This is a genomic window from Citrobacter sp. RHBSTW-01013, assembly GCF_013781985.1.
Classification (GTDB): Bacteria; Pseudomonadota; Gammaproteobacteria; order Enterobacterales; family Enterobacteriaceae; genus Citrobacter; species Citrobacter braakii.
In genome coordinates this window covers 3,798,052-3,855,030 of sequence record NZ_CP056185.1, presented here as the reverse complement: position 1 = coordinate 3,855,030, position 56,979 = coordinate 3,798,052, and the positions used below count along the sequence as shown (strand labels likewise).

The 56,979-nt window shown below is 53.7% G+C and carries 55 protein-coding genes (2 of these 55 cut by a window edge); 38 read left to right on the top strand and 17 right to left on the bottom strand.

What is annotated here, in order from left to right:
* A protein-coding gene (gene ampH / locus HV350_RS18605; protein WP_016151995.1) for a D-alanyl-D-alanine-carboxypeptidase/endopeptidase AmpH crosses the window boundary here: on the bottom strand, nt 1-1,055 show its 5' portion. It extends 103 nt beyond the left edge of the window; only the first 1,055 of its 1,158 coding nucleotides appear in the window; the start codon lies at nt 1,053-1,055; its stop codon lies off the left edge, out of view.
* Between the two features lie 383 nt (nt 1,056-1,438).
* Here ampH and sbmA point away from each other — a divergent pair, with 383 nt between their 5' ends.
* On the top strand, nt 1,439-2,659 hold the full coding sequence (gene sbmA / locus HV350_RS18600; RefSeq protein ID WP_181629097.1) for a peptide antibiotic transporter SbmA: 1,221 nt from the start codon (nt 1,439-1,441) through the stop codon (nt 2,657-2,659).
* 16 nt (nt 2,660-2,675) lie between these two features.
* The gene (locus HV350_RS18595) at nt 2,676-3,779 is read left to right on the top strand and encodes a DUF1615 domain-containing protein (protein ID WP_047416936.1); all 1,104 of its coding nucleotides are present in this window, start codon (nt 2,676-2,678) and stop codon (nt 3,777-3,779) included.
* On the opposite strand, the gene HV350_RS18590 is transcribed toward HV350_RS18595, so the two are convergent.
* Nucleotides 3,764-4,087: a DUF2755 family protein gene (locus HV350_RS18590; protein WP_016151998.1), complete on the bottom strand. Its 324-nt coding sequence runs from the start codon at nt 4,085-4,087 to the stop codon at nt 3,764-3,766. The genes HV350_RS18595 and HV350_RS18590 overlap by 16 nt on opposite strands.
* A 264-nt stretch (nt 4,088-4,351) precedes the next feature.
* Here HV350_RS18590 and HV350_RS18585 point away from each other — a divergent pair, with 264 nt between their 5' ends.
* Nucleotides 4,352-4,573, top strand: a complete 222-nt coding sequence (locus HV350_RS18585) for a DUF2754 domain-containing protein (RefSeq protein ID WP_019076140.1) — start codon at nt 4,352-4,354, stop codon at nt 4,571-4,573.
* Between the two features lie 25 nt (nt 4,574-4,598).
* Here HV350_RS18585 and ddlA read toward each other — a convergent pair whose 3' ends face one another.
* Nucleotides 4,599-5,693: a D-alanine--D-alanine ligase gene (ddlA, locus tag HV350_RS18580; RefSeq protein WP_047416933.1), complete on the bottom strand. Its 1,095-nt coding sequence runs from the start codon at nt 5,691-5,693 to the stop codon at nt 4,599-4,601.
* Nucleotides 5,694-5,994: 301 nt separating this feature from the next.
* Here ddlA and HV350_RS18575 point away from each other — a divergent pair, with 301 nt between their 5' ends.
* The 5 genes from HV350_RS18575 to adrA all read left to right on the top strand — a co-directional run bounded on the left by HV350_RS18575 (nt 5,995) and on the right by adrA (nt 10,828).
* A complete protein-coding gene (locus HV350_RS18575; RefSeq protein ID WP_181629095.1) occupies nt 5,995-7,191 on the top strand; it encodes a multidrug efflux MFS transporter in 1,197 nt (398 codons plus the stop codon).
* 249 nt (nt 7,192-7,440) lie between these two features.
* A complete protein-coding gene (locus tag HV350_RS18570; protein WP_016152002.1) occupies nt 7,441-7,683 on the top strand; it encodes a sigma-S stabilization anti-adapter protein IraP in 243 nt (80 codons plus the stop codon).
* A gap of 104 nt (nt 7,684-7,787) precedes the next feature.
* Entirely contained in the window at nt 7,788-9,203 is a 1,416-nt protein-coding gene (phoA, locus tag HV350_RS18565; RefSeq protein ID WP_019076143.1) for an alkaline phosphatase, read from the top strand.
* A gap of 97 nt (nt 9,204-9,300) precedes the next feature.
* Nucleotides 9,301-9,621 (top strand): phosphate starvation-inducible protein PsiF, encoded by a 321-nt coding sequence (gene psiF / locus HV350_RS18560; RefSeq protein WP_003830956.1) that lies wholly within the window; start codon nt 9,301-9,303, stop codon nt 9,619-9,621.
* A 91-nt stretch (nt 9,622-9,712) separates the two neighbouring features.
* The gene (gene adrA / locus HV350_RS18555; RefSeq protein ID WP_151222901.1) at nt 9,713-10,828 is read left to right on the top strand and encodes a diguanylate cyclase AdrA; all 1,116 of its coding nucleotides are present in this window, start codon (nt 9,713-9,715) and stop codon (nt 10,826-10,828) included.
* Nucleotides 10,829-10,845: 17 nt separating this feature from the next.
* Here the strand turns inward: adrA and proC are convergent, their stop codons facing one another.
* Nucleotides 10,846-11,655: a pyrroline-5-carboxylate reductase gene (gene proC, locus HV350_RS18550; RefSeq protein ID WP_016152005.1), complete on the bottom strand. Its 810-nt coding sequence runs from the start codon at nt 11,653-11,655 to the stop codon at nt 10,846-10,848.
* Nucleotides 11,656-11,803: 148 nt separating this feature from the next.
* Between proC and HV350_RS18545 the strand changes: the two genes are divergently transcribed.
* The 5 genes from HV350_RS18545 (at nt 11,804) to ppnP (ending at nt 14,489) form a co-directional block, all read left to right on the top strand.
* On the top strand, nt 11,804-12,259 hold the full coding sequence (locus tag HV350_RS18545) for a YaiI/YqxD family protein (RefSeq protein ID WP_155574017.1): 456 nt from the start codon (nt 11,804-11,806) through the stop codon (nt 12,257-12,259).
* A gap of 185 nt (nt 12,260-12,444) precedes the next feature.
* Nucleotides 12,445-12,990, top strand: coding sequence for a shikimate kinase AroL (gene aroL, locus HV350_RS18540; protein ID WP_016155838.1), 546 nt, complete (start codon nt 12,445-12,447; stop codon nt 12,988-12,990).
* A gap of 26 nt (nt 12,991-13,016) precedes the next feature.
* Entirely contained in the window at nt 13,017-13,208 is a 192-nt protein-coding gene (yaiA, locus tag HV350_RS18535; protein ID WP_016155839.1) for a protein YaiA, read from the top strand.
* 247 nt (nt 13,209-13,455) lie between these two features.
* Nucleotides 13,456-14,133, top strand: coding sequence for an AroM family protein (locus HV350_RS18530; RefSeq protein WP_016155840.1), 678 nt, complete (start codon nt 13,456-13,458; stop codon nt 14,131-14,133).
* Between the two features lie 71 nt (nt 14,134-14,204).
* On the top strand, nt 14,205-14,489 hold the full coding sequence (gene ppnP, locus HV350_RS18525; RefSeq protein WP_016152010.1) for a pyrimidine/purine nucleoside phosphorylase: 285 nt from the start codon (nt 14,205-14,207) through the stop codon (nt 14,487-14,489).
* A gap of 50 nt (nt 14,490-14,539) precedes the next feature.
* Here the strand turns inward: ppnP and rdgC are convergent, their stop codons facing one another.
* Nucleotides 14,540-15,451: a recombination-associated protein RdgC gene (gene rdgC / locus HV350_RS18520; RefSeq protein ID WP_003021479.1), complete on the bottom strand. Its 912-nt coding sequence runs from the start codon at nt 15,449-15,451 to the stop codon at nt 14,540-14,542.
* Between the two features lie 91 nt (nt 15,452-15,542).
* Between rdgC and mak the strand changes: the two genes are divergently transcribed.
* Nucleotides 15,543-16,451, top strand: coding sequence for a fructokinase (gene mak, locus HV350_RS18515; protein WP_016155842.1), 909 nt, complete (start codon nt 15,543-15,545; stop codon nt 16,449-16,451).
* A gap of 27 nt (nt 16,452-16,478) precedes the next feature.
* Here the strand turns inward: mak and araJ are convergent, their stop codons facing one another.
* From araJ to sbcD, 3 genes are all read right to left on the bottom strand, one after another.
* Complete coding sequence (araJ, locus tag HV350_RS18510) at nt 16,479-17,651, bottom strand: MFS transporter AraJ (RefSeq protein ID WP_181630673.1); 1,173 nt, start codon at nt 17,649-17,651, stop codon at nt 16,479-16,481.
* Nucleotides 17,652-17,838: 187 nt separating this feature from the next.
* Nucleotides 17,839-20,985 (bottom strand): exonuclease subunit SbcC, encoded by a 3,147-nt coding sequence (gene sbcC / locus HV350_RS18505; RefSeq protein WP_181629093.1) that lies wholly within the window; start codon nt 20,983-20,985, stop codon nt 17,839-17,841.
* Nucleotides 20,982-22,184: an exonuclease subunit SbcD gene (sbcD, locus tag HV350_RS18500; protein ID WP_181629091.1), complete on the bottom strand. Its 1,203-nt coding sequence runs from the start codon at nt 22,182-22,184 to the stop codon at nt 20,982-20,984. Before sbcD ends, sbcC begins: the two co-directional genes overlap by 4 nt.
* Before the next feature lie 190 nt (nt 22,185-22,374).
* Between sbcD and phoB the strand changes: the two genes are divergently transcribed.
* The 5 genes from phoB (at nt 22,375) to malZ (ending at nt 29,545) form a co-directional block, all read left to right on the top strand.
* Complete coding sequence (phoB, locus tag HV350_RS18495) at nt 22,375-23,064, top strand: phosphate response regulator transcription factor PhoB (RefSeq protein WP_003021496.1); 690 nt, start codon at nt 22,375-22,377, stop codon at nt 23,062-23,064.
* Between the two features lie 50 nt (nt 23,065-23,114).
* The gene (phoR, locus tag HV350_RS18490; protein ID WP_047357682.1) at nt 23,115-24,410 is read left to right on the top strand and encodes a phosphate regulon sensor histidine kinase PhoR; all 1,296 of its coding nucleotides are present in this window, start codon (nt 23,115-23,117) and stop codon (nt 24,408-24,410) included.
* Between the two features lie 405 nt (nt 24,411-24,815).
* On the top strand, nt 24,816-26,135 hold the full coding sequence (gene brnQ / locus HV350_RS18485) for a branched-chain amino acid transporter carrier protein BrnQ (protein ID WP_016152017.1): 1,320 nt from the start codon (nt 24,816-24,818) through the stop codon (nt 26,133-26,135).
* Nucleotides 26,136-26,215: 80 nt separating this feature from the next.
* Entirely contained in the window at nt 26,216-27,589 is a 1,374-nt protein-coding gene (gene proY / locus HV350_RS18480) for a proline-specific permease ProY (RefSeq protein WP_103765943.1), read from the top strand.
* A 138-nt stretch (nt 27,590-27,727) separates the two neighbouring features.
* Entirely contained in the window at nt 27,728-29,545 is a 1,818-nt protein-coding gene (gene malZ, locus HV350_RS18475) for a maltodextrin glucosidase (RefSeq protein WP_080860280.1), read from the top strand.
* Here malZ and HV350_RS18470 read toward each other — a convergent pair.
* A complete protein-coding gene (locus HV350_RS18470; protein WP_016152020.1) occupies nt 29,539-30,441 on the bottom strand; it encodes a LysR family transcriptional regulator in 903 nt (300 codons plus the stop codon). The two genes, malZ and HV350_RS18470, sit on opposite strands and share 7 nt — an antisense overlap.
* A 273-nt stretch (nt 30,442-30,714) precedes the next feature.
* Between HV350_RS18470 and HV350_RS18465 the strand changes: the two genes are divergently transcribed.
* The 5 genes from HV350_RS18465 (at nt 30,715) to HV350_RS18445 (ending at nt 38,136) form a co-directional block, all read left to right on the top strand.
* The gene (locus tag HV350_RS18465) at nt 30,715-31,356 is read left to right on the top strand and encodes a hydrolase (protein WP_181629089.1); all 642 of its coding nucleotides are present in this window, start codon (nt 30,715-30,717) and stop codon (nt 31,354-31,356) included.
* A 174-nt stretch (nt 31,357-31,530) separates the two neighbouring features.
* Nucleotides 31,531-32,076, top strand: coding sequence for an antibiotic biosynthesis monooxygenase (locus tag HV350_RS18460; RefSeq protein ID WP_181629088.1), 546 nt, complete (start codon nt 31,531-31,533; stop codon nt 32,074-32,076).
* Between the two features lie 21 nt (nt 32,077-32,097).
* Nucleotides 32,098-33,966 carry an amidohydrolase gene (locus HV350_RS18455; RefSeq protein ID WP_181629087.1) on the top strand — a complete coding sequence of 623 codons (1,869 nt, stop codon included), beginning with the start codon at nt 32,098-32,100 and terminating at the stop codon, nt 33,964-33,966.
* 136 nt (nt 33,967-34,102) lie between these two features.
* Nucleotides 34,103-36,745, top strand: coding sequence for a DUF2339 domain-containing protein (locus HV350_RS18450; RefSeq protein WP_181629086.1), 2,643 nt, complete (start codon nt 34,103-34,105; stop codon nt 36,743-36,745).
* Nucleotides 36,742-38,136 carry a DUF3999 domain-containing protein gene (locus tag HV350_RS18445; RefSeq protein WP_137367253.1) on the top strand — a complete coding sequence of 465 codons (1,395 nt, stop codon included), beginning with the start codon at nt 36,742-36,744 and terminating at the stop codon, nt 38,134-38,136. The genes HV350_RS18450 and HV350_RS18445 overlap by 4 nt, the downstream gene beginning before the upstream one ends.
* 48 nt (nt 38,137-38,184) lie before the next feature.
* On the opposite strand, the gene HV350_RS18440 is transcribed toward HV350_RS18445, so the two are convergent.
* A complete protein-coding gene (locus HV350_RS18440; protein ID WP_003021524.1) occupies nt 38,185-38,787 on the bottom strand; it encodes a peroxiredoxin in 603 nt (200 codons plus the stop codon).
* A gap of 168 nt (nt 38,788-38,955) precedes the next feature.
* The gene (gene acpH / locus HV350_RS18435; RefSeq protein ID WP_016152027.1) at nt 38,956-39,537 is read right to left on the bottom strand and encodes an ACP phosphodiesterase; all 582 of its coding nucleotides are present in this window, start codon (nt 39,535-39,537) and stop codon (nt 38,956-38,958) included.
* 217 nt (nt 39,538-39,754) lie between these two features.
* Between acpH and queA the strand changes: the two genes are divergently transcribed.
* The 7 genes from queA (at nt 39,755) to HV350_RS18400 (ending at nt 46,471) form a co-directional block, all read left to right on the top strand.
* Complete coding sequence (gene queA, locus HV350_RS18430) at nt 39,755-40,825, top strand: tRNA preQ1(34) S-adenosylmethionine ribosyltransferase-isomerase QueA (RefSeq protein ID WP_003021529.1); 1,071 nt, start codon at nt 39,755-39,757, stop codon at nt 40,823-40,825.
* Between the two features lie 55 nt (nt 40,826-40,880).
* Entirely contained in the window at nt 40,881-42,008 is a 1,128-nt protein-coding gene (gene tgt, locus HV350_RS18425; RefSeq protein WP_003021535.1) for a tRNA guanosine(34) transglycosylase Tgt, read from the top strand.
* 22 nt (nt 42,009-42,030) lie between these two features.
* On the top strand, nt 42,031-42,363 hold the full coding sequence (gene yajC / locus HV350_RS18420; protein WP_003021544.1) for a preprotein translocase subunit YajC: 333 nt from the start codon (nt 42,031-42,033) through the stop codon (nt 42,361-42,363).
* A gap of 27 nt (nt 42,364-42,390) precedes the next feature.
* A complete protein-coding gene (gene secD, locus HV350_RS18415) occupies nt 42,391-44,238 on the top strand; it encodes a protein translocase subunit SecD (RefSeq protein ID WP_003021547.1) in 1,848 nt (615 codons plus the stop codon).
* Between the two features lie 10 nt (nt 44,239-44,248).
* Entirely contained in the window at nt 44,249-45,220 is a 972-nt protein-coding gene (gene secF / locus HV350_RS18410; RefSeq protein WP_181629084.1) for a protein translocase subunit SecF, read from the top strand.
* A 169-nt stretch (nt 45,221-45,389) separates the two neighbouring features.
* Nucleotides 45,390-45,755 carry a VOC family protein gene (locus HV350_RS18405; protein ID WP_016152028.1) on the top strand — a complete coding sequence of 122 codons (366 nt, stop codon included), beginning with the start codon at nt 45,390-45,392 and terminating at the stop codon, nt 45,753-45,755.
* A gap of 23 nt (nt 45,756-45,778) precedes the next feature.
* Nucleotides 45,779-46,471, top strand: coding sequence for a YafY family protein (locus HV350_RS18400; RefSeq protein ID WP_181629083.1), 693 nt, complete (start codon nt 45,779-45,781; stop codon nt 46,469-46,471).
* 45 nt (nt 46,472-46,516) lie between these two features.
* Here the strand turns inward: HV350_RS18400 and HV350_RS18395 are convergent, their stop codons facing one another.
* Both HV350_RS18395 and HV350_RS18390 read right to left on the bottom strand, forming a co-directional pair.
* Nucleotides 46,517-47,401, bottom strand: a complete 885-nt coding sequence (locus tag HV350_RS18395) for a nucleoside-specific channel-forming protein Tsx (RefSeq protein WP_016152030.1) — start codon at nt 47,399-47,401, stop codon at nt 46,517-46,519.
* A gap of 298 nt (nt 47,402-47,699) precedes the next feature.
* Nucleotides 47,700-48,239, bottom strand: coding sequence for a DUF3251 domain-containing protein (locus tag HV350_RS18390; protein WP_029139433.1), 540 nt, complete (start codon nt 48,237-48,239; stop codon nt 47,700-47,702).
* A 153-nt stretch (nt 48,240-48,392) separates the two neighbouring features.
* On the opposite strand from HV350_RS18390, the gene nrdR reads away from it, so the two are divergent.
* From nrdR to pgpA, 6 genes are all read left to right on the top strand, one after another.
* Entirely contained in the window at nt 48,393-48,842 is a 450-nt protein-coding gene (nrdR, locus tag HV350_RS18385; protein WP_016152032.1) for a transcriptional regulator NrdR, read from the top strand.
* Nucleotides 48,843-48,845: 3 nt separating this feature from the next.
* Nucleotides 48,846-49,949, top strand: coding sequence for a bifunctional diaminohydroxyphosphoribosylaminopyrimidine deaminase/5-amino-6-(5-phosphoribosylamino)uracil reductase RibD (gene ribD, locus HV350_RS18380; protein ID WP_181629081.1), 1,104 nt, complete (start codon nt 48,846-48,848; stop codon nt 49,947-49,949).
* A gap of 86 nt (nt 49,950-50,035) precedes the next feature.
* Nucleotides 50,036-50,506 carry a 6,7-dimethyl-8-ribityllumazine synthase gene (gene ribE, locus HV350_RS18375; protein ID WP_016152034.1) on the top strand — a complete coding sequence of 157 codons (471 nt, stop codon included), beginning with the start codon at nt 50,036-50,038 and terminating at the stop codon, nt 50,504-50,506.
* A gap of 19 nt (nt 50,507-50,525) precedes the next feature.
* Nucleotides 50,526-50,945, top strand: coding sequence for a transcription antitermination factor NusB (nusB, locus tag HV350_RS18370; protein WP_000801129.1), 420 nt, complete (start codon nt 50,526-50,528; stop codon nt 50,943-50,945).
* Between the two features lie 77 nt (nt 50,946-51,022).
* Complete coding sequence (thiL, locus tag HV350_RS18365) at nt 51,023-52,000, top strand: thiamine-phosphate kinase (RefSeq protein WP_019076158.1); 978 nt, start codon at nt 51,023-51,025, stop codon at nt 51,998-52,000.
* Nucleotides 51,978-52,496, top strand: a complete 519-nt coding sequence (pgpA, locus tag HV350_RS18360) for a phosphatidylglycerophosphatase A (protein ID WP_016152036.1) — start codon at nt 51,978-51,980, stop codon at nt 52,494-52,496. Before thiL ends, pgpA begins: the two co-directional genes overlap by 23 nt.
* A gap of 99 nt (nt 52,497-52,595) precedes the next feature.
* Here the strand turns inward: pgpA and yajO are convergent, their stop codons facing one another.
* Genes yajO through xseB form a run of 4 tightly spaced genes read right to left on the bottom strand, consistent with a single transcriptional unit; the run spans nt 52,596 to nt 56,656 of the window.
* On the bottom strand, nt 52,596-53,570 hold the full coding sequence (gene yajO, locus HV350_RS18355) for a 1-deoxyxylulose-5-phosphate synthase YajO (RefSeq protein WP_181629080.1): 975 nt from the start codon (nt 53,568-53,570) through the stop codon (nt 52,596-52,598).
* Between the two features lie 56 nt (nt 53,571-53,626).
* Nucleotides 53,627-55,489, bottom strand: coding sequence for a 1-deoxy-D-xylulose-5-phosphate synthase (gene dxs, locus HV350_RS18350; protein WP_181629079.1), 1,863 nt, complete (start codon nt 55,487-55,489; stop codon nt 53,627-53,629).
* Nucleotides 55,490-55,513: 24 nt separating this feature from the next.
* On the bottom strand, nt 55,514-56,413 hold the full coding sequence (gene ispA, locus HV350_RS18345; RefSeq protein WP_016152039.1) for a (2E,6E)-farnesyl diphosphate synthase: 900 nt from the start codon (nt 56,411-56,413) through the stop codon (nt 55,514-55,516).
* The gene (gene xseB / locus HV350_RS18340; RefSeq protein ID WP_016152040.1) at nt 56,414-56,656 is read right to left on the bottom strand and encodes an exodeoxyribonuclease VII small subunit; all 243 of its coding nucleotides are present in this window, start codon (nt 56,654-56,656) and stop codon (nt 56,414-56,416) included.
* A gap of 208 nt (nt 56,657-56,864) precedes the next feature.
* Between xseB and thiI the strand changes: the two genes are divergently transcribed.
* Nucleotides 56,865-56,979, top strand: partial view of a tRNA uracil 4-sulfurtransferase ThiI gene (gene thiI / locus HV350_RS18335; RefSeq protein ID WP_005125147.1) — the start only. It continues 1,334 nt past the right edge of the window; the window shows 115 of its 1,449 coding nt (coding positions 1-115); the start codon lies at nt 56,865-56,867; its stop codon lies off the right edge, out of view.

Sequence of the window (56,979 nt, the reverse complement as noted above, 5' to 3'; positions counted from 1 at the left end):
ACCACGATAAATGCCCCGACGTTTTGCTGTGGGATCATCGCCATATAGGTAATGAAGCCGCCGCCGCCACCGGTTTTTTGAATAATTCCCGGTCGCCCATTTTTCGGCGCCATATAGACCCATCCCAAACCAAGCGCATCGGCTCTACCCGGAACATCCATCCCTATCACTTTGGTTAACTGCGTCCGCTGATAAATCAGCGTCTGCATACGGTCGGCCTGCTGGCTACGATGGTAAAAATCAGATGAGAGATACTGCTGCATCCAGCGCATCATATCGCCGGGCGTTGAATAAACACCGCCGCTGCCCATTGCCGCCAGGGTATTGTTGCAAGGACTGGCGCCTTTTTCCGCGACCATCAGGCGTCTGCATTGATCGGGGGATGGGGTAAAGGTGGTGTCTTTCATCCCCAGCGGACGGGTAATTTTTTCTTCAAACAGCTGCGGATAAGGCTTTCCGGATGCGGTTCCCAGCGCATCGGCCAGCAGGTCAAACGCCAGGTTGGAATAAGAAGCCTGCGAGCCCGGTGCGGCTTTAAGCGTGGCGGTTGAGAGATAGCTCCAGCGCTGTTCACGGGTTGGCCAGACAAATACCGGGCGCTTCGCCGCGCCGCCAGGCTGTTCGCGCGGCAACGCGCTGGTATGCGTCGCCAGATTCACCAGCGTGATCGGCGTGCCCTGATAAGTCGGCACGCGCGCGCCAGGCGGCGCATATTTGCTCAATGGATCGTTGAGTTTAACCGTACCCTGATCGAGTAATTTCACCAGCATTTCGCTGGTCATTAATTTAGTAATAGAGGCAATTCGAATAACGGAATCCAGCTGCGGATGAACGTTATTGCCAGGGCGTGTTTCGCCGAAGCTGCGAAATACGCGCTGGTTACCATCAATCACCACGAGCGCCATCCCCGTAGCACCGCTGCCGTAAAATATATGGTCGGCATAACGATCGACGATATCAGAGGCGAAGACTGGATCGGTTATAGGCTGTGCCGCCTGGACAGATGTCAATGACGCCGCACACAGCGCGGCAGAAAAAAGCAGACTACGTTTCAACGGTGGTGTCCATGAGTTAGAGAAAGTGAAAAAGGATGTCGTGCGTATGCGTATTTATACTACTCATCGGCGTATTGCAAAGCGCTTATCAGCCAATGATAGTGTGAAAAACGTAACGATGAGTAAACGCGAGCGTTTCCCGGATTACGGATGTTCGCTTTTGTGATCTCACGCTGTGATAATCTGCACTTGCTGGAACGTTGTCGAGTGTGAAAATCACAGAAACAATTCTTCATACCCGGGTGCGAACTAAGTGCCGCGGTTTTGGTCACACTTGTCGGTTTCAGCTTGTGTTTTTGGGCGTAAGCCGTCTGGCCGCCGCACTCCACGGTGGCAAATACACAGCAGTCGTCATAACGATAAGAAGTTAGCAGGAGAGCACTATGTTTAAGTCTTTTTTCCCAAAGCCGGGGCCGTTCTTTATTTCGGCATTTATTTGGGCACTGGTCGCCGTTGTATTCTGGCAAGGAGGTGGGGGAGTCTGGGTTGCACATATTACCGGCGCGTCGGGAGACGTACCGATTAGCGCGGCCCGATTCTGGTCACTGGATTACCTGATTTTTTATGCGTATTACATCCTTTGTGTTGGAGTGTTCGCGCTGTTCTGGTTTATCTACAGCCCGCACCGCTGGCAGTACTGGTCCATACTGGGCACGTCGCTGATTATTTTCGTGACCTGGTTTCTGGTTGAAGTTGGCGTCGCCGTCAACGCCTGGTATGCGCCATTCTATGATCTGATTCAATCCGCGTTGAGTGCGCCGCATAAGGTGAAGATTGAGCAGTTCTATCATGAAGTAGGCATCTTTCTTGGCATTGCGCTGATTGCCGTGGTCATTGGGGTGATGAACAACTTCTTCGTCAGCCACTATGTATTCCGCTGGCGTACCGCAATGAACGAACACTATATGGCGCACTGGCAGCATCTGCGTCATATCGAAGGCGCGGCGCAGCGTGTGCAGGAAGATACCATGCGTTTTGCCTCCACGCTTGAAGATATGGGGGTCAGCTTTATCAATGCGATTATGACGCTGATTGCCTTCTTACCTGTCCTGGTCACACTCTCAGCCCATGTGCCGGACCTGCCAATTGTTGGACATGTTCCTTATGGCCTGGTGATTGCCGCGATTGTCTGGTCGCTGATGGGAACCGGCTTACTGGCGGTAGTCGGCATCAAACTTCCGGGGCTGGAGTTTAAAAACCAGCGCGTGGAAGCGGCCTACCGTAAAGAACTGGTTTACGGTGAAGATGACGCTAATCGTGCGACCCCGCCGACGGTGCGTGAACTGTTCCGTGCGGTGCGCCAGAACTACTTCCGCCTCTATTTTCACTATATGTACTTCAATATCGCCCGTATTCTATACCTGCAGGTTGATAACGTTTTCGGCTTGTTCCTGCTGTTCCCGTCGATTGTTGCCGGTACGATTACGCTCGGCCTGATGACGCAAATCACCAACGTGTTTGGCCAGGTGCGCGGCTCGTTCCAGTATTTGATTAACTCCTGGACAACGTTAGTCGAACTGATGTCTATTTATAAGCGTCTGCGCAGCTTTGAACGTGAGCTTGATGGCCAGGATATTCAGGAAGTTACCCATACGCTTAGTTAATAAAAAAGGAGATGTTATGTCGACGGTTTCCCGTCTTTACCCCTTGTCCGGTCTGGCCGCTCTGGTGCTGGTGGGATGTAGTAGCCAACCCGCGCAGCCGCTAAAAAAAGGGGAGAAAGCCGTCGATGTGGCGAGCGTGGTGCGCCAGAAAATGCCCGCCAGCGTGAAAGACCGGGACGCATGGGCGCAGGATTTAGCGAAGACGTTTGAAAGCCAGAAGCTGGCGCCGACGGTTGAAAATATCTGTTCGGTGCTGGCGGTCGCGCAACAGGAGTCAAACTATCAGGCGGATCCGGCCGTTCCAAACTTAAGTAAAATCGCCTGGAAAGAGATCGACCGGCGCGCCGAGCGTATGCATATCCCGCAGTTTGTGGTGCATACCGCACTGAAGATTAACTCGCCAACGGGGAAAAGCTACAGCGAGCGTCTGGATACGGTGAAAACGGAAAAACAGCTGAGCGCCATTTTTGATGATTTTATCAATATGGTACCGATGGGGCAGACGCTGTTTGGTTCGCTTAATCCGGTACATACCGGTGGGCCAATGCAGGTCAGTATCGCGTTTGCCGAGCAGCACGCCGACGGGTATCCGTGGAAAATGGCGGGAACAGTACGTCAGGAAGTGTTCAGCCGCCGCGGTGGGCTGTGGTTCGGTACGTATCATCTGCTTAACTACCCGGCGAATTACAGCGCGCCAATCTTCCGTTTCGCCGATTTCAATGCGGGATGGTATGCCAGCCGCAATGCGGCTTTCCAGAATGCGGTCAGTAAAGCCAGCGGAGTGAAGCTGGCGATGGATGGTGACTTGATTCTCTATGGCAGCAGCGAGCCGGGCAAAACCGAGCTGGCGGTACGTAAACTGGCCGGGAAGCTGGGGATGAGCGAGAGTGAGATCCACCGTCAACTGCAAAAAGGTGACAGTCTGGCTTTTGAAGATACCACTCTGTACGAGAAGGTCTATAAGCTGGCGGAAGCGAAGACTGGGAAAGCGCTACCCCGTGAAATGCTGCCAGGCATTCAGCTGGAAAGCCCGAAGATTACACGTAATCTGACTACCGCGTGGTTTGCGAAACGCGTGGACGATCGTCGGGCGAAATGTATGGGTCAGTCATCATTATGATGACGGCGGCGCCAGCGCACGAATGCCGCGATGGCGCCAAGAATCAGACTTCCGGCAAGGAAAGGGACCAGCCCAAAAAGGGTACCGACGCCTAAGCCAATTTCAACTCGTGGGCGTCCTGTCTCTTGCATTTGCAACTGCATCAGCTGTTCATAGATGCCGGGAGCGTGGGCCAACAGATTTAAAACCTGCGCGCCTGCCCAAAAGCAAAACAGCACAAATACGGCATACGCAATGTTGCCGGGCAGGGAGGAGGTATCCCGATGTTTGCCCTTAAACAGGGATTTTGAGAGCGTAAAATCAGCCATAAAGACCTCCGGAAATAACCTGCTTTTTTTGACGTGATGCCTGGAACTGACAGTGAGTCTGACAGGTGATCGGCAATGTCAATATCAGAATGATGGTAATTTCAGGTAGAGATTATTCCTGGATCTCGGTTTTTTGCTGGTTGTCACAATTACGTAACCTTAAGTGAAATCAAGTTACATTTCAGAAATTCCGCACAGGCCACAGACGTCTATGAGGAAATGTGCGAGGATGCGCTTTCACGTTGTATTTCCACCGGAGCTGTTATGAACCTGCCTGTTAAAATCCGCCGAGACTGGCACTACTATGCCTTCGCTATTGGGCTTATCTTTATTCTGAACGGGGTGGTGGGCTTACTGGGTTTTGAAGCGCAGGGATGGCAGACCTATGCGGTGGGGTTGGTGACGTGGGTGATTAGCTTTTGGCTGGCCGGATTAATTATCCGTCGCCGCGTGGAAGATGAAGAAGAAGCAAAGGATGCCCAATAGCTATCGATCAGGCATCCAGGCGGGTTTACATACTGGTTTTCAACGCGCTATCCGCTGCATGACGTTCCAGCGCCAGTTCGATCAGGCGAGTGATCAAATCGGTATAGCCTAAGCCGCTCGCCTGCCACAATTTTGGATACATGCTGATGTTGGTAAAGCCCGGCAGCGTGTTGATCTCATTGATCACAACATCGTTCTCTGCGGTTAAGAAAACGTCCACGCGCGCCATACCGGCGCAGCCCAGCGCCTGATAAGCCTGAATAGCAATGTCGCGGATCTTATCGTTAACTTCCGGTGCGATCGCTGCCGGAACAACCACTTTGGCACCGTTATCGTCAATGTATTTGGTGTCGTAAGCGTAAAAATCACTGTTCAGCACGATCTCGCCACAGGTACTGGCCTGCGGTTGATCGTTGCCCAGCACCGCGCATTCGATCTCGCGGCCCTTAATCCCTTGTTCCACCACGACTTTATGGTCAAATTCAAATGCCAACGCGACGGCCTGATTGTATTGCGCTTCGCTGGTCACTTTACTGACGCCAACGGACGAGCCCTGGTTGGCTGGTTTCACAAACAGCGGCAGGCCAAGGCGGGATTCCACCTCGGCAAAGCTGATGCGGTTGCGATTGGCGCGAGTGAGCGTAATAAATGGCGCGATGTTTAATCCGGCATCGCGCAGTAGACGTTTGGTTACGTCTTTATCCATACAGGCCGCAGAACCCAGGACATCAGAACCGACGAACGGCAGATTCGCCACGCGCAGCATACCCTGCAGAGAGCCATCTTCACCCAACGTGCCGTGTACGATCGGGAAAATAACATCGACCGTTGGCAGTGGCTGACCGTTTTGCGCATCGATCAACTGGTGCTCTTGTTTACCCGGTACTTGAGCCAGGCTGGTCGCGGAAGGACGCAGCGCAATATGCGCTGGATCATCTGAATTGAGCAGATAGTTACTGGCATCGCTAATGTGCCATTGCCCTTGCTTATCAATACCTAACAGCACAACGTCAAAGCGAGTCTTGTCGATGGCATCGACAATATTTTTTGCCGATTGCAATGACACTTCATGTTCCGCTGATTTACCACCAAATACGATTCCTACCCGCAACTTTGCCATCTTAAAAACCCATTCCATGAATGCAAAGCACATACATTACCACGACAAAACGCAGGTTTCCTCGGCTTCTGGCAGATTGTTTTGGTGGGCAACAGAGGAACAGATAAGCGCAAACGCGCAGAACGGACGCGGAGCATAAACCCCTACTGATATTATGGGGTTGATGTGAGGTATATCACAAATATGATGAGCGGGAAGATAAAATCCTAAACTGTGATATATCGCACCTGTGGACCCTTATTTGGCTAAGTAATTTGTTAAGCTACTCACAGTTTTCAGCTACTTATCGTTATGAGTCCCTATGGAATCCTGGAGAGTCAACCTCATTTCCGTATGGTTCGGTTGCTTTTTCACCGGCCTGGCAATCAGCCAAATCCTGCCTTTTTTACCGCTCTATATTTCCCAACTGGGGGTGAGCTCCCATGAAGCACTCTCAATGTGGTCCGGCTTAACGTTTAGCGTCACCTTCCTGATTTCAGCCATTGTCTCTCCGATGTGGGGGAGTTTAGCCGACCGTAAAGGACGCAAGCTAATGTTGCTGCGGGCCTCTTTGGGTATGGCGATTGCGATTTTACTGCAGGCCTTTGCCACTAACGTCTGGCAGCTTTTTCTGCTGCGTGGGATCATGGGGTTAACGTCTGGCTATATTCCCAATGCGATGGCGCTGGTAGCCTCACAGGTTCCGCGCGAACGCAGCGGGTGGGCGCTGAGTACGCTCTCGACGGCGCAAATTAGCGGCGTTATTGGCGGACCGCTGATGGGGGGCTTTATTGCCGACCACGTTGGCTTACGGGCGGTATTCTGTATTACCGCGGCTTTGCTGGTAGTGAGTTTTCTGGTCACGCTGTTCTTTATCAAAGAAGGTGTGCGCCCGACAATCAAAAAAAGCGAACGCCTGAGCGGGAAGGCCGTCTTTGCCTCGCTGCCTTATCCGACGCTGGTGATCAGCCTGTTTTTTACTACGATGGTGATCCAGTTATGTAACGGCTCAATTGGGCCAATTCTGGCGCTGTTTATTAAATCAATGGTCCCAGACAGTTCTAATATTGCCTTTCTCAGCGGGCTGATTGCTTCGGTTCCGGGCATCTCGGCGCTGATTTCTGCGCCCCGGCTAGGTAAATTAGGCGATCGTATTGGGACCGAGCGGATTTTAATGGCAACGTTAATCTTCGCCGTCGTGTTGTTTTTCGCCATGTCATGGGTCACTACGCCGTTGCAGTTGGGGGTCTTACGTTTTCTGCTCGGCTTTGCCGACGGCGCGATGTTGCCCGCGGTGCAGACGCTGCTGGTGAAATACTCCAGCGACCAGATAACCGGGCGCATTTTTGGTTATAACCAGTCATTTATGTACCTCGGCAACGTAGCCGGGCCATTAATGGGGGCTACGGTTTCGGCAATGGCGGGCTTTCGCTGGGTGTTTATTGCCACGGCGTGCATTGTGCTAATCAACATCTGGCAACTGGCTATCGCATTGCGACGTCGGCGCTGCGCACGCTGAGTACCTGATTAACAACGCTGCCCGCAAGCGTTGTTAATCCATCATTATGCATTTATATATCCAGGTGATTATTAATCCCCTTACCCTTTTATATGGAATAATTCTGCGCTAAGACTCTTTCTCCCTTATTTTGTGTTGTGATTGTTTTCGCAAAACGTTTTATTTCTTATGAAAATACAACTTTCATCCACTAGGCAGTTGTGAGTCTTAATGATAACGTGGCCTATATTTGGTTAAGGGAATACGTAAATGAAAAATCTCGTCACTGAGTTGTTACTTAAGCTCGCCCAAAAAGAAGAAGAGTCGCAAGAACTGACGGCGCAGGTTGAAACGCTGGAGCAGGTAATCATCGAAATGCTGCGCAATATGACGTGTAACGATCGGCAAATATTTATTCGCCAAATTGAGGGGGCTTTGGCTGGAGAAGGCCGTATGCCTGCGTTTCTGACCAACGTTCATAACGCTGGCGAGAGTGTGCCAAAAGCGTTTTGAGTAATCCGTGGTGCGTCATCCACAAATTATCATAAAAGTGTCACATCAAATACTTATAGTCGCTTTGTTTTAATTTTACCGTATTTATACATGGAGAAAATAAAGTGAAACAAAGCGCACTCGCTATTGCCCTGTTACCTTTGCTGTTTACCCCGGTTATTAATGCAGAAACCTCTGCCATAGCGGTTATGGATAATCGTGCCGCTCAGGGTGATATCACCACGCCGGGCGGCGCCCGCCGATTGTCTGCCGATCAAACGGCGGCTCTGCGCGAATCTCTGAGCGATAAACCTGCCAAAAATATTATTTTATTGATTGGCGATGGGATGGGTGACTCAGAAATAACGGCCGCGCGAAATTATGCCGAAGGCGCAGGCGGCTTTTTTAAAGGGATTGATGCTTTACCGTTGACCGGACAATATACGCACTATGCGTTGGATAAGAAAACGGGTAAACCCGATTATGTGACGGATTCTGCGGCATCCGCGACGGCGTGGACCACCGGTGTGAAAACCTATAATGGCGCGCTGGGCGTTGATATTCATGAAAAAGATCACGCTACAATTCTTGAAATGGCAAAAGCGGCGGGGCTGGCAACGGGCAACGTTTCTACCGCTGAATTGCAGGATGCTACCCCGGCGGCGCTGGTTGCCCATGTGACTTCGCGTAAGTGCTATGGCCCAGGCGTGACACGTGAAAAATGCCCAACCAATGCGCTGGAAAAAGGCGGTAAAGGGTCAATCACCGAACAATTACTGAATGCCAGGGCTGACGTTACGCTGGGCGGCGGGGCCAAAACGTTTGCGGAAACCGCTGCGGCAGGCGAGTGGCAGGGTAAAACGTTGCGTGAACAAGCCCTGGCCCGCGGTTATCAGATGGTGAGTGATACCGCGACGCTGGCGGCGATTACCGAAGCTAATCAGGATAAACCGCTGCTGGGCCTGTTCTCTGACGGCAATATGCCCGTGCGCTGGGAAGGTCCGAAAGCGTCTTATCATGGCAATCTGGATAAGCCGGTTGTGACCTGTACGCCAAATCCAAAGCGTGACGACAGCGTGCCAACGCTGGCGCAGATGACGGATAAAGCGATTGAGTTGTTAAGCAAAAATGAGAAAGGTTTTTTCCTGCAAGTGGAAGGGGCGTCAATCGATAAACAGGACCACGCCGCCAACCCGTGCGGACAGATTGGCGAAACGGTCGATCTGGACGAAGCGGTACAGCGCGCGCTTGCCTTTGCGAAGAAAGATGGCAACACCCTGGTGGTGGTAACCGCTGACCACGCACATGCCAGCCAGATTGTCGCGCCGGATACCAAAGCACCAGGCCTGACCCAGGCGCTGAACACCAAAGATGGCGCGGTCATGGTCATCAGCTACGGCAACTCTGAAGAGGAATCTCAGGAGCACACCGGCAGCCAGCTACGAATTGCAGCCTATGGCCCGCACGCGGCGAATGTGGTCGGCCTGACCGATCAAACCGACCTGTTTTACACCATGAAAGCGGCGTTAGGACTGAAATAACCCGACGCCCGGCGGCAATACTTTTGCCGCCGGGTGGTATTTTTATCGTTAGCAGCCAAACTTACCTGTGTGTTGTCGTTCAGAAAAGAAGGATGCTATGAAAATTACATTATTAATGACGCTGCTTTTTGGTCTGATTTTTTTAACTACCGTCGGTGCTGCCGAGAAGACTTTAACCCCGCAACAACAGCGTATGACCACCTGCAATCAGCAGGCAACGGCGCAGACCTTAAAAGGGGATGCGCGTAAGACATATATGAGTGATTGCCTGAAAAACAGTAAATCTGCGCCGGAGGAAAAGAGCCTGACGCCGCAGCAGCAAAAAATGCGTGAATGTAACGTTAAGGCGACGGAGCAGTCTCTGAAAGGTGATGATCGTAATAAATTTATGAGCGCTTGCCTGAAGAAATCTGCGTAGCACTTACGGGTGAGCAGGTAAAATCGCTCACCCGAAATATCATACTTCCGCCACCAGACCCCTTCCTATAATTTGGGAAATTTGTTTCAGAATATTCCCAAATACAATGAATGATGAAAACTTTTATCAAAAGAAGGTCGTCCCGAATGAAGCATTTTTATCGCTTCATCAAAATGACCACCAACGTTCCGGTCTGCGATTCGCCCGACGAATCAGGCTGCCGCGAGCGGTGGGATTGGGGGGAATGTTTTTCCCTATCGCGTCGGTATTAGTTGCTCAGCCCATTACCGGTGGCTGGTGGCTATTACTGGTGGGATGGGCGTTTGTCTGGCCGCATTTGGCCTGGCAGTTGGCCAGCAAAGCCGACGATCCTCTGCATAGCGAATTTACCAACTTAAAAGCCGATGCCATTCTTGCCGGTATGTGGATAGGGATTATGGGCGTAAACCTGTTGCCATCCACGGCGCTGCTGATGATTATCTGCATCAACCTGATGGGCGCAGGCGGGATGCGAATATTCATCGCAGGCGCCGTTTTGATGATGGTTTCATGCCTGGTGACGTTACAGTTAACCGATATCTCCGTCGCTTTTAGCAGTACTCAACTTAGCGTGCTATTGACGCTGCCGGTGCTGGTGATTTATCCGCTGCTGTTTGCCTGGGTCAGCTACCAGACGGTCATCAAGCTGGCGGAACATAAACGCCGTTTACAGGTGATGAGTACGCGAGATGGCATGACTGGGGTGTACAACCGCCGCCATTGGGAACTGTTACTGCGTAATGAATTTGATAATTGCCGCCGCTACCAGCGTGACGCCACGTTACTGATTATCGATATCGACCATTTTAAGAGCATCAATGATACCTGGGGTCATGACATTGGGGACCAGGCGATTGTCGCGCTGACCCGCCAGTTGCAGATGACCTTACGCGGTAGCGACGTGATCGGGCGCTTTGGCGGTGATGAGTTTGCGGTGATTATGTGCGGCACGCCGGCAACCAGCGCGATTGCGGCGATGTCTCGCGTTCACGAACGACTTGGCCAACTGCGTTTATCCTGCGCGCCGCAGGTTGCTCTGCGGATCAGCGTGGGCGTTGCGCCGCTGACCGCAGAAACCGAGCATTATCGAGAATGGTTAAAGTCGGCGGATATGGCGCTCTACAAAGCAAAGAATTCCGGACGTAACCGCACTGAGGCGGCGGCCTGACGTCCGGCGGTGTTAACTCAGGAGCGGCTGAGTTTTTCCGACTGCTCCATGCACTTAATCATCGCTTCAATCACTGATGAACGGAAACCACGTTCTTCCAGGACGCGTACCGCTTCAATGGTGGTTCCGCCAGGCGAGCACACCATATCCTTCAGTTCTCCGGGATGTTTACCCGTATCCAGCACCATCTTTGCCGACCCCATTACTGCCTGCGCCGCGAATTTATAAGCTTGCGCGCGAGGCATGCCACCCTGCACGGCGGCGTCCGCCATCGCTTCAATAAACATAAACACATAAGCCGGGGCTGAACCACTGACGCCAACGACCGGATGAATCATTGCCTCCGCAATGACTTCCGCTTCGCCAAAGCAGCGGAAGATATTCAGCACGTCGGCGGTGTCTTCTGGCGTGACTAAGGCGTTCGGTGTGACGGAAGTCATTCCGGCATTCACCAGTGACGGCGTGTTTGGCATCGCGCGAATGATTTTACGGTCATGGCCTAGCGCGCGGGCGAGCTGATCGAGGGTGACGCCAGCGGCAATCGAGACGACCAGGGAGTCTTTGTTCAGGCTGGAGGTAATTTCGCTCAGCACTTTAATCATGATGCCTGGTTTTACGGCCCCAAAAACGATGTCAGCGATTTGCGCGACCTCTTGCGCAGACTGCGCCGCATTAATACCGTACTGGTCGTGCAATGCAGCGACTTTATCGGGGGAAGGGGTGTAGACCCAGATTTGTCCGGGGAGAACCTGGCCGCTGGCGATCATGCCGCCAAGTATCGCTTTGCCCATATTACCGCAGCCGATAAAACCGATTTTCTTGTCCATTTTGTCACTCCCTATGCGTGATATTCATTGTTTTACCTGGGAAAGCTAAGCTTAGCGCGGATTGAATATGTGCAGAAGGATAAACAGCACTTTGCCTGAAAGTAAAAGCACGCGACAATGTGCAACTGCACATCAGTGGGGAGAAATTATGACAATATGGGTGGATGCCGATGCGTGTCCGAATGTGATTAAAGATATTTTGTACCGCGCTTCTGAGCGCATGCAGATGCCGCTTATTTTGGTAGCCAACCAAAGTTTGCGCGTCCCGTCTTCGCGGTTTATCCGCACATTACGTGTTCCCGCCGGGTTTGACGTGGCGGATAACGAGATTGTGCGCCAGTGTAATGCCGGTGATTTAGTGATAACAGCGGATATCCCGCTGGCGGCAGAAGTCATTGAAAAAGGTGCGGCGGCGCTTAATCCGCGCGGTGAACGTTATACCGAAGCCACGATCCGTGAGCGTCTGATGATGCGTGATTTTATGGATACGCTACGCGCCAGCGGTATTCAGACCGGCGGGCCGGACAGCCTTTCACCACGAGACAGGCAGCATTTTGCTGCTGAGCTTGATAAGTGGTGGCTGGAAGTACAGCGTAGAAAATAAAACGTGTAATTTATTATTTACACTTTATTCATGGTGAATTCTTGTTATAGTAGGGGTTAATAGGTACAGCTACCCTATATGTAATTTTTTCTTTACGCTTTGGCGATGTACTAGTTTGGTGATATGATTATATCTTTAACCGCATCAGATCCCGCTCGCTCGCGGCTCCCTGGGGAATTTCTGTAATGACGCAACCTCTTTATCTTGTCGGCCCCCGGGGGTGTGGTAAGACAACTACCGGTATGGCGCTGGCGAAGGCTATCGATTTCCAGTTTGTCGATACCGATCGCTGGTTGCAATCGCACGTGCAGATGACCGTGGCGGAGATCGTCGAAAGGGAAGGATGGGAAGGGTTTCGTGCCCAGGAGACGAGCGCTCTGCAGGCCGTCACAGCCCCAGCAACGGTTGTTGCGACCGGCGGCGGCATCATTCTTACCGAATTTAATCGTCATTACATGCGCAGCCACGGCGTGGTTATCTATTTAAGCGCACCGGTATCAGTACTGGTTGATCGTCTGGAGGCCACGCCTGAAGAGGGATTGCGCCCAACCTTAACCGGTAAGCCGTTGACTGAAGAGGTGCAGGAAGTGCTCGCCCAGCGCGATGTTCTGTACCGTGAAGCTGCGCACTACATCGTTGATGCCACCCATAAACCTGCGCAGGTGGTGGAAGACATTCTTGAGATACTGGCGCAGGCAGCGCCACGGTTACAGGGCGGTGTCTATACTTAATGTTCATCCAGTGAAAAGGAAGAACTATGCCGACAAAACCACCTTACCCACGTCAAGCGAACATTGTTACGGTTGAAAAGGGGACGCCAGGCCAGACGGTAACTTGGTATCAACTTCGAGCCGATCACCCTAAACCGAATACGCTGATCAGTGAGCATCCTTCTGCGCAGGAAGCCATGGATGCCAAAAAACGCTACGAAGACCCCGATAAAACCTGATATTAAGCACCGTCCTGGCACGAGTCTGAAAAGTGCCACGACGGGCGTTCATCACATTTTCTTAAATTTCGCCGTATACCGTTAAAATTGAAAATTAAGCAATAACAATCCAGTACCGGAATGATTTGGAATCTTTACACAATACACCGCCGATCAGCTGCTACGCTTTTGAGCATTTGTAGCGCAGGTCAGCGCCCGGCACTTGCCCGGGATTTCACAGCAAAGTAAGAAGATGGTGGAGCAACAAATGAGTGCGTCGTTGGCTATCCTCACGATTGGCGTGGTGCCGATGTGTGAGGTGTTACCGCTCCTGACGGAATATATCGATGAACAGCACATTACTCACCACAGTCTGCTTGGACAGATGCGGCGAGAAGATGTGATGGCTGAGTACGGCGTTTCGCCCGGTGACGAGCCTTTATTAACGCTGCTCAGCGACCACCAACTTGCGCATGTCTCACGCCAGAAGGTAGAGCGCTCGCTGCAAAGTATCGTGGAGGTGTTGGATAACCAGGGCTTTGACGTGATCCTGCTGATGAGTACCGCCTCAATCGCTCGCCTGACCGCCCGCAATAGCATTCTATTGGAGCCGTTACGTATTATCCCCCCGCTGGTGGCCTCGATTGTAGATGGGCATCAGGTCGGGGTTATTGTCCCCGTCACCGAATTGCTCAAAGCCCAGACGCAAAAATGGCAGGTGTTACAAACTCCACCAGTGTATGCCGTGGCGAATCCGATCGAAGGTACCGAACAACAATTAATTGATGCCGGGAAAGAACTGCTGGAGCAAGGCGCGGATGTGATCATGCTGGATTGTCTGGGGTTCAATCAACGCCATCGCGATTTACTGCAAAAATCGCTGGATGTCCCGGTTCTTCTGTCTAATGTGTTGATTGCCCGACTGGCTTCGGAACTGTTGGCGTAATTTTGCGTGACAGGTGGAACGTCAGCCCCCTATATTGGTTCTCAACTTAATCACGAGATAGGGCCAGTTGTATGCTTCAAAGTAATGAATACTTTTCCGGCAAAGTAAAATCGATCGGTTTTACCAGCAGCAGTACTGGCCGCGCCAGTGTTGGCGTGATGGCTGAAGGCGAATATACCTTTAGTACTGCGGCGCCTGAAGAGATGACTGTCGTTAGCGGCGCACTGAACGTGCTGCTGCCGGGGGAAACTGAGTGGAAGGTGTATGCCGCAGGGGACGTGTTCAACGTACCGGGCAACAGTGAGTTTCATCTGCAGGTGGCAGAGCCAACATCCTATCTTTGCCGCTATCTGTAAGCATAGAAATGACGAATGGCGACATTATGCCGCCATTCGGTAAGTACGGCTTAACGTTGCGCTTCGCCGCCTAATCCTTCCACCAGACTTTTAATCAGCGCCGCCAGTTCACCCGTCATCAGGATGAAATCGGCATCAAAACGCTGAGCATAATCTTCGCGGTCAATATCTTCGTTCTGATCGCGCAGCTCGTCGCTAAACTTCAAACGCTTAATCGAGCCGTCGTCACACATCACGAACTGAATGCGCTGCTGCCAGTCGAGGGCCAGCTTGGTGACCAGTTTGCCCGCTTCGATATGCACGGCGATTTCGTCGCAGACCAGATCCTGCTTTTTCGCGCGGATCACGCCGCCGTCTTCAAGGATCGCTTTTAGTTCGGCTTCATCCAGTAACTGGAATCCCTGTGCCGTTGTGCCGGAACGAACCCATTCGGTCAGCGTCAGCTCAATGGGGTTTTCCATCGTCAGCGGAACGACCGGCAGCGAACCGAGACTCTTACGCAGCAGCGCCAGCGTATCTTCGGCTTTCTTCGCACTCGCGCAATCAACCATGATCAGATCGTTGACGGTATCGATCCACATCATCGTCTGGCTGAAACGGCTAAAGGCGCGCGGCAGCAATGAGTGCAGAACTTCATCTTTCAGCGAGTCTTTTTCGGTCTTCTTGAGTTTGCGACCTTGCTCAGCTTCCAGTTTGAAAATTTTGGCTTCCAGCGCCTGTTTGATAACCGGCGACGGCAGAATTTTTTCTTCTTTGCGGGCGCAGATAATAATTTGGCCATTGGCGGTATGCGTTAATGCATCGCTGTGCGATCCCATCGGCGGAACCCAGCCCATTTTTGCCATATCCTGGCTACCGCAAGGGGTGAACGTCATTGATGCCAGCTGTTTTTCCATCTCTTCGGCACGCAAAGAAACATCGCGGCTAAGACGGTAAACCATTAAATTTTTGAACCACAGCATGATAATTTCCACGGCCTTGTCGTTAAATCCAGCGGGCATGATAGCGAATTGTCGCTATGCTTGCATTGTTAATCGGGAAGAGGAGCAAACAGTGCGTATAGGTATCGATTTAGGCGGTACGAAAACGGAAGTTATCGCGCTTGGCGATGCAGGCGAACAGCTTTTTCGCCATCGCCTGCCCACGCCGCGTGATGATTATCGGCAAACGATAGAAACCATCGCCGCGCTGGTGGAGATGGCGGAAAAGGCCACCGGGCAGTCGGGAACCGTCGGGATGGGCATTCCCGGTTCAATTTCGCCCTACACCGGAGTGGTGAAGAATGCCAACTCGACCTGGCTTAACGGGCAACCTTTTGACAAAGACCTGAGTACGCGTCTGAATCGCGAAGTGCGGCTGGCAAATGATGCCAACTGCCTGGCGGTTTCTGAAGCCGTTGATGGTGCAGCGGCGGGGGCGCAAACCGTGTTTGCGGTGATTATCGGTACAGGATGTGGCGCAGGAGTGGCGCTGAACGGCCGGGCGCACACGGGCGGGAACGGTACTGCGGGCGAGTGGGGGCATAATCCGCTGCCGTGGATGGACGAAGACGAACTGCGTTATCGGCAGGAAGTGCCCTGCTATTGCGGCAAGCAAGGCTGCATTGAAACCTTCATTTCCGGAACCGGTTTTGCCACCGACTACCAGCGTCTGAGCGGTAAGTCGCTCAAGGGCAGTGAAATTATCAGTCTTGTTAATGCCCGGGATGCCCAGGCGGAACAGGCGTTGAGTCGGTACGAGCTGCGTCTGGCGAAATCACTGGCACATGTGGTGAATATTCTCGATCCGGACGTAATCGTGCTGGGCGGTGGAATGAGCAATGTCGACCGACTGTATCAAAACGTACCAACGTTGATTAAACAGTTTGTCTTTGGCGGCGAGTGCGAAACGCCTCTACGCAAGGCGCTGCACGGTGACTCCAGCGGCGTGCGCGGCGCGGCCTGGTTGTGGCCGCAGGAGTAATGTTCGCGTTGCCGGGTAGCGCAGAGGCTATCCGGCAACGGGAGTCATCCGGGATACGCTGCGCTTCAGGCGACCGTAGAGCAGCAGCGACGACATTGCAGAAAACGACAGCAGCGCCGCCGGCAACGTCACGTAGTTGTAGGCAAAGCCCAGCGTCAGCATCATACCACCGCACCAGGCGCCAATCGCGCTGCCGAGATTAAAGGCAATTTGCCCTCCTGCCGCACCCAGCAGCTCACCCCCTTTAGCATTTTGCAGCAGCAAAATTTGCAGCGGCGCTGACAGGGCAAACAGGCCCGCGCAGCAAATAAAGGCGAAGATCAGCGACGCGGCTTTGATCCCGCCAAAGGCAAAGAGCAGCAGCAGAGCCAGCACAATTACAAAGTCGGTTATTACCGCAATACGCAGCGGCGTATAGCGGCCAGAAAGGCGACCGCTCAGCAGATTTCCCAACACCATCCCCAATCCTACCAGCATCATGATGAAGGTCATCAGCGCTTCGGAAAAGCCGGAGATGAACATCATGTACGGTTTGACGTAGCTGAACCAGGCGAAAACCCCGGCGTTACCAAACATGGTGGCGGAAAAGATGAGCCACGGGGCGGGGGTTTTCAAAAAGTGAAATTGTTCGCGCAGTTTCCCTTTTGCTTCATCGCTGATGTTGGGTACCCAAAAAGTTATCGAGACCATCACGGCGATATTAAAGACGGCTATCAGCAGAAACGTGTAGCGCCAGCTAAATTCCTGGCTCAGCCAGGTGCCGATGGGAATGCCAATCAGATTAGCAACGGTCATACCCGAAACCATGCCCGCGACGGCGGCGGTGACTTTTCCCGGACGGGCCAGCTTCGACAGGATAATCGCGCCAACGCCAAAAAACGCGCCGTGTGGAAAGCCGGAAACCAGCCTGCCCACCGCCAGCATTAAATATGAGGAGGAGAGGGTGAAGATGGCGTTGCCGATCACGCACAGCGTGACCAGAAACAGCAGAATATGCTTGAGAGAAAAGCGGTTGGAAAAGAGCGCAATAATAGGTGCGCCCAGCACCACGCCAAAAGCGTAAAATGAAATCATATGGCCAGCGGCAGGGATGGAAATTCCCACGTCCCGCGCCAGCTCGGTGAGTACACCCATGATGCCAAACTCGGCCATGCCCAGCCCAAATGTCCCCAGAGCTAAAGAGAAAATGACTTTTTTCATACCACCTGCCAACAAGAAAGACGCACGATATGCGCCATAGCGGCGAACGTTCGCCGCCAATAGAGATAGCTTGCGGATAAGCGAAGTGGAATGCCATTTCATATCCGTCTTTGTGTATTCACGATCGTGCTATGTGCCGTGCCGGATAGCGCTGGCGCATATCCGGCCTCCAGGTACTGAGCTGCTATCAGGCATCAACTGCAAACATTTTATCGAGTTTACTGTAGCCCAGTCCGTTGATTTTTTTGACCTTGATCTGCACCGGAATACGTTCTTTCATCGCTTCAACGTGGCTGATGACACCAATGGTTTTGCCAGTGGCGTTGAGCGCATCGAGCGCATCCAGGGCGGTATCCAGCGTTTCGCTGTCCAACGTGCCGAAACCTTCGTCGAGGAACAGGGAGTCAATTCGCGTTTTGTGGCTGACCAGATCGGACAACGCCAGCGCCAGCGCCAGACTCACGAGGAAGCTCTCGCCGCCGGAAAGCGTACGCGTGTCACGCACGGCATCGGCCTGCCAGGTATCAACCACTTCCAGCTCCAGCGCTTCGCTGGCCTTGCGCTGCAACAGATAGCGACCGTGCAGACGGGTCAACTGGTTGTTGGCAAGCCAGACCAGATTATCCAGCGTCAGCCCCTGGGCAAACTTGCGGAATTTATCTCCCTCTTTCGAGCCGATCAGCGCGTTCAGATAGCCCCAGTCTTCGACCTGCTGTGCGACTTTCGCAATCTCCAGCATCAGCGCCTGCTGCTGCTGGCGGTTTTCACCATCCTGCTTGAGCTGCTGGCGAATTTCTCCCTGACGAGTGGTGTTCTCCCGTAGCTGCTGGGTGAGTTGCGCCAGCGCGTCGTGAAGATGTTGCACGGTGAGCGTGAGATCCACCCCGGTTGGTAGCTGTTGTTGATGAGTCGCCAGCGCCTGCTGCGCCTGATTAAGCAGCGTTTGCGCCTGCTGTCGCTGGCCTTCCAGTGATTGCTTCAATTGTTCAAGGCGGTTAAAGGTCTCTTCATCCAGCAGGGCGGCAATAAAGGCGTCGCGATCGGCAAAGATGCTGGCCTGCAATGCGGTATCAAACTGCGCCTGAATTTCTGCAGCGCGCTGAACCTCCTGCACCTCCTGCTGCTGTAAGGTTTGCCACTGCCCCTGTAAAGAGAGGCAATCGTCGTGCACCTGCCGCCAGTTTTCCAGCGACAGATTCTCAATGTTTTCACCAAGCGCATCGGTTTCAGGCAGCGTTTCCAGCACCGGCGCAAGCTGGGCGATTCGAGCCTGTAATTCAGTCAGTTCGTTCTGGCGCAACTGCCACATTTGCGCTTCGTTCGCCCGCTCGCTCAGCCATGAGGCGACTTCACCCTCGGCCGGAAGGGACAGACCATGACGGGCCAGCTCGGCGGTTAACGTTGCCTGACGCTGGTCAATATGCTGCTGGAGCTGAGTAATCTGCTCTGTGTGTGCGGTGATTTGCGCTTGCAGGGTATGACGCAGACTCAGCTGGTGAAGCTGCTGCTCGTGCTCTTCCTGGGCGGCAAGCCACGGGGCGATGTCATCCTGCGGTTGCAGCGTCACGTTGAGGCTGGCGGTGACTGTCTGCCACTCTTGAGTAAGTGCTTGCTCTTCCTGAGAAAGCGTTTGTACTTCGCGTTCATCGCGCTGAAGTTGCTGGGTTATCGCCTCAAGTTGACCGCGTAGCGTTGACCCCTCATCGGCCAGCGTTTTGACCTCTTTTTCCAGCGCTTCACGCCGTGTCTGATTCACACTCAGTTCGAGCGTTTGATAGCGCTCAATCGCCGGGTGCGTGGTGGAGCCGCAAAGTGGGCAAGGCATGCCGGATTGCAATAGTGCCCGCTGGCTTTCCAGATCTTTGATGCGGGCTTCCTGCTCGCAAATGATTCTCACATCGGCAAGCTGCTGATTTTTATCTTTATAGCGCTGACGCTTTTCTGTAAGCACCGCATTGCGCTGGGCCAGTTCCTGCTGACGCTGCACAAGCGTGGCGCGTAGCTGCGCCAGTTGCTTTTGCTTCGGGGCGATTTGCCCATGCAGATTACTCAGCCGCTGGCGTAACGGACGAAGCTGCACATGTTGCGCCAGCGCTTCCGTTACCTGTTGTGCCGAAAGGGCCAGCGTGGGAAGCGCCAGCGCATCAAGCTTGCGCGTGTCGTTCTCCCGCAACTGCTGCCACTGGCGCAGTTGGGCGCTGGCGTCGGACTGTTGGGCCAGCAGCGCTTTCCATCCTGCCAGTTCGCTACTCCACAAACGGAAGCGGTCATGTTCCTTCAACCAGTCGGTTAACGTTTGCTGTCCGGCGAGCATAGCGGCCGACTGCGTTTGTGCCTGCTGACGAATACGTCCGCGCAGCGCTAAGCTGCTTTGTAAGCGAGCATTCACTTCCTGAATCTTCTGTCGCGTACGGTCAATCGTAGCCGTTTGTTCCTGGATTCGCTCCCAGTGTGGGCGTAACGCTCTGGCCGGGAGTGCCAGACTCAGCGCCGCCAGTTGCGGCTGCGCCTCTTCCTGCGCCTGAAGTGCAGCCTGTAATGCCTGCTGGTGGCGGTTTATCTCCGCCTGTAGCTCATTTTGCCGCATGAGCCAGTTGAGGTGCTGCTGCTGGGCTTGTTGGCTGGTAAGATATTGTTTTTCTTCGTCAGTAAGTACCTGCAAACTTTCTGTCAGAGATTGCAATTGCTCTGGTGCTAACAGCGCAACACCGCTGGCCTGGGCCTGCAATTTTTCCAGTTCCGTACGCGCTGATTTGTGCTTTTCAAATACCATGGCGGAGATTTGGCCGTAGATCTCAGTACCGGTCAGCTCTTCCAGCAGCTCGGCGCGTTCTTTCGGTTTGGCATTGAGAAATGCGGCAAACTGCCCCTGAGACAGCAGCATCGAACGGGTAAAACGTCCGTAATCCAGCCCGGTAAGCTCGGCGGTCATCTCCAGCTTATCTTTGACCTTATCGGCGAGAATTTTACCGTCGGAGCAGCGGGCCAGCTCTACGCGAGGGACCTGCAGATTACCCTCCGGCTGATTGCGCGCCCGGTTCTGGCTCCAGAATGCGCGGTAGGCTTCGCCCCGCACCTCAAACTCGACCTCGGCCAGACACTCCGCGGTGTCGCGGGTCATCAGGTCGTTTTGCGACTGTGACACGGTATTCAGGCGCGGCGTTTCGTGGTACAGCGCAAGGCAAATTGCGTCCAGCAGGGTCGTTTTCCCCGCACCCGTTGGTCCGGTGATGGCGAACAACCCGTTGCTGGCAAACGGTTCTGCCGTAAAATCGACTTTCCATTCTCCCTTCAGGGAGTTGAGGTTTTTCAGGCGCAGGCTGAGAATTTTCATGCTTCAGCCTCCCCGGCAAGCGTTTGTAAGGTTGCGCTAAACAGCTGGTTAAGCCGCTCACGCTGCGGTTGTTCGAGTTCTTCCAGCGCCAGGCGGCGGTCAAAAACCTCTGCCACGCTCAGCTCGCTTAACGTTTCACGTCGTTCATTGGCCATAATGCGTTCGCGCTGTTCCCGACTGCGGCGCACCAGTAGCACTTCTACCGGTAAATCTTCGGTTAAGGCCTGGATCTTACGTTGCATATCATGCAGGTAGTCGTCGGTGGTGATTTCAATATCCAGCCACACCGGTGGCTCTTGCTGTACGCCGCGCCACTGCTCAAGCTGGGTAGTAATGGCGGCTAAATCGCCTTTCAGTACCGCAAGCTGCTGCGTAACCGGCACGGTGAGATTTTCAACGGCGCTGAGTTTCCCCGCGTCAAAGCTCACCAGATGTACACATTTGCTTTTGCCGCACTCGTCAAAACTGAGAGGAATCGGCGAGCCGCAGTAGCGAATATGTTCCGTGCCGCCGATAACCTGCGCCCGGTGAATATGTCCCAGCGCGATGTAGTCTGCCGGTGGGAAGTTTTGCGCCGGGAAGGCGTCCAGCGTACCGATATAAATGTCACGTACGGCGTCGCTTTTACTGGCTCCGACGGTGGTCAAATGCCCGGTCGCAATGATGGGAAGATTGTGGTCGCCGCGCAGCGTGCAGGCATCCTGATACTGCTGCTGATAGTAGTCGGTGATTGCGCCCAGTAAATGCTGTTGTTTTTCTTGTCCTGTCAGCCCGGCCTGGCTGGTGATGATGTCGCGCGGACGTAAAAAAGGCACCGGACACAGGATCGCCCCCGGCGTACCGTCGCGTAGCGGCAGTATCTGCGGCGCATGACCAGCGCTGGCAACCACCGTGGTGTTGAGAAACGCCAGAATATCGCGGGATTCATTGAGCGTGGCGACGGAGTCGTGGTTGCCTGCCAGCACCACCAGATGACAGCCGGTTTGCTGCAGATTGACGACAAAACGGTTATACAGCTCACGGGCATAGCTAGGCGGTGAGCCGGTATCGAAAATATCGCCTGCCACAATAATGGCATCCACCTGCTGGGATTGTGCCGTTTCCAGCAGCCAGTCGAGAAAGGCCTGATGCTCGGCGGCGCGGCTCTTGCTGTAGAAGTTTTGGCCCAGATGCCAGTCAGACGTGTGAAGGATGCGCATAAGAGTTCCATGACGGTAAAACAATGGCGGGGATTATAACCCTTCACGAGTGGGAATATCTTGTCTCCGGGCTGTCATAATTCGCCGGGCTGCGTTAAACCTGGACTATCTTTTCATAAATCTGTCATAAAACTGACGCATAATGGCACTGTATTGATGGCAAACGATTTAATTACAAACAGGGCAAATCATGGCGAGACGTATTCTGGTCGTAGAAGATGAAGCTCCAATTCGTGAAATGGTCTGCTTCGTGCTCGAGCAAAACGGATTTCAACCCGTTGAAGCCGAAGACTATGACAGTGCTGTGAACCAACTCAATGAACCCTGGCCGGATCTCGTCCTGCTTGACTGGATGCTTCCAGGCGGCTCGGGTCTACAGTTTATTAAACATCTCAAGCGCGAAGCGATGACGCGGGATATCCCGGTGATGATGCTGACGGCGAGGGGGGAAGAGGAAGATCGCGTCCGGGGGCTGGAAACCGGTGCGGATGACTATATTACCAAGCCTTTTTCTCCCAAGGAGCTGGTGGCGCGTATTAAAGCAGTTCTGCGTCGTATTTCACCGATGGCGGTGGAAGAGGTTATAGAGATGCAGGGGCTAAGCCTTGATCCCACCTCGCATCGCGTGATGACCGGCGAGGATCCGCTGGATATGGGGCCGACCGAATTCAAACTGTTGCACTTCTTTATGACTCATCCCGAGCGTGTCTACAGTCGCGAGCAACTCCTCAATCATGTCTGGGGAACCAATGTGTACGTGGAAGACCGGACAGTGGATGTGCACATCCGCCGCTTACGTAAGGCGCTGGAGCACAGCGGACACGATCGTATGGTGCAGACGGTTCGCGGGACGGGATATCGTTTTTCAACCCGCTTCTGACTGACAAGAATCAGGGCCTGAAGGATTAGGCCGTATAGGGAGTAAGACGTTTGCTAGAACGATTGTCATGGAAAAGGTTGGTACTGGAGCTGATCCTGTGCTGCATACCGGCATTTATCCTTAGCGCTTTTTTCGGTTACCTGCCATGGTTTTTGCTGGCGTCGGTAACGGGCCTGCTTATCTGGCATTTCTGGAATTTATTACGTTTGTCCTGGTGGCTATGGGTCGACAGAAGCATGACGCCGCCGCCGGGGCGAGGCAGTTGGGAGCCGTTGCTGTACGGGCTGCATCAAATGCAACTGCGCAACAAAAAGCGCCGTCGTGAACTGGGTAATCTGATTAAACGTTTTCGTAGCGGGGCGGAATCGCTACCCGACGCGGTGGTGCTGACCACTGAAGAAGGCGGTATCTTCTGGTGTAACGGACTGGCCCAGCAGGTTCTGGGACTGCGCTGGCCGGACGATAGCGGGCAAAATATTCTTAACCTGTTGCGCTACCCGGAATTTACACAATATCTGAAAACGCGCGATTTTAGCCGACCGATCAATCTGGTACTCAATACCGGACGGCATCTGGAAATTCGCGTGATGCCCTATACCGATAAGCAACTGCTGATGGTGGCGCGCGACGTTACCCAGATGCATCAACTGGAAGGTTCACGACGTAACTTTTTCGCCAACGCCAGCCATGAACTGCGTACGCCTCTGACGGTGTTACAAGGGTACCTGGAAATGATGCAGGAGCATCCGCTGGAAGGGACGACGCGTGAAAAAGCGCTGCATACCATGCGCGAACAAACGTATCGCATGGAAGGGCTGGTGAAACAGCTGCTGACGCTGTCAAAAATTGAGGCTGCGCCGACGCTACTGCTGAATGAGAAAGTCGATGTGCCCATGATGCTGCGCGTGCTCGAACACGAAGCGCAAACGCTGAGCCAGCAAAAACATACGTTTACCTTTGATGTTGATAACAGCCTGAACGTGCGGGGTAACGAGGAGCAGTTGCGTAGCGCTATCTCGAATCTCGTCTACAACGCGGTGAACCATACGCCAGCGGGAACGCACATTACCGTACGCTGGCAGCATGTGGCGTCGGGAGCGGAGTTTTGCGTGGAAGACAACGGTCCAGGCATTGCCGCCGAGCATATTCCACGCTTAACCGAACGTTTTTATCGTGTGGATAAGGCGCGATCGCGGCAAACGGGCGGCAGCGGACTTGGTCTGGCCATCGTTAAGCATGCGCTGCATCATCACGACAGTCGCTTGAATATCGAAAGCGAACCAGGCGTTGGGACGCGATTTAGTTTCGTGATCCCGGAACGTTTAATTGCCAAAATTAACGGTTAAGGCGCATTCGTAAGATAATCTTTCCAAAAGCCAGCGCAAGCTGGCTTTTTCTATGCGGTCAATATAACCATCCTGAATTTTACGACGTTTGGTTGTTTTTTGTTCGAACTATTACCCATACCTTTTTCCATGAAATGGTGTTTTGTGCTAACCCCATTTTTCATATCGCTATATTGTTCTGGTTTTGGGATCCCACCTTGCTTTAAAACGTTATAAGCGTTTAAATTGCGCTCCAGGTGCTGTCATACCGACTGCATTTACGCGGTAAATCGAAAAACTATTCTTCGCCGCGCCAGTCTGGGAGTGTTTCCCGCTGGAATTGAGCAAAAATGCCGCTGTATTGTCCCCCAGGGAAAGGCAAAAATTTATTATTTTCAACACCACATCCACAGGCAGTAAGACTTTATGACCCATCAGTTAAAATCGCGCGATATTATCGCTTTGGGATTTATGACATTTGCACTGTTCGTTGGTGCAGGTAACATCATTTTCCCCCCAATGGTTGGTTTGCAGGCAGGTGAACACGTCTGGACTGCGGCTTTTGGCTTTTTGATTACCGCCGTTGGCCTGCCGGTACTTACCGTTGTCGCGCTGGCGAAAGTCGGTGGTGGTGTGGACCGACTGAGCACGCCTATCGGTAAAGTCGCTGGTTTGCTGCTGGCGACCGTGTGCTATCTGGCTGTTGGACCGTTATTTGCTACGCCGCGTACCGCGACGGTCTCTTTCGAAGTCGGGATTGCACCGCTGACCGGTGACTCCGCGCTGCCACTGCTTATCTACAGCGTGGTCTATTTCGCGATTGTGATTCTGGTTTCGCTGTATCCGGGCAAACTGCTGGATACGGTTGGTAATTTCCTGGCTCCGCTGAAAATCCTGGCACTGGTGGTCCTGTCTGTCGCCGCAATCGTCTGGCCAGCAGGCCCGATCAGCAATGCGATGGAAGCCTATCAAACTGCTGCGTTTTCTAATGGCTTCGTGAACGGGTATCTGACCATGGATACGCTGGGCGCGATGGTATTTGGTATTGTTATCGTCAACGCCGCTCGCTCGCGTGGCGTTACTGAAGCGCGTCTGCTGACCCGTTATACCGTTTGGGCAGGTTTGATGGCGGGTGTGGGCTTAACGTTGCTGTATCTCGCGCTGTTCCGTCTGGGTTCAGATAGTGCAATTCTGGTCGATCAATCTGCTAACGGCGCGGCAATTCTGCATGCGTATGTTCAGCACACCTTTGGTGGCGCAGGGAGCTTCCTGCTGGCGGCGTTGATTTTCATCGCCTGTCTGGTCACCGCTGTTGGCCTGACCTGCGCGTGCGCAGAGTTCTTTGCCCAGTACGTTCCACTGTCTTATCGTACGCTGGTATTTATCCTCGGCGGCTTCTCGATGGTGGTCTCTAACCTGGGTCTGAGCCATCTGATTCAGATCTCTATTCCGGTGCTGACGGCTATCTATCCGCCATGTATCGCACTGGTTGTATTAAGTTTTACCCGCTCATGGTGGCATAATTCTTCCCGCGTCATTGCACCTGCGATGTTTATCAGCCTGATTTTTGGTATCCTTGATGGCATTAAAGCTTCTGCAATTGGCGACGTGTTACCAGCCTGGACCCAGCGTTTACCGCTGGCGGAGCAGGGGCTGGCGTGGTTGATGCCAACAGTCGTGATGGTGGTCCTGGCAGTTATCTGGGATCGTGCAGCGGGTCGACAAGTGACCTCCAGCGCACACTAATATCACTGACAATAAGTTTTAACCACGGGGCTATTAACATGGCCCCGTGGTTTTTTATTGTGTTAACAGGTTAGGAATCGATGGAAAGTAATAACAAGCTAAAGCGTGGGCTGAGCACCCGGCACATTCGCTTTATGGCATTAGGTTCAGCAATTGGTACCGGGCTGTTCTACGGCTCGGCCGATGCCATCAAAATGGCGGGGCCAAGCGTGTTGCTGGCCTATATTATCGGCGGCGTAGCGGCGTATATCATTATGCGCGCGCTGGGCGAAATGTCCGTTCATAACCCTGCAGCCAGCTCCTTCTCGCGCTATGCGCAGGAAAACCTCGGACCGCTGGCAGGCTACATAACCGGCTGGACCTACTGTTTTGAAATCCTGATTGTCGCCATTGCCGATGTGACTGCCTTTGGTATTTACATGGGCGTCTGGTTCCCGGCCGTACCGCACTGGATTTGGGTACTCAGCGTGGTATTGATTATCTGCGCCATCAACCTGATGAGCGTGAAGGTGTTTGGCGAGCTGGAATTTTGGTTCTCATTCTTTAAAGTCGCCACCATTATCATCATGATTGTCGCCGGTTTTGGCATCATCATTTGGGGGATTGGTAACGGGGGACAGCCTACCGGTATCCATAATCTGTGGAGCAACGGCGGTTTCTTCAGCAACGGCTGGCTCGGCATGGTGATGTCGCTACAAATGGTGATGTTCGCCTACGGCGGGATTGAGATTATTGGGATTACCGCTGGCGAAGCCAAAGACCCGGAAAAATCTATTCCGCGCGCCATCAATTCCGTACCGATGCGTATCCTCGTGTTTTACGTGGGGACGCTGTTCGTCATCATGTCTATTTACCCGTGGAACCAGGTCGGCACTGACGGTAGCCCGTTCGTTCTGACGTTCCAGCATATGGGGATTACCTTTGCCGCCGGGATCCTCAACTTCGTAGTCCTGACCGCGTCGCTGTCGGCCATCAACTCTGACGTCTTTGGCGTGGGGCGTATGCTGCACGGTATGGCGGAGCAGGGCAGCGCGCCGAAAATGTTCGCCAAGACGTCGCGTCGTGGCGTGCCATGGGTGACGGTGATGGTGATGACCATCGCGCTGCTGTTTGCGGTGTATCTAAACTACATCATGCCGGAAAACGTCTTCCTGGTGATCGCCTCTCTGGCGACCTTCGCAACGGTATGGGTGTGGATTATGATCCTGCTGTCACAAATTGCCTTCCGTCGTCGTCTGCCGCCGGAAGAGGTTAGGGCGCTGAAATTTAAAGTGCCGGGTGGGGTTGTGACGACCGTCATTGGCCTGATTTTCCTGGTCTTTATCATCGCGCTTATCGGCTATCATCCGGATACCCGCATTTCGCTATACGTCGGCTTTGCGTGGATTATCCTGCTGCTTGCCGGCTGGGTTTTCAAGCGCCGTCGCGAGCGCCAACTGGCTGAAGCGCAGTAATATTTTTGCCGGGTAGCTTAATGTTACCCGGCAATTTTCTCCTCCCCCACACTCCTCCCCCAATAAACGTTAAGATGATGAGTGATCCTGCACTTCGCTATGGCAAGGTGACGTCATTATCATCAAAGGGGATACGTGATGTTGAACGCCTGGCACCTTCCGGTTGCCCCATTTGTTAAGCAAAACAAAGATCAACTGACGATTACATTATGGCTGGCGGGGGAAAATCCACCCCAGCGGGTGACGCTACGCGCAGAAAACGATAACGAAGAGATTTCGCTGGGTATGCACAAGCAACGCAGCCAGCCGCAGCCGGGCGTGACCGCGTGGAGAGCGGCGATCGATCTCTCCAGCGGACAGCCTCGTCGACGCTATAGTTTTAAATTACTTTGGCTCGATCGTCAGCTGTGGTTCACCCCGCAGGGATTCAGCCGTTTTCCGCCTGCGCGTCTGGAGCAGTTTGCTGTTGATGTGCCGGATAACGGTCCGCAGTGGGTCGCCGATCAGATTTTTTACCAAATTTTCCCGGACCGTTTTGCCCGTAGCCAGTCGCGTGAAGCGACTCAGGATAACGTCTATTATCACCACGCTGCCGGACACGATATTGTGCGGCGCGAGTGGGATGAACCGCTTACGGCCCAGGCCGGTGGCTCCACGTTTTATGGCGGCGATTTGGACGGCATCAGCGAAAAGCTGCCGTATCTGAAAACGTTAGGCGTCACGGCGCTGTACCTGAATCCGGTATTTACCGCGCCGAGCGTGCATAAATACGATACCGAAGATTACCGTCATGTTGATCCGCAGTTTGGCGGCGACAGGGCGCTGCTGCGCCTGCGTCACACCACCCAACAGCAGGGGATGCGCCTGATTCTCGACGGTGTTTTTAACCATAGCGGCGATTCACACGCCTGGTTTGACCGACATAATCGGGGAACGGATGGCGCGTGCCATAATCCGCAATCCCCCTGGCGCGACTGGTATCATTTCTCAGCCGACGGCGTCGCGCTCGACTGGCTGGGGTATTCCAGCCTGCCCAAGCTGGACTTTTCCTCTGAAAGCCTGGTGAATGAAATTTATCGCGGCGAAGACAGTATCGTTCGCCACTGGCTGAAAGCGCCGTGGAGTATGGACGGCTGGCGTCTTGACGTGGTGCATATGCTGGGAGAGGCCGGTGGTGCGCACAACAACCTGCAGCACGTGGCCGGAATTACGCAGGCGGCGAAAGAGACCCAGTCAGAGGCGTATGTGGTGGGCGAGCATTTTGGCGACGCGCGCCAATGGTTGCAGGCCGACGCGGAAGATGCCGCCATGAACTATCGCGGTTTTACCTTCCCGATATGGGGATTTCTCGCCAATACCGATATCTCATACGATCCGCAATTCATTGACGCCCAGACCTGTATGGCGTGGATGGATAACTATCGCGCGGGTTTGTCGCATCAGCAGCAGTTGCGGATGTTCAACCAGCTCGACAGCCACGATACCGCCCGTTTTAAATCTCTGCTCGGTAAAGACGTCGCACGTTTACCATTGGCGGTGGTGTGGCTGTTTACCTGGCCTGGCGTGCCCTGTATTTACTACGGTGACGAAGTGGGACTGGATGGGAACAACGATCCGTTTTGTCGCAAACCATTCCCGTGGCAGCCTGAAAAACAGGACGCTAACCTGCTGGCGTTGTATCAGCGACTGGCAACATTACGCCACCAGAGCCAGGCGCTGCGCCATGGTGGTTGTCAGGTGATTTACGCCGAGGATAACGTGGTGGTGTTTGTACGCGTGCTAAACCGCCAGCGCGTATTGGTGGCGATTAACCGTGGCCACGCCTGTGAAGTGGTCCTGCCAGCCTCGCCATTACTGAGCGTCAGCCAATGGCAGCACCAGGAGGGCAAAGGCGTGCTTGCCGAGGATATCCTGACGCTGCCGGCGATTTCCGCCTCGGTGTGGATGGGTCATTGATATAAGCGCGTAACATCCGGGCTTGCCAGCAGCGTTTCCCGCCACCAGCGCTGCGCCAGTCCATCGCGGTTATTGCGCCAGGCCATATAGGCCACGTCTTTTTGGCGAAATGAGATGACCGTTTTTTCCACCAGCTCGCCCGTGGCAAGCCACGGGTTAGCAATATGGCGGGGGAGAAATCCGCAGCCCAAGCCGGCCCGCAGTAGCATCACCTTACTGTGGAAATCATCAACGCGAATCTGCGCCTGCTCCTCCATCAGATTGGTTTGTAACGGATGACAAAAGCGGGCGCTGTCGCTAATAACAATCGCCCGGTGCAGGCACAACTGTTCGTTAGTCAGGCCATCCGGTGCTGCGGCCAGCGGATGCTCAGGCGCAACGACAAACACATTGTCCAGCGTGCCAAGCATTTTGTAGGACCAGGCCGCTGACGTAGGCGGTTCATTAATCGCCCCCAAAATAATATCTGCTCCATTATGCGTCAGCTCCTCCCAGGAGCCCGCCAGCGTATGGTGGGTGAAGTTAAGGCGGGTTTGCTTATTCAGCGCGTGAAATTCATCGATAATGGGCAACAGCGAGGCGAAAGGGAAGGAGTCGTCCAGCGCAATCGCCAGCTCTTTTTCCCAGCCAGAACTCAGCTGCACCGCCTGTTTTTCGAGATCTTTTGCCGCACTCAGCAGCAAACGTCCCTTTTCCAGCATCATCTGACCGGTGTCGGTAAATTTTGCCCGGTGACCGGAACGGTCAAGCAACTCGATATTCAAATCACTTTCCAGCTTTTGAATCATATAGCTGAGTGCAGCAGGGGTTTTAAACAGCGATTCGGCCGCCGCGGCAAATGAACCCTGTTTATCGAGTGCGTCGAGAATTAGCAAAACATCCAGATTGATGCGCATAAGCAGAAAATATCCTGAAAATTAAACCCCTCTGTTGTACCGAATGGAGAAAAACAATGCCAGTGAATAAATTAGATGAGTCATGCGCATTTTTTTGATGTTGTTTAGGATATATCGCAACACAAAATTAATAGTTTCACTGGATGGTAAGTTTTCTTTAATAACTCGTTAGAAATTTCCCGCTATACTCAACAAGCTTTCTGATTCAGGATCCTGCTGCTGACGGCAGATACAGACCGTTGCCTTTTAACTTATTGATTAAGAAGGTGTGCTATGTCTATTCGGGAACTGATTGACCCTCAAAACTCAACGCTTATTTTTATTGATCATCAGCCGCAAATGTCATTTGGTGTGGCGAATATTGACCGCCAGACTTTGAAAAATAATACCGTGGCATTAGCGAAAGCCGGGAAAATATTTAATGTTCCGGTGATTTATACTTCTGTGGAAACGAAAAGTTTTAGCGGTTATATCTGGCCGGAATTGTTAGCGGTTCATCCTGATGTGAAACCAATTGAACGCACCTCGATGAACTCCTGGGAAGATGCGGAGTTTGTGAAAGCCGTGGAAGCGACCGGGCGTAAAAAATTGATTATCTCCGCGCTGTGGACCGAAGTATGCCTGACTTTCCCGGCGCTGATGGCGCTGGAAGCGGGTTACGAAGTTTATGTGGTAACTGACACTTCCGGCGGCACATCCGTGGATGCCCATGAGCGTTCTATCGACCGCATGGTACAGGCGGGTGCCGTACCAGTGACCTGGCAACAGGTTCTTCTCGAGTACCAGCGCGACTGGTCCCGCAAAGAAACCTACGACGCCGTCATGGATCTGGTACGTGAGCACAGCGGCGCCTACGGTATGGGCGTGGATTACGCCTACACCATGGTGCATGGCGCGCCGGAACGTAAAGCCTAAATACACCTCATCCTTCATGTTGCCTCTTTGTGGGCTTCGTTTGCGAACCCCGGTCACTAACTTTTGTCAGCCTCCGGGGATACACAATCTTGCCGTTTCGATGCGCCATGAATGATTTTGTGTATTGCTTCCGTGGCCTAAGCGGGCCTGTTTCCTCTCCACAAGGAACCCTTTATGGCGCAGAACAAACATGTGACGTTGGTGATTTCCCACACCCTGCTGCCTGAACAAGCGCAGCGGTATGAGCAGTGGCTGGGGAAAATCATGCCGGTGGCGGCCGAGTTTCCCGGTCATCTGGGGGCGAATGTGATTCGTCCTGCAGATGGCAACAATCTGTGGAACATCATTATCCGCTTCGACACGCTTGAGCATCTGTGTAACTGGACCCAGTCCGATACGCGCCGCGTGCTGGTCGAAGAGATTGCCCCGCTGCTGGCGGAGGGGGATAAAACCGAAATCCGCACCGAAGCGGCGTTCTGGTTTACGCCGCCCGCGCCCCATGTACGTCAGCCCAGGCGCTGGAAACAGTTTCTGATAACCCTGCTGGTGATTTTTCCCAGCACCAATCTGGTGCCGTGGTTGACCGGCATTGTGCTGCCTGCCATGAAGGGCTCGTTACTCCTGCATCTGATCAATGATGCCTGTGTGGTTGCGCTGGTGGTCTGGTTCTGGATGCCCATCGTAACCCGTCTGTTTGCCGGATGGCTGAAAAAAGCCTGACCGGTTTCTCAGGAGATTGTTATGTCTCAAACTGCCACACTGATTCTGACTCACGGAAAAATTCATACTCTCGAAAGACAAAACCCGCAGGTCGAGGCGGTGGCGATCGCCAATGGTAAGATCCTGGCGACCGGTAGCCACGATCGCATCATGAGTTTTGCCACCGACGGGACGCAGGTTGTCGATCTGCAAGGGCATACGGTGATCACGGGCCTGAACGATTCGCACCTGCACCTCATTCGCGGCGGTCTGAATTACAACCTGGAATTGCGTTGGGAAGGCGTTCCGTCGCTGGCGGACGCGCTACGCATGCTCAAAGAGCAGGCTGACAGAACGCCATCGCCGCAATGGGTGCGCGTGGTGGGCGGCTGGAGCGAATTCCAGTTTGCCGAACGTCGCATGCCAACCCTCGAAGAACTGAATGAAGCTGCCCCGGATACCCCAGTTTTTGTTCTGCACCTCTACGACAGAGCTTTGCTGAACCGTGCCGCACTGAAAGCAGTCGGCTACACCAAGGCGACGCCGGACCCGGCGGGCGGTGAGATTGTGCGTGATAGCAACGGTAACCCAACCGGGATGCTGATCGCCAAACCCAACGCCATGATCCTTTATTCGACGCTGGCAAAAGGACCAAAACTGCCGCTGGAAATGCAGGTCAACTCGACCCGGCAGTTAATGCGCGAGCTGAATCGTCTAGGGCTGACCAGCGCCATTGATGCAGGCGGTGGTTTTCAGAACTACCCGGAAGATTACGAGATAATTGAGCAGTTACACGCCAACAAACAGATGACGGTGCGCATCGCCTACAACTTGTTTACCCAGCGTCCGCAGCAGGAACTGGAAGACTTTGAACGCTGGACCGATATGCTCAAACCAGGGCAGGGGACCGACTTCTACCGTGCCAATGGGGCAGGGGAAATGCTGGTCTTCTCGGCCGCGGATTTTGAAGACTTCCTCCAGCCACGCCCGGATCTGCCGGAAGGTATGGAAGATGAGCTGGAGCGCGTGGTGCGCCACCTCGTGGAGCACCGCTGGCCGTTCCGCCTGCACGCCACCTACGATGAATCCATCAGCCGAATGCTCGACGTATTCGAGAAGGTGAATCGCGATATCCCGTTCAATGGCCTGCACTGGTTCTTCGATCACGCTGAAACGATTACCGAACGGAATATCGAGCGCGTAAAAGCGCTGGGGGGCGGGATCGCTGTTCAGCACCGTATGGCGTTTCAGGGCGAATATTTTGTCGATCGCTACGGCAAAGATGCGGTCAAACATACCCCGCCGGTGGCGAAAATGCTGGCGGCTGACGTTCCGGTAGGACTGGGGACTGATGCCACCCGCGTGGCCAGCTACAACCCGTGGACAGCGCTCTACTGGCTGGTTTCGGGCCGTACTGTGGGAGGGATGGCGATGTACGATGATAACAATCGCCTGCCGCGCGATGTGGCGCTGGAACTGTGGACGGCCGGTAGCGCCTGGTTCTCCAGCGAACAGGGTAAGAAAGGGCGCATCGAGAAAGACCAACTGGCCGACCTGGTGGTGCTGTCTAAAGATTACTTCAGTGTGCCGGAAGAGGAGATCAAAGGCATAGAGTCGGTGATGACCATTGTCGATGGCAAAGTGGTGTATGCGGCCGGGCATTTCACTCCGCTGGCGCCGCCAGCCATCCCGGTTGTACCTGACTGGTCGCCGGTGGTAAAAGTGCCGGGGCACTATCGCTCAGCGCCGCCTGCTGCGGCGAAAATTGGCGCAATGGTGCAGATGCACCAGTGCTGCGGCAGCTGCGGCGTACACGGTCATCAGCATGATATAGCGCGTAAATCGGCAATTCCGGTGTCAGATGACCGGGCTTTCTGGGGCGCGCTTGGCTGCTCCTGCTTCGCGTTTTAATCCCTCATCACAGCCCCTGGCCAAACGCAGGGGCTGATTGTCTATTCTGAAAAGCGGTTCATCGTGTTAACCGATATGGCGCAACTGCAACAATTTGTGTCATTCTGGTCTGTCTTTATACAGTGAAGGTGGAAACATGGATGAGCTGCTAACCCTTGGCTGCATTGTATTATTCTTCGCGCTGGTAGTAGTTCCTGGCCTCGCGATCGTGGCATTCAGACGCAGTGCGGCTGTACGTTCTGAGCTGATGGCCTTGCGCCGTCGGGTAGAGGAGCTGGAGCTGCGCGGTGTGGCGCAGACCAGCGCCGTTGAGCCAACGGCAGCAAAAGATATTGTTCCTGCCGATGCGCCAACGGCTGCGATGAGCAGCGTATCGCCGGAGCCTGTAACTGAGCTGCCGCCAGAGCCCGTTAACCCGTGGGCTTCACAGCCGAAGCCGGATAATGCGGCGGTATCTACGCCCGACGTCAAGCGGCCTTCTGCTTTTGGCGGGGTAATGTCATCGCTGGTGCTCTGGTTTATGCAGGGTAACCCGTTGGCAAAGCTCGGTATTTTGCTCCTGTTTTTGGGGCTTTCTTTCCTGCTGCGTTATACGGTCGAACATTCTCTGTTTCCGCTTGAGCTGCGTCTGGTGGCGGCCGCGCTGTTCGCTATTGTGCTGTTGGCGTTGGGCTGGCGGTTGCGGCATAAGCAACCGATCTATGCGCTGATATTACAGGGGGGAGCTACCGGAGCACTCTATCTCACTGTGTTTGGCGCGTTCCGGCTGTGGCAAATGCTGCCAATGACACTGGCATTTGCGCTGCTGGTGGTGATTTGTGCGGCGAGTGTGGGGCTGGCTATTCTGCAAAAGGCGCTCAGCCTGGCGATGCTGGCAAGTCTTGGCGGTTATCTCGCGCCGCTGTTGCTTTCCACCGGCGGCGGCAGTCATGTCGCGCTCTTCTCATTCTATCTTCTGCTCTCGGTCGGCATTCTCGCCATCAGCATCTGGCAGCACTGGCGGGAGCTTAATCTGCTCGGCCTGTTGTTCACCTTCGGCGTTGGCGGGGTGTGGGGCCTGGAGGGCTATCGACCAGAGTATTACCTGAGTTGCCAACTGTTCCTGATCGCCAACACGATTATTTTTGGCGTGCTGAGCGTGGCGTTGTCGCTCCGGGCGCAGGAAAAAGGCAAACAGATTATTGACGGCGTACTGCTGTTTGCCCCACCGCTGATCGGTTTTGGAATGCAGTATGCCATTACCCGGCATATGGCTTATGGTCCGGCGTTTAGTGCGCTGGGCTACGGTGGTTTCTATCTGGTGTTAGCAAAGTTTGCGTTGCGCCGTTCCTCTTCTCTGGGGAGACCTCTGGTATTGTCCGCCCTGGCGCTCGGTGGTGCGTTTACCACTCTTGCTATCCCGTTGGCGCTTTCAGCCCGTTGGACGGCGATGGCCTGGTCGCTGGAGGGGCTTGGGATCCTCTGGCTGGGCGTGCAACAACAGCAACGACGCATGAGTTATAGCGGTACGGCGCTGCTCGTGCTGGCCGTGGGCAGCGCGCTATGGGCGCTGGCGAACGGAACAACCGCGCTCTCAGTCATGCTGATTTTTGCCGTACTCAGCCTCAGTTGGCTGGTTGCTGCATGGCTATGGCGCAATATTTGGATGCCGGGCAGTTGGGCGCTACTCGCTGGTGGTTTGGTTTTCTGGATTGTTGCGCTCGTTGCGGCATCGCAACTCGTTCTGAAACAGGATCGGTGGGTACTGTCTGGCGTGCTGGCATTAATGGCGGTATCGAGCTGGGGCTGGCGAAGTATCGCGGGTCGCCTGGCGTGGCGGGAGCTGGATGCCAGTAAATGGCTGCTGTGGCCGATGATGCTGGTGATGCTGATCTATCAGATCTCTGTACAGCAGATTTTTGCGGCGGGCTGGCCGAATCTGGCCTGGTGCGCGGCGCTAATTGTTGCGGTAGCGCTGCTCTGGCGTGACGCACCAATATTACCGCCAATGCTTTCCAGACTGGCGCATTTATCGTTCTTCTGGATGATTTTACTGGCGCTCGCGGTTGAGCTGTTCTGGTTCGCGCAGGGGCTGCCGTGGGGAAGGGCTGCGTGGGGTAGCGGCCTGATGATGGCGGCTGGCGGGCTGCTTATTTTCCTGATTTATCAGTCTGTTCATCGACAAATCTGGCCGTTTCGCATCTGGCCGGCCCTCTATTCTGTTCAGGCGATGGTTCCCGTTGTGCTGGTGCTGGTCGGTCTGCTCGTGCTGACCAATTTACAAGATGGCGTGGTTTATCGTCAGACTTATCTGCCGTTGCTCAACCCGCTGGAAGAGGGCGCAGCTTTTGCCCTGCTGGGCTTGGTGGTGTTTTATCGCGCGTCTGAACGCTATTTCCCGGCGCAGTTTTCGGTATCTCGCCCATGGCCGGTTGTGGCGCTGATGGCGCTCAGCTTTTGGTGGCTCAATGGCGTGCTGCTGCGCGCATTGTCCTGGTATGGCGAGGTTGCGTGGCGTGTAGACGCACTATGGGATTCACGGCTGATTCAAACCTGTTTTGCTCTGTTCTGGATGCTGGCTGCATTGGTGGTGATGCTGTGGGCGACCCGGCGTCGCTCGCGTCGGGAATGGCTGTGTGGCGCGGTATTGCTGGGGATAGTCATTGTGAAACTGATGCTGGTGGACAGCGCAGGAGGCGGCGGTCTGGCGCGCGCGGTTGCGTTTATCGGCGTGGCCATTCTGGTGTTGATTATCGGGTATTTTTCACCATTACCGCCCAAAGCTGGAGAAGAAAAATGAAATGGATGAAAGCGGTGTTATGCAGCGTACTGCTGGGCGCGACAAGCGCGGCGGTAAGCAGCGATGAAGTGAAAGAGTCTCCCGCGGACTACGTAACGGGGGTGACGCTGGAAACTACGGGCACATCGCCGTGGTATCGCGTTTCGCTACCTCCGGCGGTGTATCCGGGTACCGCCTGGGCGGATTTGCGCGATGTCCGGGTCTTTAACCATCTGGGGGAGGCGGTGCCGTTTACTCTGGTGGCGCAGAAAACCCAGCCCGTTACGCCAGAGGCAGTGGCGCTGCGTTTTTTCCCGCTTGATATGTCACCGGTTGCGCCGCGTGAGGAGGGGCAACGAGGCGGAGACGCTATTGTTTTACGCTCGAAGAGCGGCATTGAAATTCATTTGCAAAGTGATGATGTCAAAGCGCTCGGCCAGAGCTATTTACTGACGCTCCCGGAAGAGACGAAAGATGCCTTTTCACTGGCGCAGTTACGCCTGAACTGGGACTCGCAGGCGGGCAACTGGCAGGGGAAAGCCTCGGTTTATGCAAGCAGTGATTTGCGCTACTGGCGACCCGTGCAGGAAGATGCGCCGTTAATGGATCTGACGCGTGATAACGATCGCCTGAAAATGGACACCATCAGCGCCAGCCTCACGCTCTCTGTGGAGGCGACTCGCTACCTGCTTGTGATCCTCGACTCGCAAAGTCCGGCGCTGACGTTAAACAGCGTGAGCGCGATAGCGGCCAGCAGCGAGCCGGAATCCGAGCGTATCGTGATTGAAGCCCAGGGGATTAAGGTTTCGGATGACGAAGCCGTCTGGCGATGGGCGCAGCCCCAGCCGCTGACCTCGCTTCGCATCGATCTGGAAAGTGAAGGTGTTTTACCGGTGGAACTGGCCTGGCGCAGCGCTGAAAAAGAGCCCTGGCAGCCGCTGACAAAAACCATGCTTTACAATCTGGACTGGAGGAGTGCGGAAGATATTCGTCTTTCCGGTCAGTTGGTTGAGGCCGTCCGGATGACGACCATTAACGCCCGGTTGCCAGAGAGGCTGCCTGAGTTGAGCGGCATGCGCGACAGTTATCAACTGGTGTTTAATACGCAGGGCAAAGGGCCTTATATGCTGGCGTGGGGAAACCGGGCGGCGAAAAAGGCAGATGTTGGTCTCGATATGCTGATCCCGGCGTCGCTGCGTAAATCGCAGGAGATAGATTATCTACCGTGGGCGACTCTTCAGGAGAGCGTGGCGCTTGGTGGTGAAGCGCGATTGACGGCAACGTCAGTAGCTGAGCAACAAAGCCAGTGGAAAACGCTGTTGGTGTGGGGGGCGTTAATTCTTGGGGTCGCCGTACTGGCGCTTATGGCGTGGCGAATCTGGCGTGAAGTGAAAAAGGGTAATCCGACATAAACCAATAAAAAAGGCCCGCATTTGCGGGCCTCTTACGATTCATGCCAATTACAGGCTGGAAACGTTCTCGGTCAGGTATTTTGCCACGCCGTCCGGAGACGCGTTCATACCTTCTTTACCTTTTTCCCACTGTGCCGGGCAAACGTCGCCGTGCTCTTCGTGGAACTGCAGCGCGTCAACCATGCGCAGCATTTCGTCGATGTTACGACCCAGCGGCAGATCGTTAACCACCTGGTGGCGAACAACGCCGTTAGCGTCGATCAGGAAAGAACCGCGCAGAGCAACGCCCGCTTCCGGGTGCTCGATGCCGTAGGCTTTCTGGATTTCGCGTTTGATGTCAGCAACCATTGCGTATTTCACTGCACCGATGCCGCCTTTGTCGACAGGGGTGTTACGCCATGCGTTGTGGACAAATTCAGAGTCGAAGGAAACGCCAACAACTTCCACGCCGCGCTTCTGGAATTCTTCGTAACGTTTGTCGAAAGCGATCAGTTCAGACGGGCAAACGAAGGTGAAGTCCATCGGCCAGAAGAACAGAACGGTAGTTTTACCGTTGGTATGCTGTTTGAAGTTGAAGTTTTCAACGATCTCACCGCTACCCAGTACCGCAGCTGCTGTGAAATCCGGAGCCTGACGAGTTACCAGTACCATATAATTCTCCTGCAATGTTAAGGGGTTTTTGGAACGCAACGCGGGCCAGTATAGAGAGTGTTCGCGAATAAGACAAAGAGGCGCTGGCAATCAATGAGACAGGTTTTGTCTATCAATCTTTTGCCGGATGGCGGCTACTGCTTATCCGGCGGCTAATACGGGCTGTAGTCAAAGGGTTTTACGCTGCGCCTGTTCCATCATTTGCGGATAAAACTGCCAGAACCGTTCCTCTAACGCATCGTAATGCGTATCCAGGTCATACCATGAGTCACGCAAGGCATCGAGTCGTGGGCGGCGGCTGGCCATGCCATTCAGGACGTTCTGGATAAAATCCATGTCCCGATAGCGCTCAAGCCATTTCTCTGACCATATATAGTTGTTTAAATTGATAAAGCGCGGTGGCGATTCAGGCAAAATAGTGGTCACCTGGGTGCGAGCATAGCGGACAAAGTCCGCCAGCGGGAAGTCGGGGGATATTTCCGACCAGTGGCGCGACAGAAAATGATCCCACATTACGTCCAGCGTAATCGGCGCGACACGGCGCGTTTCGCTGCGAAACCACTCTTTGGCTTCACGCACCTGCGGCAGGTTATCGGTCATCACGTCGATACGACGATGCATGAAGATGCCTTCCACCACGTCAGGCGAATAGTGCGTTTCCGGATTGCCCCGGACAAAGTCGGCCAACAAATTGCCGGAAAGCGAGCTGTCGGCAAGGTGAGCCAGATGCAAATGTGCAAGAAAATTCATATCCACTTCATCCTTCAAACTGCCTCTTTGTTGGCTGCCTTCACTCACCCCAGTCACTTACTTGAGTAAGCTCCCGGGGACTCATTCAGTTGCCGCCTCGATGCATCTTGAATGATTTTGTGTATAGATTATGTCTTTTAACTTGAGGGGTAAAGGTTGCAGGGAGGACGCCCCGGCACTAGACTACCCGCCTCTTATTTTAGTCTGAGTCAGTGTCATGCGCGTTACCGATTTCACCTTTGAACTACCCGAATCCCTGATTGCCCACTATCCGCAAGCTGAGCGCAGTAGTTGCCGCTTGCTGTCTTTGGACGGGCCGACGGGCGCGCTGACGCACGGTACTTTCACCGATTTGCTCGATAAGCTCAACCCTGGCGATTTGCTGGTCTTTAACAACACCCGCGTTATTCCGGCGCGTCTGTTTGGCCGTAAAGCCAGCGGCGGCAAGATTGAAGTGCTGGTCGAGCGTATGCTGGATGACAAACGTATTCTGGCGCATATTCGCGCCTCGAAAGCGCCAAAGCCGGGGGCCGAGCTGCTGCTGGGCGACGACGAAAGTATTAAAGCAACGATGGTGGCACGCCATGACGCGCTGTTTGAAGTCGAGTTTAACGACGAGCGCAGCGTGCTGGATATCCTTAACGCCATCGGCCATATGCCGCTGCCACCGTATATTGACCGTCCGGATGAAGACGCCGACCGCGAGCTGTATCAGACCGTGTATAGCGAAAAACCGGGTGCGGTCGCCGCGCCGACTGCGGGTCTGCACTTTGACGATCCGCTGCTGGCTAAGCTGCGCGATAAAGGCATTGAAATGGCGTTCGTCACGCTGCACGTGGGCGCGGGGACTTTCCAGCCGGTGCGCGTAGACACCATCGAAGATCACATCATGCACTCCGAATATGCGGAAGTGCCGCAGGATGTCGTTGATGCTGTGCTGGCGGCGAAAGCGCGCGGCAACCGCGTGATTGCGGTGGGCACCACCTCCGTACGTTCACTGGAAAGCGCGGCACAGGCGGCCAAAAACGACCTTATCGAGCCGTTTTTCGGCGATACGCAAATATTCATTTATCCTGGCTATAAATATCAGGTGATTGATGCCCTGGTAACCAACTTCCACCTGCCGGAATCAACGCTGATCATGCTGGTTTCCGCGTTTGCTGGTTATAAAAACACCATGCACGCCTATCATGAAGCGGTAAAAGCGGAATATCGCTTTTTTAGTTACGGTGATGCGATGTTTATCACGTACAATCCGCAGGCTATTTCTGAGCGTGTCGGGGAATAAATCCGCGATATGAGTATTTAAAACGTCGGACTGTTTTTCTGACGCAGGAGTTAAGATGAAATTTGAACTGGATACCACAGATGGTCGCGCTCGCCGCGGCCGCCTGGTTTTTGATCGTGGCGTAGTAGAAACACCTGCTTTTATGCCGGTCGGTACTTACGGCACAGTGAAAGGCATGACGCCGGAAGAAGTGGAAGCAACTGGCGCGCAGATTATCCTTGGTAACACCTTCCACCTGTGGCTGCGCCCGGGACAGGAAATCATGAAACTGCATGGCGATCTGCACGATTTTATGCAGTGGAAAGGACCAATCCTCACCGATTCCGGCGGCTTCCAGGTTTTCAGCCTGGGTGATATCCGTAAGATTACCGAGCAGGGCGTGCATTTCCGTAACCCGATCAACGGCGATCCGATTTTCCTCGATCCCGAGAAATCAATGGAGATTCAATACGATCTCGGTTCCGATATCGTCATGATCTTCGACGAATGTACACCGTATCCAGCCGACTGGGACTATGCTAAACGCTCGATGGAGATGTCTCTGCGTTGGGCGAAGCGCAGTCGGGATCGTTTTGATAGCCTCGGCAACAAAAATGCGCTTTTTGGCATCATTCAGGGCAGTGTTTACGAAGATTTACGTGATATCTCCGTTAAAGGTCTGGTAGACATCGGTTTTGATGGCTACGCTGTCGGCGGTTTGGCTGTCGGTGAGCCGAAGGAAGATATGCACCGCATCCTGGAGCATGTATGCCCACAGATTCCGGCAGATAAACCTCGTTACCTGATGGGCGTCGGCAAACCAGAAGATCTGGTTGAAGGCGTACGTCGCGGTATCGATATGTTTGACTGCGTGATGCCAACGCGAAATGCCCGTAATGGTCATTTGTTTGTGACTGACGGCGTGGTAAAAATTCGTAACGCGAAACATAAAAGCGACACCAGTCCGCTCGATGCTGAGTGTGATTGCTACACCTGTCGCAATTATTCGCGCGCTTACTTGCATCATCTCGACCGTTGCAACGAAATATTGGGCGCGCGACTCAACACGATTCATAACCTTCGCTACTACCAGCGTTTGATGGCGGGTTTACGCAAGGCTATTGAAGAGGGTAAATTAGAGAGCTTCGTGACCGATTTTTACCAACGTCAGGGTAGACCAGTTCCACCTGTGAACGTTGATTAATTTTAATAATGAGGGAATTTGAATGAGCTTTTTTATTTCTGATGCGGTAGCGGCAACAGGTGCTCCGGCGCAGGGCAGCCCGATGTCTCTGATTCTGATGCTGGTGGTGTTTGGTCTGATTTTCTACTTCATGATCCTGCGCCCGCAGCAAAAGCGCACCAAAGAACACAAAAATCTGATGAACTCCATTGCGAAAGGCGATGAAGTGCTGACTAACGGTGGTCTGGTGGGTCGCGTGACCAAAGTAGCAGAATCTGGCTACATCGCTATCGCGCTGAACGACACCACTGAAGTGGTTATTAAACGTGATTTCGTAGCTGCCGTTCTGCCGAAAGGCACCATGAAGGCGCTGTAATTTATTGTTTTCCCAAAGGGAACTGCCGTGTTAAACCGTTATCCTTTGTGGAAGTATGTCATGCTGATCGTCGTTATTGTCGTCGGTCTGCTCTATGCGCTTCCCAACCTGTATGGTGAGGATCCGGCTGTTCAAATCACTGGCGTGCGCGGTGCCGCCGCCAGTGAGCAAACGCTGATCCAGGTCCAGAAAACGTTACAAGAAGATAAAATCACACCTAAGTCTGTGGCTCTGGAAGAGGGTGCTATTCTTGCGCGCTTCGACTCCACTGATACCCAACTGCGCGCACGTGAAGTGTTAATGGGCGTATTGGGCGATCAATACGTCGTGGCGCTTAACCTTGCTCCGGCAACTCCACGCTGGCTGGCAGCCATTCACGCAGAACCGATGAAACTCGGTCTTGACCTGCGTGGCGGCGTTCACTTCCTGATGGAAGTGGATATGGACACCGCGCTGAGTAAGTTGCAGGAACAAAATATCGATAGCCTGCGCAGCGATCTGCGTGAAAAAGGCATTCCTTATACTACCGTTCGCAAAGAAGATAACTACGGTCTGAGCATCACCTTCCGTGATAGCAGCGCCCGTGATGAAGCTATCTCTTACCTGAGCAAGCGTCACCAGGATCTGGTTATTTCCAGCCAGGGCAGCAATGCTCTGCGTGCGGTGATGACCGATGCGCGCCTGAGCGAAGCCCGTGAATACGCGGTACAGCAGAACATCAACATTCTGCGTAATCGTGTTAACCAACTGGGTGTTGCTGAGCCGGTGGTCCAACGTCAGGGTGCTGACCGCATTGTGGTCGAACTGCCAGGCATTCAGGATACCGCGCGTGCGAAAGAAATTCTGGGCGCTACCGCGACGCTGGAATTCCGTCTGGTGAATACCAACGTTGACCAGTCTGCTGCGGCATCCGGGCGTGTACCGGGTGATTCGGAAGTGAAACAGTCTCGTGAAGGTCAGCCGGTTGTGCTGTACAAACGCGTGATCCTGACCGGTGATCATATCACCGACTCCACTTCCAGCCAGGACGAATACAATCAGCCGCAGGTTAACATCTCGCTGGATAGCGCGGGTGGTAACATCATGTCCAACTTCACCAAGGACAACATCGGTAAGCCGATGGCGACCCTGTTCGTGGAGTACAAAGACAGCGGTAAAAAAGATGCCAACGGTCGCGCAGTGCTGGTGAAACAGGAAGAGGTGATTAACATCGCCAACATCCAGTCTCGCCTGGGCAACAGCTTCCGTATCACCGGTATTAACAACCCGAACGAAGCGCGTCAGCTTTCTCTGCTGTTACGTGCCGGTGCGTTGATTGCGCCGATTCAGATTGTTGAAGAACGTACCATCGGTCCTACCCTGGGTATGCAGAACATTAAACAGGGTCTGGAAGCGTGTCTGGCCGGTCTGGTGGTGTCTATCCTGTTCATGATCTTCTTCTATAAGAAGTTCGGTCTGATTGCGACCAGTGCGCTGATTGCTAACCTGGTACTGATTGTCGGTATTATGTCGCTGCTGCCGGGCGCTACGCTGAGTATGCCGGGGATTGCGGGGATCGTCTTAACCCTTGCCGTCGCGGTCGATGCGAACGTACTGATTAACGAACGTATCAAAGAAGAGTTGAGTAACGGGCGTTCGGTGCAGCAGGCCATCAATGAAGGTTATGCGGGTGCATTTAGCTCCATCTTTGATGCGAACATTACGACGCTGATTAAGGTCATTATCCTGTACGCAGTTGGCACCGGGGCAATTAAAGGGTTCGCGATTACTACCGGTATTGGTGTGGCGACGTCGATGTTTACCGCGATTGTCGGTACACGTGCCATCGTAAACCTGTTGTATGGCGGCAAGCGCGTCAAAAAGCTGTCAATCTGAGGAGTGCGAAGTGGCACAGGAATATACTGTTGAACAATTGAACCACGGCCGTAAAGTCTGGGACTTTATGCGCTGGGACTACTGGGCTTTCGGCATTTCAGGTTTCCTGCTGATTGCGGCCATCGTGGTGATGGGCGTACGCGGGTTTAACTGGGGTCTCGATTTCACCGGTGGTACGGTAATTGAAATCACGCTGGAAAAACCGGCCGATATGGACGTGATGCGCGATGCGCTGGAGAAAGCGGGCTTTGTTGATCCGCTTCTGCAGAACTTCGGCAGCAGCCACGACATTATGGTGCGTATGCCGCCAACTGAAGGCGTAGACGGCGGTCAGGTGCTGGGCAGCAAAGTGTTGAGTGTGATTAACGAATCCACCAACCAAAACGCCGCGGTGAAGCGAATTGAATTCGTAGGTCCGAGCGTGGGTGCAGACCTGGCGCAAACCGGTGCAATGGCGCTGATGGCGGCGTTAATATCCATCCTGGTGTACGTCGGTTTCCGCTTTGAGTGGCGACTGGCGGCAGGGGTAGTTATCGCTCTGGCGCACGACGTGATTATCACACTTGGGATCCTGTCGTTGTTCCATATCGAGATTGATCTGACTATCGTCGCATCGTTGATGTCGGTAATCGGTTACTCGCTGAACGACAGTATCGTCGTATCTGACCGTATTCGTGAAAACTTCCGCAAAATTCGTCGCGGTACGCCTTACGAAATCTTTAACGTGTCATTGACTCAGACGCTGCACCGTACGTTGATTACGTCCGGTACGACGTTGATGGTTATTCTGATGCTGTTCCTGTTCGGTGGTCCGGTACTGGAAGGCTTCTCGCTGACGATGCTGATCGGTGTTTCCATCGGTACTGCATCTTCTATCTACGTAGCATCGGCGCTGGCGCTGAAGCTGGGTATGAAGCGTGAGCACATGCTGCAGCAGAAGGTTGAGAAAGAAGGGGCGGATCAACCGTCAATTCTGCCTTAAACTATTAAGAGTGAAGATACTGGAATCCCGATCGCAAGGTCGGGATTTTTTTTGCCTGTGATTTGGTAGCAGTCCATTATCTTTTCCGGTCGCCATACTACTGACAGTATGCTGTCAGTAGCCCTGTCTTATAGTCCTTCTGAGATTACCCACACAGGCAGGAGGAAGTATGAATAACGTAATTAGCTGGTTTGAAATCCCCGTGGCACAAATGGAGCGCGCCATTGCTTTTTATGAGCCAGTGATGCAGGTTTCTTTGCGTCGTGAGAATATGGACAGCGCGGAGCTGGCCGTATTTCCACATCAGGATCCTGCTCCCGGCGGGGCGCTGGCTAAATTTGACGGTATTACGCCTTCAGCGCAGGGCGCTATTATTTATCTGCATACGGACGATTTGGCTGCAACGCTTAAACGCGTCGCTACCGCTGGCGGTCAGTGCGTGTTTGGTCCGCTCGAACTGGGGCAGGATATTGGCACTATTGCGCTGTTTACTGACAGCGAAGGCAATCGCGTTGGTTTACATCAACCCGCGTAATATTTTCAGGACTGAGGATTAAAATGACCAGACGCGCTGACCGCTTGTTTCAGATTGTACAAATCCTGCGTGGCAGGCGAGTGACAACGGCGGCGCTGCTGGCAGAACGTCTTGAGGTTTCTGAACGAACGATTTATCGCGATATCCGCGATCTCTCTTTATCCGGCGTGCCCATTGAAGGAGAAGTGGGCAGTGGATACCGCTTAATGGCGGGGTTTGATCTGCCGCCGTTGATGTTAACGCATCGCGAATCTGAAGCGTTAATGGTAGCGATTCGGTTGCTGAAAACATGGGGCGGGGATTCACTCTCACAGGCGCTGGAATCCGCGCAGGAAAAAGTGCTGGCGATATTGCCGCCAGAGTGTCGGCGCAGAGCCGAGCAAACGCGGGTTTTCGCGCCAGATTTTGGCAATCAGCCGCATTCACGCAGTGCTTTTGATCTCATACATCACGCGGTTTCGGCGCAGCATGTGTTGGCGCTGCATTATCGCGACGAGTCCGGGAATCTCTCCTGGCGCGACGTTCAGCCGCTGGGGTTATTTTTCTGGGGTGAGCACTGGTTGCTGGTTGCCTGGTGCGAGAAACGTGACGATTATCGCTGCTTTCGCGTTGATCGGTGTCTGAAGATCACGCCGCTCGACAGGCATTTTCGTGAATCTGCAGATCGCTCGCTAAGTGACTTTTTACGTAAAGTACGCTGTGAAGACCAGCCATAAAAAAGCCAGCGGTTAAGCTGGCTTGTCTGCGATAAATTGGCAGGATTAGAAGTTGTAACCTACGACCAGGTAACCACCCCAACCGGTAGAACGGACGTTAAAGTTGCCTTTATTGAAGTTCAGCTCTGCATCATCATTCCATTGACCCCCGTTGTGCCAGTAACGAGCGACGACGGAATAATGCCAGTGATCGTAATTCAGCGCCAGAATATGGCTGGAAGCGATAGAGTTGTTAGTACGCGCTTTATTGCCATTAAGATCGGAGAAATCATCGTCGCCCAGATCGGATCCCCAATCGAAGTTGGTAAAGCCAATGTAGCTAAGATTACCGCCCCACAGTTCAGTGATTGGTACAAAATATTTCACTTTGAAACGATAGCCGTCCCACTCGTTTTCGTTGGCTGCACCGTAGTTCTGCCACTGATATTTGGCATACACGTTAAGAGACAGGCTCATCGGCAGACCGGTATCGATATCGGTACCCAGACCCATATACCAGGTGCTCTGGCGGCCATCTTTGTTACGACCCATATCGTAGATGTAGTTATTGGCGAAGTACCACTCTTTGAATGGACCGAAGCTCAGGTCGGTGCCGGTCAGTTTATCGATGGAGAAGCGCGGTTCAATTTCCATAAACAGCGGAGAACCGTGGTTCCAGATACCTTTCGCATCAGTGTTACCACCAAAGAAGACAGGTGCATCCATGTAACCATAGAAATCGAACCAATCTTTTTTCGCAAAAGCTTCATATTCCAGGTAGGTATCGTTGCGAATCTGCGGTCCGAAACGGGTGTGGTAGCTTCCCACTACGTTGACGCTCTGGTGCCACCAGTCGGACAGATATTGCGGTTTGTCATTTTCTGCAGCGTTGGCAGTAAAAGACGAGGAGAGCGCCAGCACTGCACCGGCTGCAAGTAATGTTTTTTTCATATGTATGCCACTGTTTGAAATCCCTTTCGGGAGTGAAAAAGGCGCAAATTGCGTTTCTAAATATTTCGTGTTTCTTCGGAGCCTATTATAAAAATCATTGTTCACAAAAATATGTGTTGTTTCACAGTTCTATCATTTACGTAATCGATTGCGTTCACGTTTGCTTACTTTAGGCGGCGAATTGTACTGGCTCCCATGAATGTTGCCAAGTTTTACCAGAAATATCGGTTATGTCAGGTGAGTAACAAAACGGGCCGGAGTGATGTTGCGGAACGCACAAAACGTCCCGCAAAAAAGTTTATTGATTAACAGGCTGGATGTCGTGGATACGAACAAATCCTAACTGGTCCGGAGAGAGGCCATTTATCTGCAGCGGAATGTCTACGTCGCTGGGAGCAAGGATACTTGCCGGGGCCGTTACCAACTGGTTCTGAACGTTCGCTTCCTGATAGTTATCCGTGGTGCCCTGAATTTGTCCATACTCGACGGTGGCGCTAAAGGCGGGTAAAGGCGTAGTAGATTCACCCTGAATACGTAATGTGAGCCGCGTGCCGTCGGCGTTCGGCGCAATATTGACAAGTGACATCCGTAACATGCCAATCTGGCTGTCCAGTCGGGCTGGTGTATTGGAACCCGGCAGCAGATAGGCTCCGCTGGTTGATTTGGCATTCAACATATTTTGTTGTGTAATTTTTACCGTTTCCTGATTTAGCTGTGTCATCTCTTTATTCAACGTGCTAACACTTTGATGCATCTGGCGTACTTCGCTTTGCTGTGCGCATGCGCTAAGACTAAAGAGACTTCCCACCAGGAGAATTCTTAGGTAACGTCTTGTCATTGTGATTACTTCCTTCATTGTCGCGATAGCATAATGGTAGTGCGCACCGAGCACGAAGGCATCGATCCTTTGTCTCAAAAGCGCTGCGCCTTTGTTGTCACGCCAGTTCAGGGTAAAATAGATTTCTGTTAACCACTGAGGACAGGACGCCGTATGCATTGCCCATTCTGTTTCGCCGTAGACACTAAGGTAATTGACTCTCGTCTTGTAGGCGAGGGCTCCTCAGTACGCCGCCGTCGGCAGTGTCTGGTCTGTAACGAACGTTTCACCACTTTTGAAGTGGCTGAACTTGTCATGCCACGCGTTGTGAAAAGCAACGATGTGCGTGAACCCTTTAATGAAGATAAGCTGCGCAGCGGCATGCTCAGAGCGCTTGAGAAACGTCCGGTCAGCTCAGATGACGTCGAAATGGCGTTGAACCATATCAAATCACAACTGCGTGCGACTGGCGAGCGTGAGGTGCCGAGCAAGATGATCGGCAACCTGGTGATGGAGCAGTTGAAAAAACTCGATAAAGTCGCCTACATCCGCTTTGCCTCGGTTTACCGGAGTTTCGAAGATATCAAAGAATTTGGCGAAGAGATTGCTCGCCTACAGGACTAAGCCATGCAGGATGAATTGTACATGGCGCGCGCGCTGAAGCTTGCTGCGTGCGGACGTTTTACCACTAACCCCAATCCCAACGTGGGCTGCGTGATTGTCAAAGATGGGGAGATCGTCGGTGAAGGGTATCATCACCGCGCGGGCGAACCGCATGCCGAAGTCCACGCTCTGCGCATGGCTGGAGAAAAAGCGCAAGGGGCGACTGCCTATGTAACGCTTGAACCCTGCAGCCATCATGGTCGTACTCCCCCTTGCTGCGATGCGCTGATTGCCGCAGGCGTGTCACGTGTGGTTGCAGCGATGCAGGATCCCAATCCGCAGGTAGCAGGTCGTGGTCTCTACCGTTTGCAGCAGGCGGGCATTGACGTCAGTCACGGGCTGATGATGAGCGAGGTTGAGCAGCTTAATAAAGGCTTTCTCAAGCGTATGCGTACGGGATTCCCCTACGTGCAGCTTAAACTTGGTGCGTCGCTTGATGGGCGTACGGCGATGGCCAGTGGTGAAAGCCAGTGGATAACCTCGCCACAGGCGCGTCGCGATGTGCAACGATTACGGGCGCAAAGCCACGCCATCTTAACCAGCAGCGCTACGGTGTTGGCTGACGACCCTCAGCTTACCGTGCGTTGGTCGGAACTTGGGGAGTCAACCCAGGCGAGTTACCCGCAGGAAAATCTGCGCCAGCCTATCCGCATTGTTGTTGATAGCCAGAATCAGGTCACGCCGGAACACCGTATTGTGCAACAGCCTGGAGAAACCTGGATTGCCCGGACAAAAGATGATCCTCGTAGTTGGCCGGAGACGGTGCGCAGCCTGAAGGTGCCGGAACATAACGGGCATCTGGATCTGGTGGTGCTGATGATGCAACTGGGCAAGCAGCAAATTAACAGCATTTGGGTTGAAGCTGGTCCAACGCTTGCGGGCGCGTTATTACAGGCCGGTCTGGTCGATGAGCTAATCGTGTATGTTGCGCCTAAACTGTTAGGCAGCGATGCACGAGGATTATGTGTGCTTCCAGGCCTTGAGAAACTGGCTGACGCCCCCCATTTCAAATTCAACGAAATACGCCATGTAGGTCCGGACCTTTGCCTGCATTTAGTGGGCGCATGATCTCCCGGTTCGAAAGGGAAGCAGCGCACAGATTATTATGATAAAATCCGCCCCCCTGCGGGGTCCAGTGAATCCGAAGGAAGAATATGAACATTATTGAAGCTAACGTTGCTACCCCGGACGCTCGCGTCGCCATCACCATTGCGCGTTTCAACAACTTTATCAATGACAGCCTGCTGGAAGGTGCGATCGACGCCCTGAAACGTATTGGTCAGGTTAAAGATGAAAACATTACCGTCGTTTGGGTTCCGGGCGCGTATGAGCTGCCGCTGGCAGCCTCAGTACTTGCAAAATCCGGTAAATACGACGCGGTGATTGCGTTAGGTACGGTGATTCGTGGTGGTACCGCGCACTTCGAATATGTGGCTGGCGGTGCAAGCAATGGCCTGGCGCATGTCGCTCAGGACAGTGGCATTCCGGTAGCCTTCGGTGTTCTGACCACCGAAAGTATTGAACAAGCCATCGAACGTGCTGGCACTAAAGCTGGCAACAAAGGCGCAGAAGCTGCACTGACTGCACTTGAAATGATTAATGTATTGAAAGCCATCAAGGCCTGATTTTTGTAAGGGGAAATCCGTGAAACCTGCTGCTCGTCGCCGCGCCCGTGAGTGTGCCGTCCAGGCGCTCTACTCCTGGCAGTTGTCCCAGAACGACATCGCTGATGTTGAATACCAGTTCCTGGCGGAACAGGACGTAAAAGATGTCGACGTTCTGTATTTCCGTGAACTGCTGTCCGGGGTGGCGACTAACAGCGCGTACCTGGATGGATTAATGAAGCCTTATCTGTCTCGTCTGTTGGAAGAGCTGGGTCAGGTAGAAAAAGCCGTGCTGCGTATTGCGCTGTTTGAACTGTCTAAACGTAGTGATGTGCCGTACAAAGTGGCCATCAACGAAGCGATTGAACTGGCGAAAACCTTCGGCGCTGAAGACAGCCATAAATTCGTGAACGGCGTACTGGATAAAGCAGCACCTGTGATTCGCCCCAACAAAAAGTAATCCCGAGGCCGGCTGGATGGTGGAACTTGTTTCCGCTGCCCCCGGCTTTTTCTTTTTTTTCTGCTGAGGCATAACGTATGGCATGCGGCGAATTTTCCCTGATTGCCCGTTATTTTGACCGCGTAAGAACGTCTCGTCTTGATGTCGAAACCGGTATTGGTGACGATTGCGCACTTCTGAACATCCCTGAAAAACAGACGCTGGCGATCAGCACCGATACGCTGGTGGCAGGCAACCACTTCCTCCCCGACATTGATCCCACCGATCTCGCCTGGAAAGCGCTGGCGGTGAATTTGAGCGATCTGGCGGCGATGGGAGCCGATCCTGCGTGGCTGACGCTGGCGCTCACGCTGCCTGACGTCGATGAAGCCTGGCTTGAAGCCTTCAGCGATGGCCTGTTTGAACTCCTTAATTACTATGATATGCAGCTGATAGGTGGTGACACCACGCGTGGGCCACTGTCGATGACGCTGGGTATCCACGGCTACGTCCCTGTTGGACGGGCCTTAAAACGCTCCGGTGCGAAACCGGGGGACTGGATTTATGTGACCGGTACGCCGGGCGACAGCGCGGCCGGGCTGGCGATTTTGCAGGATCGCTTGCAGGTGGCAGATGCAAAAGACGCAGACTATCTGCTTAAACGTCATCTGCGTCCAACACCGCGTATTTTGCAGGGACAAGCTCTGCGCGATCTGGCCAGTGCGGCTATCGATATTTCCGACGGCCTGATTTCCGATCTGGGGCATATCGTCAATGCCTGCGGCTGTGGGGCGCGGGTTAACGTCGATGCGTTGCCATACTCTACGGCATTTGCCCAACACGTTGAGCCGGAACAAGCCCTGCGCTGGGCGCTTTCGGGGGGTGAAGATTATGAGTTATGCTTTACCGTACCGGAAATTAACCGTGGCGCACTGGACGTGGCGCTGGGGAATCTCGGCGCATCGTTTACCTGCATTGGGCAGATGAGCGCGGACGTGGAAGGCATTCATTTTACGCGCGACGGAAAACCCGTCACGTTCGACTGGAAAGGATATGACCATTTTGCCGCGCCTTAAAAAAGATGTCGCCAAAAGCCGCCTGAGTATGCGCAATCCGTGGCACCTGTTGGCCACCGGTTTTGGCAGCGGGCTGAGCCCAATTGTTCCAGGCACGATGGGATCGCTGGCGGCGATCCCTTTTTGGTATTTAATGACGTTTCTGCCGTGGCAGCTGTATTCACTGGTGGTCATGTTGTCTATCTGTATCGGCGTTTATCTGTGCCATCAAACGGCGAAAGATATGGGCGTGCACGATCACGGTAGCATTGTCTGGGACGAGTTTGTCGGGATGTGGATAACCCTGATGGCGCTGCCGACCCACGACTGGCAGTGGGTTGCCGCCGGATTTGTGATTTTCCGTATACTGGATATGTGGAAGCCGTGGCCGATCCGTTGGTTCGATCGCAACGTGCATGGCGGTACGGGGATCATGATTGATGATATTGTGGCCGGAATACTCTCCGCCGGAATTTTGTATTTTATCGGCCATCACTGGCCGGTAGGTATCATTTAAATAGGTTTGCCGGATGGCAGCGTAAACGCCTTATCCGGCCTGGAAACACGATGTCGGTTTCGTAGGCCCGATAAGCGCGCGCCATCGGGCAATGCCAGATTATTTAAATCCGACCACCGGATGCTGTTTGTACGGCGTTTCCAGCTCGGCAATCTGCTCCGGCTTCAGCGTCAAATCCACCGCATTAAGTAACTCATCCAGCTGTTCCTCGCGCGAAGTGCCGATAATCGGCGCTGCCACCCCCGGTTTGCTCAGCAGCCAGGCCAGCGCAACCTGCGCACGCGTTACGCCTAATTCCTCACTGACACCGGTCAGCCGCGCGGCAATTTTCGCGTCGTTTTCATCGCTCTCAGAGTATAAATTTTTACCGACTTCATCAGAAACCAGACGTGCGGTCGTTTCTCCCCAGGGGCGCGTCAGGCGACCACGCGCCAGCGGACTCCAAGGGATCACCGCGACGCCTTCCTGATAGCAAAGCGGCAGCATTTCGCGTTCTTCCTCACGGTAGATCAGGTTGTAGTGATCCTGCATGCTAACGAACTGCGCCCAGCCGTGTTGTTTCTGTAAAGCCAGCGCCTGAGCAAACTGAGACGCGTGCATGGATGAGGCGCCAATATAGCGAGCTTTACCGGCTTTCACTACGTCGTTAAGGGCTTCCAGCGTTTCTTCGATAGGCGTATTGTAATCCCAGCGGTGAATTTGCAGGATGTCCACATAGTCCATACCCAGGCGTCTGAGGCTATCGTCGATTGAGCGCAAGATTTGTGCGCGGGATAATCCTTCCGCTAAATCATCAACCTGGTGAAAAACCTTGGTGGCGACCACGACATCTTCGCGGCGGGCGAAATCACGCAGCGCGCGGCCGACAATCTCTTCGCTGCTACCAGCGGAGTAGCTGTTGGCGGTATCAAAAAAGTTAATGCCGCCTTCAAGAGCGTGTTTGATTATCGGGCGGCTGCTTTCTTCTGGTAGCGTCCAGGCGTGATTGCCGCGATTGGGCTCGCCAAACGTCATGCAACCCAGGCAAAGGCGGGAGACCCGTAGGTCGGTTTTTCCTAAGGTGTTGTATTTCATTAATCCACTCCTGCTATGCTCGTGATGAGTTAAGCATAGCAGGAGCGGGGAGGGGATTATGCCAGCCAGGCCTTGATTTTGGCCTCAATTCCGGCGGCATTAAGTCCCAGTTCGGCGCGAGCCTCGTCCTGAGTCCCCTGCGGGATGAAGAAGTCAGGCAGGCCAATGTTCAGCACCGGAACAGGCTTGCGATGGGCCATTAGCACTTCGTTTACGCCGCTACCAGCGCCGCCCATAATGGCATTCTCTTCGAGGGTGACCAGCACCTCGTGTTGGGCTGCCATTTCGAGGATCACCGTTTCATCCAACGGTTTCACAAAGCGCATATCAACCAGCGTGGCGTTCAGTGATTCTGCGACCTGAGCGGCTTCCGGCATTAGGGTGCCGAAGTTGAGAATCGCCACTTTCGCACCGTGACGCTTCACGATGCCTTTGCCGATTGGCAGATGTTCCAGCGGCGCCAGCTCAACGCCCACCGCGTTACCGCGCGGATAACGTACGACCGTTGGACCGTCGTTGTAGTGATAGCCGGTGAACAGCATCTGGCGACATTCGTTCTCATCGCTTGGGGTCATAATGACCATTTCCGGGATACAGCGCAGGAAAGAGAGGTCGAACGCCCCTTGGTGGGTTTGTCCATCTGCGCCAACGATACCCGCCCGGTCGACGGCGAACAGGACCGGCAGTTTCTGGATGGCGACATCATGCAGTACCTGATCGTAAGCGCGTTGCAGGAAGGTGGAATAAATAGCCACGACCGGCTTATAACCGCCAATCGCCAGACCGGCTGCAAACGTCACCGCGTGCTGCTCGGCAATCGCCACATCAAAGTAGCGGTCCGGGAACTTACGTGAGAACTCCACCATACCGGAGCCTTCGCGCATCGCCGGGGTGATCGCCATCAGCTTATTGTCTTTCGCCGCGGTCTCACACAGCCAGTCACCGAAGATTTTTGAATAGCTCGGCAGGCCGCCGCTGCTTTTCGGCAGGCATCCGCTGGATGGATCGAATTTGGGTACCGCGTGGAATGTAATCGGATCTTTTTCCGCCGGCTCGTAGCCACGACCTTTTTTGGTCATGATGTGCAGGAACTGTGGACCTTTGAGATCGCGCATGTTCTTAAGAGTGGTGATAAGCCCCAGCACGTCGTGACCGTCCACCGGACCAATATAGTTAAAGCCCAGCTCTTCAAACAGCGTACCCGGCACAACCATGCCTTTGATGTGCTCTTCGGTACGTTTGAGCAGTTCTTTAATCGGTGGCACACCGGAGAACACTTTCTTCCCGCCTTCGCGCAGCGAGGAGTAGAGTTTGCCTGAGAGCAGTTGCGCCAGGTGATTGTTCAGCGCGCCGACGTTCTCTGAAATCGACATTTCGTTGTCGTTGAGGATAACCAGCATGTCGGGCTTAATATCACCCGCGTGGTTCATCGCTTCAAATGCCATGCCTGCGGTGATTGCACCGTCCCCAATCACACAAACGGTACGGCGTTCCTTGCCTTCTTTCTCGGCGGCAACCGCAATACCGATACCTGCGCTGATGGAGGTTGAGGAGTGCCCAACGCTCAGTACGTCATATTCGCTCTCACCGCGCCATGGGAATGGATGCAAACCGCCTTTCTGCCGAATGGTGCCGATTTTATCGCGGCGGCCGGTCAGAATTTTGTGCGGGTAAGCCTGATGTCCCACATCCCAGATTAACTGGTCAAACGGGGTGTTGTAGACGTAGTGCAGCGCTACGGTGAGTTCCACCGTGCCCAGACCAGAGGCGAAGTGCCCGCTGGAACGGCTTACGCTGTCGAGCAAATAGCGGCGCAGTTCGTCGCAAAGCTTTGGCAGGCTCTCTTTTGGCAGCAGGCGTAACTCCTGAGTGGAGTCGACCAGCGCCAGGGTCGGGTATTTGGCTATATCAAAACTCATCGCAAGCTCATGGGATATGTTGGTTTATTTATCACGCTGGATTATGTAGTCCGCTAGCGCTTCCAGTGCCGAGGTATCGAGTGACTGTGCGGCCAGCAAACTTAGCGACTGGCGGGCATCCTCAATTAAATCCCGGGCTTTATTCTGGGCTTGCTCAAGACCCAGAAGTGCAGGATAGGTACTTTTGCCAAGCTGCTGGTCAGCACCCTGACGTTTACCCAATGTTGCAGTATCGCCTACCACATCCAGGATGTCATCCTGAACCTGGAAGGCCAGACCGATGCTTTCTGCGTACTTGTCGAGTATTGCCAGGCATTCTCGCCCTTTATCGCCAGCGCTTAACGCACCCAGACGCACGGCGGCGCGAATCAATGCCCCGGTTTTATGGCGGTGAATACGCTCCAGCGCATCCAATTCTACCTGATGGCCTTCAGCGTCCAGATCCAACGCCTGACCGCCGCACATACCGGCGATACCGCTGGCCTGGGCCAGTTCAGAGATCATCGCGATGCGGTCACGGTCAGAAACTTCCGGCATCGGGGCGTCGCTGATAATGGAGAACGCCAGCGTCTGTAGCGCATCTCCAGCCAGGATCGCATTAGCCTCGCCAAATTTTACGTGGCAGGTCGGCAGACCGCGGCGCAGGTCATCGTCGTCCATCGCGGGTAAGTCATCGTGCATCAGCGAATAGGCATGGATACACTCGACGGCGGCAGCGGGAGCATCAAGCGTACTCAGGCTGACGCCAAACATCTGACCGGTCGCATACACCAGAAACGGGCGCAGACGTTTACCGCCTAATAATGCGCCATATTGCATGGTTTCGACCACGGGAGTGTTCTGAAAGGGCAATGGCGCGATAAAACGGCTCAGTGCCTGGTTGGCCTGCTCAACGCAAGCCTGTAGCTGCTGCGTAAAATCCATTTACTCATTATCCGGTGTGAAAGGCGTAAGGGCGGCGTCTTCAGTATCTGACAGCAGGATTTGGACGCGCTGTTCAGCCTGCTGCAACTTGACCTGTCCCTGACGTGCTAACTGTACGCCACGTTCAAATTCGTTCAGCGCTTCTTCCAGCGGCAGGTCGCCGCTTTCCAGACGGGTAACAATCTGTTCCAGGTCGCTCAGCGCTGTTTCAAAACTGGCTGGCGCTTCATTTTTCTTCGGCATAATGAATGTCTGACTCTCTGTATTGGCAGCACAAGGCTATGGTAACGGACTCGCACTGATAAGCAAATAACGCACAATGGTAAGGCGATGTGCACAGGATGACCATGATGGTGGTATACTTGCGCGCCTGGATGCAGCCGCAGGGTATGGGCTGCTGTATTTTTTTCCATTACAAGTCATTCAGACTTGCCAAAGAACCATTGCCGCCATGAAGTTTATCATTAAATTGTTCCCAGAAATCACCATCAAAAGCCAATCTGTGCGTTTGCGCTTTATAAAAATTCTGACAGGGAACATTCGTAACGTTTTAAAGCACTATGATG

What these genes read in the sequence shown, in the direction of transcription:
- HV350_RS18440 (WP_003021524.1), bottom strand. Translation starts at nt 38,787, where the DNA reads ATGGTACTGGTAACTCGTCAGGCTCCGGATTTCACAGCAGCTGCGGTA.
- HV350_RS18575 (WP_181629095.1), top strand. Translation starts at nt 5,995, where the DNA reads ATGGAATCCTGGAGAGTCAACCTCATTTCCGTATGGTTCGGTTGCTTT.
- HV350_RS18460 (WP_181629088.1), top strand. Translation starts at nt 31,531, where the DNA reads ATGGCGCAGAACAAACATGTGACGTTGGTGATTTCCCACACCCTGCTG.
- psiF (WP_003830956.1), top strand. Translation starts at nt 9,301, where the DNA reads ATGAAAATTACATTATTAATGACGCTGCTTTTTGGTCTGATTTTTTTA.
- ribD (WP_181629081.1), top strand. Translation starts at nt 48,846, where the DNA reads ATGCAGGATGAATTGTACATGGCGCGCGCGCTGAAGCTTGCTGCGTGC.
- rdgC (WP_003021479.1), bottom strand. Translation starts at nt 15,451, where the DNA reads ATGCTGTGGTTCAAAAATTTAATGGTTTACCGTCTTAGCCGCGATGTT.
- tgt (WP_003021535.1), top strand. Translation starts at nt 40,881, where the DNA reads ATGAAATTTGAACTGGATACCACAGATGGTCGCGCTCGCCGCGGCCGC.
- pgpA (WP_016152036.1), top strand. Translation starts at nt 51,978, where the DNA reads ATGACCATTTTGCCGCGCCTTAAAAAAGATGTCGCCAAAAGCCGCCTG.
- phoB (WP_003021496.1), top strand. Translation starts at nt 22,375, where the DNA reads ATGGCGAGACGTATTCTGGTCGTAGAAGATGAAGCTCCAATTCGTGAA.
- HV350_RS18395 (WP_016152030.1), bottom strand. Translation starts at nt 47,401, where the DNA reads ATGAAAAAAACATTACTTGCAGCCGGTGCAGTGCTGGCGCTCTCCTCG.
- HV350_RS18530 (WP_016155840.1), top strand. Translation starts at nt 13,456, where the DNA reads ATGAGTGCGTCGTTGGCTATCCTCACGATTGGCGTGGTGCCGATGTGT.
- xseB (WP_016152040.1), bottom strand. Translation starts at nt 56,656, where the DNA reads ATGCCGAAGAAAAATGAAGCGCCAGCCAGTTTTGAAACAGCGCTGAGC.
- thiL (WP_019076158.1), top strand. Translation starts at nt 51,023, where the DNA reads ATGGCATGCGGCGAATTTTCCCTGATTGCCCGTTATTTTGACCGCGTA.
- HV350_RS18400 (WP_181629083.1), top strand. Translation starts at nt 45,779, where the DNA reads ATGACCAGACGCGCTGACCGCTTGTTTCAGATTGTACAAATCCTGCGT.
- ddlA (WP_047416933.1), bottom strand. Translation starts at nt 5,693, where the DNA reads ATGGCAAAGTTGCGGGTAGGAATCGTATTTGGTGGTAAATCAGCGGAA.
- proC (WP_016152005.1), bottom strand. Translation starts at nt 11,655, where the DNA reads ATGGACAAGAAAATCGGTTTTATCGGCTGCGGTAATATGGGCAAAGCG.
- dxs (WP_181629079.1), bottom strand. Translation starts at nt 55,489, where the DNA reads ATGAGTTTTGATATAGCCAAATACCCGACCCTGGCGCTGGTCGACTCC.
- HV350_RS18590 (WP_016151998.1), bottom strand. Translation starts at nt 4,087, where the DNA reads ATGGCTGATTTTACGCTCTCAAAATCCCTGTTTAAGGGCAAACATCGG.
- HV350_RS18545 (WP_155574017.1), top strand. Translation starts at nt 11,804, where the DNA reads ATGACAATATGGGTGGATGCCGATGCGTGTCCGAATGTGATTAAAGAT.
- HV350_RS18585 (WP_019076140.1), top strand. Translation starts at nt 4,352, where the DNA reads ATGAACCTGCCTGTTAAAATCCGCCGAGACTGGCACTACTATGCCTTC.
- HV350_RS18470 (WP_016152020.1), bottom strand. Translation starts at nt 30,441, where the DNA reads ATGCGCATCAATCTGGATGTTTTGCTAATTCTCGACGCACTCGATAAA.
- HV350_RS18405 (WP_016152028.1), top strand. Translation starts at nt 45,390, where the DNA reads ATGAATAACGTAATTAGCTGGTTTGAAATCCCCGTGGCACAAATGGAG.
- HV350_RS18455 (WP_181629087.1), top strand. Translation starts at nt 32,098, where the DNA reads ATGTCTCAAACTGCCACACTGATTCTGACTCACGGAAAAATTCATACT.
- araJ (WP_181630673.1), bottom strand. Translation starts at nt 17,651, where the DNA reads ATGAAAAAAGTCATTTTCTCTTTAGCTCTGGGGACATTTGGGCTGGGC.
- HV350_RS18570 (WP_016152002.1), top strand. Translation starts at nt 7,441, where the DNA reads ATGAAAAATCTCGTCACTGAGTTGTTACTTAAGCTCGCCCAAAAAGAA.
- ppnP (WP_016152010.1), top strand. Translation starts at nt 14,205, where the DNA reads ATGCTTCAAAGTAATGAATACTTTTCCGGCAAAGTAAAATCGATCGGT.
- HV350_RS18450 (WP_181629086.1), top strand. Translation starts at nt 34,103, where the DNA reads ATGGATGAGCTGCTAACCCTTGGCTGCATTGTATTATTCTTCGCGCTG.
- sbmA (WP_181629097.1), top strand. Translation starts at nt 1,439, where the DNA reads ATGTTTAAGTCTTTTTTCCCAAAGCCGGGGCCGTTCTTTATTTCGGCA.
- ispA (WP_016152039.1), bottom strand. Translation starts at nt 56,413, where the DNA reads ATGGATTTTACGCAGCAGCTACAGGCTTGCGTTGAGCAGGCCAACCAG.
- yajO (WP_181629080.1), bottom strand. Translation starts at nt 53,570, where the DNA reads ATGAAATACAACACCTTAGGAAAAACCGACCTACGGGTCTCCCGCCTT.
- ribE (WP_016152034.1), top strand. Translation starts at nt 50,036, where the DNA reads ATGAACATTATTGAAGCTAACGTTGCTACCCCGGACGCTCGCGTCGCC.
- HV350_RS18595 (WP_047416936.1), top strand. Translation starts at nt 2,676, where the DNA reads ATGTCGACGGTTTCCCGTCTTTACCCCTTGTCCGGTCTGGCCGCTCTG.
- proY (WP_103765943.1), top strand. Translation starts at nt 26,216, where the DNA reads ATGGAAAGTAATAACAAGCTAAAGCGTGGGCTGAGCACCCGGCACATT.
- malZ (WP_080860280.1), top strand. Translation starts at nt 27,728, where the DNA reads ATGTTGAACGCCTGGCACCTTCCGGTTGCCCCATTTGTTAAGCAAAAC.
- yaiA (WP_016155839.1), top strand. Translation starts at nt 13,017, where the DNA reads ATGCCGACAAAACCACCTTACCCACGTCAAGCGAACATTGTTACGGTT.
- sbcC (WP_181629093.1), bottom strand. Translation starts at nt 20,985, where the DNA reads ATGAAAATTCTCAGCCTGCGCCTGAAAAACCTCAACTCCCTGAAGGGA.
- HV350_RS18465 (WP_181629089.1), top strand. Translation starts at nt 30,715, where the DNA reads ATGTCTATTCGGGAACTGATTGACCCTCAAAACTCAACGCTTATTTTT.
- queA (WP_003021529.1), top strand. Translation starts at nt 39,755, where the DNA reads ATGCGCGTTACCGATTTCACCTTTGAACTACCCGAATCCCTGATTGCC.
- nrdR (WP_016152032.1), top strand. Translation starts at nt 48,393, where the DNA reads ATGCATTGCCCATTCTGTTTCGCCGTAGACACTAAGGTAATTGACTCT.
- HV350_RS18445 (WP_137367253.1), top strand. Translation starts at nt 36,742, where the DNA reads ATGAAATGGATGAAAGCGGTGTTATGCAGCGTACTGCTGGGCGCGACA.
- yajC (WP_003021544.1), top strand. Translation starts at nt 42,031, where the DNA reads ATGAGCTTTTTTATTTCTGATGCGGTAGCGGCAACAGGTGCTCCGGCG.
- acpH (WP_016152027.1), bottom strand. Translation starts at nt 39,537, where the DNA reads ATGAATTTTCTTGCACATTTGCATCTGGCTCACCTTGCCGACAGCTCG.
- aroL (WP_016155838.1), top strand. Translation starts at nt 12,445, where the DNA reads ATGACGCAACCTCTTTATCTTGTCGGCCCCCGGGGGTGTGGTAAGACA.
- sbcD (WP_181629091.1), bottom strand. Translation starts at nt 22,184, where the DNA reads ATGCGCATCCTTCACACGTCTGACTGGCATCTGGGCCAAAACTTCTAC.
- HV350_RS18390 (WP_029139433.1), bottom strand. Translation starts at nt 48,239, where the DNA reads ATGACAAGACGTTACCTAAGAATTCTCCTGGTGGGAAGTCTCTTTAGT.
- brnQ (WP_016152017.1), top strand. Translation starts at nt 24,816, where the DNA reads ATGACCCATCAGTTAAAATCGCGCGATATTATCGCTTTGGGATTTATG.